This is a genomic window from Viscerimonas tarda (assembly GCF_054601255.1).
In genome coordinates this window covers 56,417-100,753 of sequence record NZ_BAAHWV010000012.1, presented here as the reverse complement: position 1 = coordinate 100,753, position 44,337 = coordinate 56,417, and the positions used below count along the sequence as shown (strand labels likewise).

41 protein-coding genes (1 of these 41 running past the window's edge) are annotated in these 44,337 nt (G+C 43.0%); 19 read left to right on the top strand and 22 right to left on the bottom strand.

Annotation, left to right across the window (positions count from 1 at the left end):
- Positions 1-245: 245 nt before the first annotated feature.
- The 3 genes from ACYPWY_RS07365 to ACYPWY_RS07355 all read right to left on the bottom strand — a co-directional run bounded on the left by ACYPWY_RS07365 (position 246) and on the right by ACYPWY_RS07355 (position 2,513).
- Positions 246-833: a porin family protein gene (locus ACYPWY_RS07365; RefSeq protein WP_459684795.1), complete on the bottom strand. Its 588-nt coding sequence runs from the start codon at positions 831-833 to the stop codon at positions 246-248.
- A gap of 189 nt (positions 834-1,022) precedes the next feature.
- The gene (locus ACYPWY_RS07360; protein WP_459684794.1) at positions 1,023-1,559 is read right to left on the bottom strand and encodes a hypothetical protein; all 537 of its coding nucleotides are present in this window, start codon (positions 1,557-1,559) and stop codon (positions 1,023-1,025) included.
- A gap of 21 nt (positions 1,560-1,580) precedes the next feature.
- Entirely contained in the window at positions 1,581-2,513 is a 933-nt protein-coding gene (locus ACYPWY_RS07355) for a hypothetical protein (protein ID WP_459684793.1), read from the bottom strand.
- A gap of 184 nt (positions 2,514-2,697) precedes the next feature.
- Here ACYPWY_RS07355 and ACYPWY_RS07350 point away from each other — a divergent pair, with 184 nt between their 5' ends.
- Positions 2,698-3,885 carry an XkdF-like putative serine protease domain-containing protein gene (locus ACYPWY_RS07350; RefSeq protein ID WP_459684792.1) on the top strand — a complete coding sequence of 396 codons (1,188 nt, stop codon included), beginning with the start codon at positions 2,698-2,700 and terminating at the stop codon, positions 3,883-3,885.
- Between the two features lie 239 nt (positions 3,886-4,124).
- Here ACYPWY_RS07350 and ACYPWY_RS07345 read toward each other — a convergent pair whose 3' ends face one another.
- Complete coding sequence (locus ACYPWY_RS07345; RefSeq protein WP_459684791.1) at positions 4,125-5,093, bottom strand: leucine-rich repeat domain-containing protein; 969 nt, start codon at positions 5,091-5,093, stop codon at positions 4,125-4,127.
- A 264-nt stretch (positions 5,094-5,357) separates the two neighbouring features.
- Here ACYPWY_RS07345 and ACYPWY_RS07340 point away from each other — a divergent pair, with 264 nt between their 5' ends.
- From ACYPWY_RS07340 to ACYPWY_RS07330, 3 genes are all read left to right on the top strand, one after another.
- On the top strand, positions 5,358-5,888 hold the full coding sequence (locus tag ACYPWY_RS07340; protein WP_459684790.1) for an NUDIX hydrolase: 531 nt from the start codon (positions 5,358-5,360) through the stop codon (positions 5,886-5,888).
- A gap of 63 nt (positions 5,889-5,951) precedes the next feature.
- A complete protein-coding gene (locus ACYPWY_RS07335; RefSeq protein WP_459684789.1) occupies positions 5,952-8,939 on the top strand; it encodes a tetratricopeptide repeat protein in 2,988 nt (995 codons plus the stop codon).
- Positions 8,940-8,995: 56 nt separating this feature from the next.
- On the top strand, positions 8,996-10,726 hold the full coding sequence (locus ACYPWY_RS07330) for a TonB-dependent receptor (RefSeq protein WP_459684788.1): 1,731 nt from the start codon (positions 8,996-8,998) through the stop codon (positions 10,724-10,726).
- A gap of 2 nt (positions 10,727-10,728) precedes the next feature.
- On the opposite strand, the gene ACYPWY_RS07325 is transcribed toward ACYPWY_RS07330, so the two are convergent.
- Positions 10,729-11,676, bottom strand: coding sequence for a hydrogen peroxide-inducible genes activator (locus ACYPWY_RS07325; RefSeq protein WP_459684787.1), 948 nt, complete (start codon positions 11,674-11,676; stop codon positions 10,729-10,731).
- Between the two features lie 279 nt (positions 11,677-11,955).
- Positions 11,956-12,534: a rubrerythrin gene (gene rbr / locus ACYPWY_RS07320; protein WP_459684786.1), complete on the bottom strand. Its 579-nt coding sequence runs from the start codon at positions 12,532-12,534 to the stop codon at positions 11,956-11,958.
- A gap of 244 nt (positions 12,535-12,778) precedes the next feature.
- On the opposite strand from rbr, the gene ACYPWY_RS07315 reads away from it, so the two are divergent.
- The 3 genes from ACYPWY_RS07315 to ACYPWY_RS07305 all read left to right on the top strand — a co-directional run bounded on the left by ACYPWY_RS07315 (position 12,779) and on the right by ACYPWY_RS07305 (position 15,439).
- Complete coding sequence (locus tag ACYPWY_RS07315; protein ID WP_459684785.1) at positions 12,779-14,464, top strand: SulP family inorganic anion transporter; 1,686 nt, start codon at positions 12,779-12,781, stop codon at positions 14,462-14,464.
- A gap of 229 nt (positions 14,465-14,693) precedes the next feature.
- A complete protein-coding gene (gene rpmH, locus ACYPWY_RS07310) occupies positions 14,694-14,846 on the top strand; it encodes a 50S ribosomal protein L34 (RefSeq protein ID WP_459684784.1) in 153 nt (50 codons plus the stop codon).
- 101 nt (positions 14,847-14,947) lie between these two features.
- Positions 14,948-15,439 (top strand): CvpA family protein, encoded by a 492-nt coding sequence (locus ACYPWY_RS07305; protein WP_459684783.1) that lies wholly within the window; start codon positions 14,948-14,950, stop codon positions 15,437-15,439.
- Between the two features lie 9 nt (positions 15,440-15,448).
- Here the strand turns inward: ACYPWY_RS07305 and ACYPWY_RS07300 are convergent, their stop codons facing one another.
- On the bottom strand, positions 15,449-15,736 hold the full coding sequence (locus ACYPWY_RS07300) for a GNAT family N-acetyltransferase (protein ID WP_459684782.1): 288 nt from the start codon (positions 15,734-15,736) through the stop codon (positions 15,449-15,451).
- Between the two features lie 194 nt (positions 15,737-15,930).
- On the opposite strand from ACYPWY_RS07300, the gene trmB reads away from it, so the two are divergent.
- The 8 genes from trmB (at position 15,931) to ACYPWY_RS07260 (ending at position 24,189) form a co-directional block, all read left to right on the top strand.
- Positions 15,931-16,722, top strand: coding sequence for a tRNA (guanosine(46)-N7)-methyltransferase TrmB (gene trmB / locus ACYPWY_RS07295; protein ID WP_459684781.1), 792 nt, complete (start codon positions 15,931-15,933; stop codon positions 16,720-16,722).
- A complete protein-coding gene (locus ACYPWY_RS07290) occupies positions 16,719-17,828 on the top strand; it encodes an Mrp/NBP35 family ATP-binding protein (RefSeq protein ID WP_459684780.1) in 1,110 nt (369 codons plus the stop codon). The genes trmB and ACYPWY_RS07290 overlap by 4 nt, the downstream gene beginning before the upstream one ends.
- Before the next feature lie 31 nt (positions 17,829-17,859).
- Positions 17,860-18,465, top strand: a complete 606-nt coding sequence (locus ACYPWY_RS07285; RefSeq protein WP_459684779.1) for a ribonuclease HII — start codon at positions 17,860-17,862, stop codon at positions 18,463-18,465.
- A gap of 130 nt (positions 18,466-18,595) precedes the next feature.
- On the top strand, positions 18,596-19,939 hold the full coding sequence (gene purB / locus ACYPWY_RS07280; RefSeq protein WP_459684778.1) for an adenylosuccinate lyase: 1,344 nt from the start codon (positions 18,596-18,598) through the stop codon (positions 19,937-19,939).
- Positions 19,940-19,999: 60 nt separating this feature from the next.
- Positions 20,000-21,229, top strand: coding sequence for a pseudouridine synthase (locus tag ACYPWY_RS07275; RefSeq protein ID WP_459684777.1), 1,230 nt, complete (start codon positions 20,000-20,002; stop codon positions 21,227-21,229).
- A 45-nt stretch (positions 21,230-21,274) separates the two neighbouring features.
- Entirely contained in the window at positions 21,275-22,672 is a 1,398-nt protein-coding gene (gene asnS / locus ACYPWY_RS07270) for an asparagine--tRNA ligase (RefSeq protein WP_459684776.1), read from the top strand.
- Positions 22,673-22,693: 21 nt separating this feature from the next.
- The gene (locus ACYPWY_RS07265) at positions 22,694-23,581 is read left to right on the top strand and encodes a UbiA prenyltransferase family protein (RefSeq protein WP_459684775.1); all 888 of its coding nucleotides are present in this window, start codon (positions 22,694-22,696) and stop codon (positions 23,579-23,581) included.
- Between the two features lie 2 nt (positions 23,582-23,583).
- Positions 23,584-24,189, top strand: coding sequence for an HAD-IB family hydrolase (locus tag ACYPWY_RS07260; RefSeq protein WP_459684774.1), 606 nt, complete (start codon positions 23,584-23,586; stop codon positions 24,187-24,189).
- Between the two features lie 110 nt (positions 24,190-24,299).
- Here the strand turns inward: ACYPWY_RS07260 and ACYPWY_RS07255 are convergent, their stop codons facing one another.
- Together ACYPWY_RS07255 and ACYPWY_RS07250 are read right to left on the bottom strand one after the other, a co-directional pair.
- Positions 24,300-24,494, bottom strand: a complete 195-nt coding sequence (locus ACYPWY_RS07255; protein ID WP_459684773.1) for a hypothetical protein — start codon at positions 24,492-24,494, stop codon at positions 24,300-24,302.
- Between the two features lie 24 nt (positions 24,495-24,518).
- Positions 24,519-24,761 carry a hypothetical protein gene (locus ACYPWY_RS07250; protein WP_459684772.1) on the bottom strand — a complete coding sequence of 81 codons (243 nt, stop codon included), beginning with the start codon at positions 24,759-24,761 and terminating at the stop codon, positions 24,519-24,521.
- A gap of 644 nt (positions 24,762-25,405) precedes the next feature.
- On the opposite strand from ACYPWY_RS07250, the gene ACYPWY_RS07245 reads away from it, so the two are divergent.
- Both ACYPWY_RS07245 and ACYPWY_RS07240 read left to right on the top strand, forming a co-directional pair.
- Positions 25,406-26,389 carry a helix-turn-helix domain-containing protein gene (locus tag ACYPWY_RS07245; protein ID WP_459684771.1) on the top strand — a complete coding sequence of 328 codons (984 nt, stop codon included), beginning with the start codon at positions 25,406-25,408 and terminating at the stop codon, positions 26,387-26,389.
- A complete protein-coding gene (locus ACYPWY_RS07240) occupies positions 26,382-27,371 on the top strand; it encodes a helix-turn-helix domain-containing protein (protein WP_459684770.1) in 990 nt (329 codons plus the stop codon). Before ACYPWY_RS07245 ends, ACYPWY_RS07240 begins: the two co-directional genes overlap by 8 nt.
- Before the next feature lie 231 nt (positions 27,372-27,602).
- Here ACYPWY_RS07240 and ACYPWY_RS07235 read toward each other — a convergent pair whose 3' ends face one another.
- Positions 27,603-29,117, bottom strand: coding sequence for a sialate O-acetylesterase (locus ACYPWY_RS07235; RefSeq protein ID WP_459684769.1), 1,515 nt, complete (start codon positions 29,115-29,117; stop codon positions 27,603-27,605).
- 128 nt (positions 29,118-29,245) lie between these two features.
- Between ACYPWY_RS07235 and hisS the strand changes: the two genes are divergently transcribed.
- Positions 29,246-30,625 (top strand): histidine--tRNA ligase, encoded by a 1,380-nt coding sequence (gene hisS, locus ACYPWY_RS07230; protein WP_459684768.1) that lies wholly within the window; start codon positions 29,246-29,248, stop codon positions 30,623-30,625.
- Here hisS and ACYPWY_RS07225 read toward each other — a convergent pair.
- The 6 genes from ACYPWY_RS07225 to ACYPWY_RS07200 all read right to left on the bottom strand — a co-directional run bounded on the left by ACYPWY_RS07225 (position 30,591) and on the right by ACYPWY_RS07200 (position 34,772).
- Entirely contained in the window at positions 30,591-31,058 is a 468-nt protein-coding gene (locus ACYPWY_RS07225; protein ID WP_459684767.1) for a hypothetical protein, read from the bottom strand. The two genes, hisS and ACYPWY_RS07225, sit on opposite strands and share 35 nt — an antisense overlap.
- Before the next feature lie 95 nt (positions 31,059-31,153).
- Complete coding sequence (locus tag ACYPWY_RS07220) at positions 31,154-32,116, bottom strand: hypothetical protein (RefSeq protein WP_459684766.1); 963 nt, start codon at positions 32,114-32,116, stop codon at positions 31,154-31,156.
- Positions 32,113-32,358: an HU family DNA-binding protein gene (locus ACYPWY_RS07215; protein ID WP_459684765.1), complete on the bottom strand. Its 246-nt coding sequence runs from the start codon at positions 32,356-32,358 to the stop codon at positions 32,113-32,115. The genes ACYPWY_RS07220 and ACYPWY_RS07215 overlap by 4 nt, the downstream gene beginning before the upstream one ends.
- A gap of 14 nt (positions 32,359-32,372) precedes the next feature.
- Complete coding sequence (locus ACYPWY_RS07210; protein ID WP_459684764.1) at positions 32,373-32,654, bottom strand: hypothetical protein; 282 nt, start codon at positions 32,652-32,654, stop codon at positions 32,373-32,375.
- A gap of 151 nt (positions 32,655-32,805) precedes the next feature.
- A complete protein-coding gene (locus ACYPWY_RS07205; protein WP_459684763.1) occupies positions 32,806-33,564 on the bottom strand; it encodes a zinc ribbon domain-containing protein in 759 nt (252 codons plus the stop codon).
- A 113-nt stretch (positions 33,565-33,677) separates the two neighbouring features.
- The gene (locus ACYPWY_RS07200) at positions 33,678-34,772 is read right to left on the bottom strand and encodes a Nif3-like dinuclear metal center hexameric protein (protein ID WP_459684762.1); all 1,095 of its coding nucleotides are present in this window, start codon (positions 34,770-34,772) and stop codon (positions 33,678-33,680) included.
- A gap of 781 nt (positions 34,773-35,553) precedes the next feature.
- Between ACYPWY_RS07200 and eno the strand changes: the two genes are divergently transcribed.
- Positions 35,554-36,846: a phosphopyruvate hydratase gene (gene eno, locus ACYPWY_RS07195; protein WP_459684761.1), complete on the top strand. Its 1,293-nt coding sequence runs from the start codon at positions 35,554-35,556 to the stop codon at positions 36,844-36,846.
- A 154-nt stretch (positions 36,847-37,000) separates the two neighbouring features.
- Here the strand turns inward: eno and ACYPWY_RS07190 are convergent, their stop codons facing one another.
- From ACYPWY_RS07190 to ACYPWY_RS07165, 6 genes are all read right to left on the bottom strand, one after another.
- Positions 37,001-38,542, bottom strand: coding sequence for a RagB/SusD family nutrient uptake outer membrane protein (locus ACYPWY_RS07190; RefSeq protein WP_459684760.1), 1,542 nt, complete (start codon positions 38,540-38,542; stop codon positions 37,001-37,003).
- An 11-nt stretch (positions 38,543-38,553) separates the two neighbouring features.
- A complete protein-coding gene (locus tag ACYPWY_RS07185; RefSeq protein WP_459684759.1) occupies positions 38,554-41,745 on the bottom strand; it encodes a SusC/RagA family TonB-linked outer membrane protein in 3,192 nt (1,063 codons plus the stop codon).
- Positions 41,746-42,219: 474 nt separating this feature from the next.
- The gene (locus ACYPWY_RS07180) at positions 42,220-42,447 is read right to left on the bottom strand and encodes a DUF4834 family protein (RefSeq protein WP_459684758.1); all 228 of its coding nucleotides are present in this window, start codon (positions 42,445-42,447) and stop codon (positions 42,220-42,222) included.
- A gap of 32 nt (positions 42,448-42,479) precedes the next feature.
- A complete protein-coding gene (locus ACYPWY_RS07175) occupies positions 42,480-43,199 on the bottom strand; it encodes a CDP-alcohol phosphatidyltransferase family protein (protein WP_459684757.1) in 720 nt (239 codons plus the stop codon).
- Positions 43,199-43,867, bottom strand: coding sequence for a phosphatidylserine decarboxylase family protein (locus tag ACYPWY_RS07170; RefSeq protein WP_459684756.1), 669 nt, complete (start codon positions 43,865-43,867; stop codon positions 43,199-43,201). Before ACYPWY_RS07170 ends, ACYPWY_RS07175 begins: the two co-directional genes overlap by 1 nt.
- Before the next feature lie 165 nt (positions 43,868-44,032).
- On the bottom strand, positions 44,033-44,337 hold the end of the coding sequence (locus ACYPWY_RS07165; protein WP_459684755.1) for a ribose-phosphate pyrophosphokinase. It continues 631 nt past the right edge of the window; the window shows 305 of its 936 coding nt (coding positions 632-936); its start codon lies beyond the right edge, outside the window — the gene reads right to left on this strand; it ends in the stop codon at positions 44,033-44,035.

Sequence of the window (44,337 nt, the reverse complement as noted above, 5' to 3'; positions counted from 1 at the left end):
GTGCATTGCACGACGCAATTGTAGGGGCGTATGGCATACGCCCGATACACGCATTGTCGAAACGCGCAAATGTTTCATCATTGCATGTATTTTGATTGTCGTGTGCTGGGCGTATGCCATACGCCCCTACGGTGGCAACCGATGAATTGCACCCTATTTGTCATTGCAGGCCCCGACCCGCAATGACAGGCACAGAAAAAGGGCGAATCATGATTCGCCCTCAATATTTTTCATCTATTTTTCGTTTAGAAAAGCGCTGCTGCTCCTACTCTCCATGTTCTGTCTTTAAAGCCTACACCGCTGATGCCTTCTTTGTAACTGTCGGTTAATCCGAGTTGATAGCCGCCTCTTACTTGCAATTTGCCAAACAATTCAACGCCCAAGCCAAAGTTGAGCCCTGCGCCGAAAGATTTTGTTTTCCACTGATCTAGCAGCGCTGATGCATCACTCGGCGACTTTCCTGAAACTTTGAAAGTAGCATAAGGGCCCGCATCAATAAACGGGGTAGCCAATTTGCCTATTATTGGCAACCCTAATTTGTATTTCAAACTGACAGGCACCTCAATATAATCTGTTTTTTTCTCGCTACCAGTAGTTCCCTTAAACCCTTTCTGGGAATACAGAACGCTGGCATCCACGCCAAGACCGATTATTGGTATTGTTGCTTCGATGGTTGGGCCAACATAGAAACCGGTTACACTTTTCAGCGCTTCATCTCCGTCTCCCGAAAGGCTGGACAGGTTTGCTCCGGCTCTTATTCCGTACTTCAACTGAGCTTGTGTACCAAGAACTATAAAACTAACAAATGCGAATGTGAACAACAGTTTTTTCATAATGATAATTGTTTATGTTATAAGAAAATTTATTCAATTTTCAAATATAGCTCATATTTCCTAATTTAAAAGGAATATCGGAAGAAAAAATTGAAGTTTCCGAATTGTTTGTTTTTGTTATTCAATTTTTTAATAAAAAAACCGGCAAGAATTTCTCCTTGCCGGTTTATAATTACTCAATCCGTGCTATCAATCTTCAACCGTAACCTCTTCGGCTGCAATGGAAGCGATTACCGATTCGTCTTTCAGCAATTTTCCTATTTCCGTTTCGGTTCCGGCCAGTACGGTTGTCCAGCCGTTTGCATCGGCATCGGCGGCTCCCGAGGCGTAGTTGAACGAGGTGGCCGATAAGCCGTTGTTGCGTCCGAGTACCACTACCCTCCCCGATTTATCGACAACTACTGCCGTAAACTTGCCAAGGCTCAAGGCATCGCCCTGATTCAACAGCTGGTAATTGTATTCGCTCAGCGTGAAGTTGACGGTGTGAGTGCGGTATTTTCCACCGTTGCCGTTCACCGCCAACTCATCCGACCACGAAGCGGAGCCCTCTACGAAGTCGATTTTGTAGGCCTCGTCCTCGTTTGCCAAGGTAATTGTTTCGATGGCGCCGTCCTCAAACTGGTAAGCGTTTGCGCTATTGTAATTGAAGAGGTATAAGGCTTTAACGCCTGCCACCGAGTATTGGCAATTCTCTTTCGTAATATTTGCTTGCAATTTGCATCCCATAGTTATTCTTTCTTTTAATTTTTAGTTATAAAATACCACTTCGTCCTCGAACGGAATGACAAAACCCAGGCGAAGACGTCCGTCTATAAACACTTTGTTGTCGTTAGGAGCCGGGAACTGTCCTATCCTGATTTCTTCGGTATCGCTCAACAAATCGGTTGCCAGCAAAAAGTTTGTCATGTCGGCGGCAATCATCGTTTTGTTACCCAAGCCTTTCACCGGAACAATTTCAACGCCCAGGTAACGAAGCGTATCATCCTGAAATGTTAAAGCGCTCGATACAACCTGATTGCTGACAGAGGCCAAGGCCATGCGCAGACGCTGCAATGTGGCGTAGGCTACATAAATTTTTAAGCTGTCGTTCTCCAATCCCTTGGCCAGAACCTTCTCGGGAATAGCGGCATATACCTTTTCGAGTTCGGCCAGCACATTCGCTTTTGTGAGTGTTACGCCCGTAATTTTCACCGCCGATGTGCTACCGGTCAGCACCTTAACAGCCCCATCAAAATCGGTTTCCTCTTCCGAACTGTCGCCGTTAAAAATCTTTGCCTCAATCTCGCTGCTCAACTCTGTCGCCAGCATCGCCATTGTCGCTTCTTCCAGCGATTCGGGCAAGGCCCTGTTTTTTGCGCCGGGTTTCAGCATAATATTGATGCGCTTGTTTTCCAAATCATCAATACACTGTTCGAGGTTGATTTTGTAGGTTTTAATCTCCACCTCTTTTTCGCTCAACTTAAAAATCTGGTCGGGAGTCCATGCACAATTGCGCCCATCGGCCTGAAGCAGGGAATCCTCAAAATTAATCAGGTTAAGCGCCGTGCTTTCCTTTACACCCGTGATAACGTCTATTTTACCACTTTCGATCAACCGTCCGCCAAACAAGGCTTTCGTAAACCAATCCATATTGCTGCTAGGTTGGTAACTCAACGGAGAAATGTCATACATATTTGCCATACTCTTTTTTGTTTAAAAAATTAATTAACGCTATTGTTTGTTTCCTGATAGATAAAAAAGTTTCAGGTTCAAGGTTTCAGGTTCCAAGTTCAATGTAGAGACGTAGCACGCCACGTCTCTACATTGAACTTGGAACTTTGAACCTGAAACTTTGAACTTTTTATCTATCGGAAAAAACCAGCTTATGAACTTACCTGTATTTGATTGTCTTATAAATGAGAATGTGAACGACGAAAGCGGCATATACGCCATTTCGTTTGTAGATGCACCGGCCAACGAAGTTGAATTTATCACTTTATCGGCGCAACAAGCAAAAGAAGAATTTCTTTGTCGCGACACACAAAAGCAAATCCTGACCGGGGTTGTACTTCGTCCCGGACAGTTGATTTATCGCCGCGACGAACGTTTAGGCGAATATTATATCCGTTTTTCGGAGGTTGAAATCGAAAAAATCGCCCGCAAAATGATGAAGACAGGCATCGCCCTGCACAACACCACACATCAACATCAGGAAGTGTTGACCGGAAATTACCTGTCGGAATTGTGGATTGTTGAAGAACCCGGGAACGACAAATCCCGCGCCCTCGGATTCGACCCGCAACCCAAAGGCACCCTGATGTGCAGCTATAAGATTGACGATAAGGACTATTGGAACACGCAGGTGATGGCAGGACACGTCAAAGGGTTTTCGCTTGAGGGATTCTTTTTTCAGCAGGCGGTTAAAGAAGGAATCATGAATTCATCCATAATAAATCAAACTAAAAACGAACAAATGAACAAAGAACAGAACAAAAAGAACGAGAGCCTCTGGTCGAAACTTACCCGCTTTTTTCTCGACATCGAAACGGTTGGCAAATCGGACGCAACGGGTAGCGGAACGGCTTATGTAATATTTGTGTTGGCCGATGGAAAAGAAGCGCTGATAGATGCCGACGGCTTCGCAACAATCGACGGCGAACAGTTACCGGCCGGAGAACATCTGCTAGCCGATGGAAATATTCTGGTGGTGGACGGCGAAGGCCAATTTACAGAAACGAAGGAAGGCGCACAGCAAGCAACTACAACAGACCAAGCCGTAGCCCCTCAAACATTATCGGAAGAAGCCGAAACAATTCCTGCGGATAGCCCAAGCGAAAGCGACCCCGCCAAATACCTGAAAGCCAAGATAGCCGAACTGGAAAATAAATTGGCCGAACTAGCCGGAATAGCTCAGGAAGCCAACGCCGAAGTGCAAAAACTACGCAAAACCACCCCCAGCGTCCTACCGGCAACAGCCTCGGGAAACCGTGATTTTTCGGAACTGAAACGCCACGAACAAATGGCTTGCGCTTTGCGCTCGGCAGTAAAAAGTTCAAAGGCTCAGGTTTTGTAGATTAGCTGTTTTATAAGAACGCTAATTACGCAGATTATTAATTTATAATCTGCGTTTTTTTTGTATATGTAGGGGGCTGTCTCAAAAGTCTGTCATCCCGTGCTTGACACGGGATCTCCTAACAAACATCAGCTGAATGTCAGGAGATTGCGGGTCGGATCCCGCAATTGGAGCGGAGCGTAAATCGGCCTGAGCCAATGACAACCTCAGAAAAATACTTATGACACAGCCCCTACTAGTTACGGTATTATTTTCTTCACCGTTGTTTTGCCCGATTGGTGCAATTCTTTTACAATATAAACAGCGCCTTGTTGCGGTTGCGATATTGTTTTGCCTTGCAAATCGTAGTATTGCGTAGAGAGGATGAGGTCGTCGGCTGAAATGGGGTCTATGCCGGTAACATCATCTACAATCTTAAATTCTTTCCAAACATCGGCAGATTGATAGGCTTCTTTGGCGCCCGATGGCACATGCAAAACAGTAGGAGAATAAGAAAGGTCAAAAGCGGGACTAACACAAGTTGGAGGAGTAGTATTCTGTACATAAATATCTGTCAGTTTACTGCAATAATAAAATGCTTGGCTTCCAATACTTTCTACGCTATTGGGAATAGTAATAGAAATCAAACCTCCGCAATAGGAGAAAGCCCAATCTTCAATGCTTGTTACACTATTGGGGATAATGACTGACGTTAACTTACGACAATACCCAAACGCGCCACGCGCAATAGTTTTTACACTGTTGGGAATAATATAATCTCCTAATTTACCTTCAGGATAATTTATCAATGTCTCTTTTGCCTTATCAAATAAAACGCCGTCTTCATCTGTATAAACTGAATTTTCTTTCGCTACGGATGTAGAAGTCAACCCACTACAATATGGAAAAGCAGCGGTTGAAATACTGGTTACGCTGCGGCTAACACTAACTGACGTTAAGTTGCTACAATCTACAAACGCCCACACTCCAATACTGGTTACACCATCCTGTATATCCACGTTAGTAATAGATGAGCGAAAGCTAAAAAACCAAGGTGCATGAGAATTATCAGAATAATCCGTCATTGCTCCCGTGCCGCTAATGGTCAGAGTTCCGGTAGTACTGTCAAACGTCCATGTCAGGTTTTCGCCACAAGTACCACTTTGTGCACAAGCGATTGTTGTCGCCAAGAAACACACAACCGCAGAAAGTAGTTTTTTGAATTTCATAATTATAAATATTAATTTACAAATTTAATGATTCTAAAGAACATGTTTGCTAGTAATTTGGTTAATTATGAGGAAAACGCATGAAAATTTTATATACTCTCTGTTACGCCGAAGGCGTTAAAGCTATGATTTGCAACTACACTCCGTGAAATTTTCTCCGTATTCCTCCGTGGCAAAAAGCTTTCTGCTCTAATGCTTTCCTATTCTAATTGGTTTTTCAAATAAAAACCGTATTTTTGCCTTTCTTATAAGTTACGTAAAGGTATGCATCCATTATCACAGTTCAATTACTGTCCGAAATGCGGAGATAACCGTTTTTTAGAGCACAATTTCAAGTCTAAAAAATGCGAAGGCTGTGGCTTCATCTACTATTTTAACTCATGTGGGGCGACAGTCGCGCTTATCCTCAATTCCGACAACGAATTGCTGGTGGCCACACGGGCGCACGAACCGGCAAAAGGAACGCTAGACCTTCCGGGAGGATTTATCGACATGGACGAAACAGCTGAGGAAGCCGTAGCACGCGAGGTAAAAGAAGAAACCGGACTGACCGTTACAGGAATCAACTACCTGTTTTCGCTGCCCAATATATATGTGTATTCGGGCTTTGAGGTACATACCATCGACCTGTTTTTCCGCTGCGAGGTAAGCGATATTTCGTCGTTGAAAGCCGAGGATGATGTTGCCAAGCTGGAATTTATCCGCTTGCAGGACTTGGAGTCCGAACGATTTGGATTACACTCGGTGAGAGATGGGCTGAGAAAGATATTATTGTCAAACCATATCCTGGCATAAAGACGTGGCACGCCACGTCTCTACAATATTGATAAACAAATAAAAAAACAAACCATATCCGACATGAAGAAAATTCTTTTAATAGTGGGAATAACTGTAGGAATACAGTTTGCGTATGCACAGCAACCGGTTAAGGATGAACTTCCCGATAGGTATTTTAATGAAGGAAAAGAGCTGTTTTTCGAGAAAAACTACACAGGAGCCATACACTCCCTGAGCGAGTTCTTAAAACGTTCGACCAATCCTCAGCTAGCCGTCGAAGCTGATTACATGATTGTGAGCTCGTTGTTTTTCAACGGAAACAAAGAAGCCGAAATCGGGATGAAAGACTTCCTTGATGCCCATCCCGAAACCTATCACCGCAATCAGTTGTGCTTTTATATCGGCAGTTGCCACTTCGACAAAAAAGAATGGCAAAAAGCGCTTTATTGGTTCAACCAATCCGATATTGATTATTTAAGCGCCTCCGACCAGGAAGATTACAGTTTCCGCTACGCCTATTCCAGCCTGCAAAAAGGCGACAGGGGCAAGGCCAAGCAACAATTTGGCTTGCTGACTCGCAACAGCCGTAAATATACCGAACCGGCAACCTACTACCTGGCCTACATTGATTTCGGAGAGGGGAATTACGATAAATCTATCGCCGTTTTCGAGAAGTTCAGGAACAAACCCGCATACAAGGAAGAGGCCACGTTCTTCATCACCCAAGGTTATTTCATCCAAAACGAGCTTGATAAAACAGTTTCGGAAGGCGAAAGCTACCTGAGGCTCTATCCTGACAGCAAGAATACCAAAGAAATATACCGCTTATTGGGAAATAGTTACAACCGTTTATACAACACCAACCAATCTATCCAGAATTACGAAAAATACCTCAGCCTCGAGGATAAACCTTTGCGGGAAGACATGTACCTGCTGGGGACATCGTACTACCAAACCGGCAAGTATCAGCAGGCAGTAGATGCCCTGAAAAAAGCCGCATCGGCAGACGACAAACTGGGACAAGTCGCCAACATGCAACTGGGACAAGCCTACCTGAAATTGAAGGACAACAACAGCGCATTGATGGCTTTTGAAGCCGCCTCACGCGCCAAATTCGACCCTGAAACCGGCGAAGCTGCTCTTTACAATTACGCCCTGTTGGTCCACCAAACGGCGCTTTCGGTATTCGACCAGTCGGTAACCGTTTTTCAGCGTTTTCTGAAAGAATATCCGCAATCGAAGTATGCGAATCAGGTGAACGAGATACTGGCCTCCACACTTCTTTCTACCAAAAATAACACCGCAGCGTTGAATGCCATCAACGAAATTAAATCGCCCGGAAGGCAGATTTTGCAGGCCAAGCAAATCATCTATTTCAGGTTGGGAACCGAGAACTTTGTAAATAACAACTACGTCGTAGCCGAACAAAACTTTAACGCCTGTATCGGCATGGGCGATTACGACCCGAAAGTGAGAAACGAATCGTATTTCTGGAAAGGCGAAATTGCTTACCGGAACAACAATTACCAAGTGGCTGCCAATGACTACCAAACCTATCTGAGCAATGCCACTCCCTCGGATGTAAATTATGCCCTGGCCTATTACAACTTGGCCTATTCTTATTTTCAGACAAAACAATATGCCAATTCATTGCCCAATTTCCAGCGCTATGTTTCGTTGGAAAGAGACCGCAGCAAACCCAATTATCCCGATGCATTGAACCGCATTGGCGATTGCTACCTGTATAACCGCAATTTTAGCGAGGCCGAAAAGTACTATGCACAAGCCGTATCGGCCAACCCGTCAGCATCCGATTATGCCGAGTTTCAAAAAGCATTTGTATTGGGATTGCAACGGAATTATACCGGAAAAATCGCCGCCTTGGACAATCTGATGCGGAAATACCCCGATTCATCCTACTACGATGATGCCCTTTTTGAAAAAAGCCGGGCGCTGGTGATGCTGAGCCGCGATAAGGATGCCATCAATGTGCTGGAGAAGCTGGTGCATGAAAATCCGCAATCGCCGCTAAATCCGCAGGCCGGGGTTCAGTTGGGACAATTGTACTTTAATACCAACAATCATCAGAAGTCGATAGAAGCCTACAAGCGTGTTATCGGCGCCTATCCCAACTCGGAAGAGGCGCGTATATCCGTTAAAAGCCTCGAGAGCGTGTATAAGGACATGAACGACATTAATTCGTACGCCTCGTATGTCAACTCGCTGGGGATGGGGACTATCGTTTCATCGGCGAGACAGGATTCACTCTCTTACCTCGCCGCCGAAAACGTGTATATGAAAGGACAGAAAAGCAATGCCAAAGCAGCCATGAGCAATTACCTGAAATCGAATCCGAAAGGAATATTCTGGAGCGATGCACATTACTTTCTCGGCTACATGGCCTTTGAAGACAAAGATATGGACACGGCGTTGAATGAATTTAGCGAAGTAGTTAAATCCAACAACCGCAAATACCTGGACGATGCACTGATTTATATTTCGGGAATACAATTCGACAAAAAGAACTACGAAGAGGCTTATGCCGCCTACGAAAAGCTGGACAATGCTACAACAATTGCCAATAATAAAAATACCGCACAACTGGGTATGCTTCGCACAGCCTCGCAACTGAACAAGGACAAAGAAGTGATAGACGCTGCCTCGGCCTTGTTGAAGAGCGAAAAAACATCGCCCGACATTATTACGGAAGCCACCTATTTCAGAGCAAAATCGCTTATGAATACCAAGCAAACAGACGCTGCCGTGAAAGATTATCAAAGCTTGGCGGCTGACACCCGCAATGTTTTTGGAGCAGAAGCGCAATACCTGCTGGCCGAAACCTATTTCAAGTGGAAATCGTACGATAAAGCCATCAAACAGGTGCAGGACTTTATGAAACAAGGTACGCCTCACCAATATTGGATGGCCAAAGCACTGGTGGTTCTATCCGATTGTTATGCGGCAGAAGGCGACAGCTTCAAGGCAAAACAATACATCGAAAGCCTGAAAGCAAATTATAAAGGCTACGAACAGGATATTCAGGACGCCATTAACGAACGGATTAAATAAAAACAGGTAGGGGCAGACCCAGGTGTCTGCCCAAAGAACAACAAAAAAGCAAAACAATGACAAAAGCATATAAACAAATCATATTCAGCCTATTATTCATCGCTTCCTCCACCGCTGCAAATGCGCAGAACAAGGCGGAAAATGATTCGACATTGAACAGGCAGGTACTGCTCGAACGGGATTTTAATCCCACATTGCAAGACGCATTCAAGATAAACACCTTGCCTGCCATACACGAGCCTGTTGTTAAACAAGTAAACGCCCAGTTTGAAGAACGCCAGCCGACGCTCAACTTCAGCAATTTCCCTATCGGGGATACAGGCTCGGGCGATATAAAAACGGGAATAGACTTCAATAAAAAAAGAGGCTACCTGTCTGTTGGAGCCGGAACCCGTGCGCTCATAGACGGAAAAGCCGGATACCGGATACTGGATTCAACAACCGACAAACTCGACATTCTGGCGCGCTACAATTCCATCAATGGCAAAGTAAACTACACCGAGCAGAATGACGGACTGAAAGATGCCAAGGTAAAATACGACAATCTGCTGATTGCTACCGAATTTCAACATGCATTTTCGGCCTCAACCTGGTCTCTGAATGGCGGATATGAAAATACGGGCTTCAATTATTACGGAAAACCATCATCGGCCTATCTTTCGGGTTCTGTTATCGACATGAATAAAAAACAATTATTAAGTGTCGTTCAACTCGGAACAGGCCTCAAATCAAAAGACAATAATTTATTCAGGTACAATATTTCGCTGAAATACGATTATTTCACAACAAAATATAATCCTTATTCATACACAGATAAAGGAATATCGGGGAATATTATCAATGCAGCCCTTCAATTGGAGGCTCCTTTCAGAGGAGATAAATTGATAGGCGTCCGCTTTGGCCTATTAAACCAAAGTTTCAAAAAACCCGATTTTGTAGCAGACAAGGTTTCGTTCCATAGCCTTACCAAATTTAGTGTAACTCCACATTTGGATATAGACGGCGGAAATTACTTATTATCGTTGGGACTAGCCAGCAATTATGCCGCCGATAGCAAAAATAAATTTCTGGTAGCGCCCGACCTCGGGTTTTCGTGGCAATTTGTAGATAAAACCTCTTTTTATGCCGACATCACAGGCAAAATAAACGAAAACACTTACCTGCAAACAATGCAAGAAAACAGGTATTTTAATCAGGGCAGTAAAGTCCACTACTCGCGTACGCCTTTCGATGGCACAGCGGGATTCAGGTCGGGAGTAATTGAAGGATTCGAGTTCGATCTGTCCGGCGGTTATAAACAGACAATTGATGAACACCTGTATATTAACGATATAGACGGATTGCTGCCCGAATATGTGAATCTGGGTACAGGACATTTCAGCGGATTGATAAAAACCAGCTTGATACCAAATACCGATTTGTCGGCAAAACTGACCGGTTATTTCTACAAGGTGGACGGTGATGACTTCGACGGAGGTCCGCGCACGTTCGGCGCATGGAACTTGCCTAAGATGACATTTGACTTGAGCGCTTACATCAAACCTGCCGATGCCTTAAACTTTTCGATAAGTTACAAACTTGCAACAGGCAGGGAAGCCCTTGACGACAACACTATTCGCAAAATGAAGAGCATAAACGAGCTAAACCTCGGCGGAGCATACAAGATTACAGATTGGCTATCAATCAATGCCAAAGTAAATAATATATTGAATCAACGATACGACATCTGGTATGGTTATACACATCTCGGATTCAATGCCATGGCCGGAATAAGTTTGGTATTTTAAAATTATAAATCAACAACGTGCTCTTTAAGTCCGGTATCCAAGAATGATTTGGGCACCGCTTTTTGGGTTTCGCTGATAATGATTTTCAGCACACGTTCCCGCAGAAAATCTTTTCGTGTTACAAGGCTTATTTCTCTGACCGGTGTGATGCCCTTGAATGGTCTTACATTTTTTTGTTGAGCTTCGGTCAAGCCCTCGATGGCCATTTCGGGAATAATAGTCAGACCGCTATTTTTATCGACGATATTAATGAGTGTATTAATGCTTCCCGCCTCGTAGGTGAACAGGTTATGGGTGGTTTTTTCTCTGCGTTTTCTCAAATTACAGATTCTCAATATCTGGCTGCGGAAGCAGTGTACTTCTTCGAGCAACCACAAACTACTGATGTCTATATCGTCTTCTTCAATTTCCTTTTTCGCATACAGCGATGTTTCCTTAGGCGATATGTAGGCATAGAATTTTTCGTAATAAACAGGATGTTCCTGAATTTTCTCATTCTTTAGCGGGGTAGCCAAAATAGCGCCATCCAGCGTTCCGTTAAACAGTTTCCCGATAATCTGTTCTGTTGTTGTTTCTTCGATGGCCAGTTCAATATCGTATCCGTTTATGTCGTGCTGCAACATGAGTTTGGGCAATAGATAAGGCGCAATTGTCGGGATAATTCCCAAGCGGAACACCCCTTGTACAATGCCTTTCTCTTCCTGTATAATTTCTTTGACTTGTTTTACCTGCGAAACGATGAGCCTCGCCTGATTGATTATCAAGACACCTATGGGCGTAGGTTGCACCGGCAACTGGCTTCTGTCGAAGATTTTTATATTCAGTTCATCCTCAAGTTTCTGTATCATCATGCTCAGGGTTGGTTGCGTAACAAAAGATGCTTCGGCTGCCTTTGCAAAATGACGATAATTATCCACCGCTATAATGTATTCTAATTGCTGTATATTCATGTTTTTTGTTACGAGTTACGAGTTACAAGTACGGGGCATGAGTTATGGGTTACGAGTTACAGAATGGCTCACCAGCAAAACTCTGTATTTAGTCCCGCAGGGGACTGCACTTTATTAACCGTATGCTTTAGCTTACGGACAGGCTGCGATATGCGACCCTAGTCCCGCAGGGACGACACTTGTATTGTTGCGTACCTGTGGCGCTTGCCTGTTTGCATTTAGAACACAAGGGCGAAAGATGTTTCGCCCCTATATTCGTAATTCGTAATTTCTACTTGATTAAAAATTCCATTTTTTGGGTTCAAAATAGGCTTGCGGGTGCAAACATGCCGGACATGTTTTGGGCGCGCTTTTGCCATTGAATACAAATCCGCAATTACGGCATTGCCAGTCGATAGCCTCGTCCCTCGAGAATACTGTTTCTTTCTGAACCCTGTCGAGTAAAGCTTTGTAGCGTTCTTCGTGCATTGCTTCCACTTTGGCAATCATGCGATACATAACGGCTATTTCTTTAAAGCCTTCGTCTTCGGCAATATCTGCAAATGCAGGATAATCAAGCGACCATTCTTCATGCTCACCGGCAGCGGCGGCAGCCAGATTTTCGGCGGTAGTACCTATTACTCCGGCAGGATAACTTGCTGTGATTTCCACCATTCCGCCTTCGAGGAACTTAAACATACGTTTCGCATGTTCTTTTTCCTGATCTGCCGTTTCGAGGAAGATAGCGGAGATTTGTTCGTAACCTTCTTTTTTTGCCGTACTGGCAAAATAAGTATAACGCATCCGGGCTTGCGATTCACCGGCAAACGATGTTAATAGACTTTTTTCTGTTTTTGTACCTTTTACACTTTTATCCATAACAGTATAAGTTTTTAGTTAGATTAATTTGAAACAAAAATAATAAATTCCAGTTCTTTTTCGCTATAAAATCAAATCATTTCATACCTTTGTCGCCTTAAAAAAGCATAAGATATAGCTCAACTTAGTGAATTTAAGTAGAATCTATCCAAACAATACGAATTCTATATTGAGCAGAGCAATATAATTAAACGCATTGCATACGGATTTTGTTTTAGTTTAAGTATATTATTTTCAAAAAAAGATGAAAGTTAATATTTTCGACGGGTTTACCCCTCAGCTTTTCGTTTCACTAAAGACCTACAATAAAGAAAAATTCTTTTCCGACCTGATGGCCGGTGTAATTGTTGGTATAGTTGCTTTACCTCTCGCCATTGCCTTCGGCATAGCATCGGGAGTCAGCCCCGAACAAGGCTTATACACAGCTATTATGGCCGGATTTCTCATTTCTTTCTTTGGTGGAAATACCGTGCAGATTGGCGGGCCTACGGGCGCATTCATCGTTATTGTTTACGGCATCATTCAGCAGTATGGCATTCAGGGGCTTGCCATAGCCACCTTTATGGCGGGATTAATGCTGGTACTGATGGGTGTTTTGAGGCTTGGTTCGGTCATCAAGTTCATACCCTACCCCATCATTGTAGGCTTTACCAGTGGCATCGCCCTGACCATATTCTCGACACAAATGAAAGACCTGTTCGGCCTCAGCATCGACAAAGTACCCTCCGACTTCATCGCCAAATGGGGCGTGTATGCCGAGCATATTCATACCATCGACTGGTGGACGCTGGGCGTTGGGCTTGTCAGCATTCTGATTATCGCAGGCTCGTCCCGCATCATAAAAAAAATACCCGGATCGCTTATTGCCATCGTAGTAGTAACCATCGGCGCTTTTCTGCTGAAACACTTTTTGCATGTGGACAGCATTGAAACAATCGGCGACCGGTTCAGCATAAACAGCCAGCTGCCCGATATGGAAGCGCTGCCGATTAACATTGAGACAATAAACGTACTTTTCCCGGCGGCCTTCACCATCGCCATTCTGGGAGCCATCGAATCGCTGCTATCGGCTAAAGTGGCCGACGGTGTAACGGGAGCGCGTACCAACTCAAATATGGAACTCATTGCCCAAGGTATTGCCAACATTATAGCGCCATTTTTTAAAGGTATTCCGGCAACAGGCGCCATTGCCCGCACTATGACCAACATCAACAACGGCGGTCGTACACCCGTAGCAGGAATCATTCATGCCATCGTTTTGCTGTTGATTTTACTGTTTTTGGGAGACCTGACCAAGCATATCCCCATGGCTTGCCTGGCCGGAGTGCTGATTATTGTATCATACAATATGAGCGAATGGCGCACATTCAAAGGCTTGCTGAAAGGGCCAAAATCGGATATTGCCGTGCTGATTACCACATTTGGACTGACTGTTATCTTCGACCTGACTATTGCCATAGAAATAGGCTTGTTGCTGGCCGTATTCCTGTTTATGAAACGCATTATGGACAATACGCAGGTATCCGTTATCAAGGACGAGCTGAACCTTTCGGACGATATGGAAGCGCCTGTGCAGGAAGAAAAACTAAGCCTGAAAAAAGGCATCGAAGTATATGAAATAGATGGGCCATTCTTCTTTGGGATAGCCAACAAATTTGATGAAAGTATGCGCCAGATAGGCGAAAAGTCGGAAGTCAGAATCATACGGATGCGAAAAGTTCCCTTTATGGATTCGACCGGGTTGCAGAACCTGAAAAACCTGTGTATGAAATCGAAAAAAGAGAATATTCACGTTATTCTGTCGGGCGTAAGACCCAACGTGAGGGAAATGCTACGGAAAACAGGCTTCCCCCAACTGATAGGCGAGGAAAACATCTGCGACAATATTAATATAGCTGTGGAACGGGCTAACCGGTTTGTGGATAAATAAAATCCAAAAACATATTTGCTTTTAATACCAGGGCAAAGGCATGAAAAGAAAGTCCGTAAGGCTAAGGCTTATACTCTACAAGCATTTTCATGCGTTTGCCCTAACATCAACATAGTTAATGGGAATATCTCAAAATTATCTTCACAATATATTTGCTTTTTTGAAATAAACTACATACTTTTGCAACCCGATTACGACAAAAAATAATAATGAAATAATATAAGTAGCGATGAAAAGGACATTTCAACCATCAAACAGAAAGAGAAAAAACAAGCACGGTTTTCGCTCAAGAATGGCTACAGCCAATGGCCGTAGAGTACTTGCTTCACGCAGAGCGAAAGGAAGAAAAAAACTTTCTGTTTCTGACGAATACCCAAAATAAGCTTAGCTTAAAAGATATTTTGCTTGTGCAAGCTATAAAGTAAGGATTTGAAAATAATTCTTACTTTTGTTGTTTATAAAAATACCGTATATCTCAGTCCAATGCAATCAGAATGGTTCGACATAGTAATATTGACCATTGTAGTACTCTCTGCTATAAGGGGTTACATATCGGGACTTATTATGCAGCTTGCCTCATTAATAGGTTTGGTGTGTTGCGCATTCTTTGCCGGACAAGTAGCGGGTATTATTAATCCGTACATCAACAGCTCGGTTTATGCGCTAAGACCGCTCTCCTACTTTCTCGCTTTCGTTATTATAATGATTGCTTTTTTCATCATCGGAAAAGCGCTGGAGAGTTTCCTGAAAGCCCTCAAGATAAACACCTTGAACAGGTTATCCGGCGCCATCTTCGCCACAGTAAAATGGCTCTTCCTGGCCAGCATTCTACTGAATCTACTGGTCGAATTCGACCAGCGCCAGCAACTGATTAAGAGCAATGTGAGAGAAAATTCACACTCCTATCCTTATGTAAAAGCCATTGCACCGGCTGTTATTCCTTTCTTACAAAACAGCCCCCTAAATCCCCCGTAGGGGGACTTTTTAATTAAGCCTCCCCTGCGGGGAGGTTGGAGGGGCTTGCCGCAACATATAGGCCCTTGTATAAGAACAAACAGGGATTATTTTCAGCGAATTTTCGCGGGCATATTCCAGCATGTAGTTGGTCATGGCGGCGGCTATTCCTCTTCCTTCCAGTGTGGGCGGGACTTCGGTGTGGGTGATAGTCAACACGTTTTCGGCAACCTGGATGTAGCTTATTTCACAAAGCAGGCCGTCTATCACCAGTTCAAACCGACTTTTTTCACTATTGTGCGTTACATTATATTCCATAATTTGTAATTTTATTGTTCAATGCCTCTTGACACGGATTACACGGAAATAACGGATAAACACGAATTTTATTTTTCGATATGCATATAATTCTCAGATATATATAGATTTTTTGATACAAGCTCGCTCTTCAAAATAATACCGGATAAATCTTTTCATTATCTTTGCTGTTGCAAAAAAACAAAATTTGTGCGATGGGAAAAAACAAATTGAAGAAATTCGCTTCCATGAACGAATATCCGCATGTTTTTCAGTATCCTTTTTCTGTTTTACAGGAAAAAGGCTTCGATATGAAAGGCAAATGGGGGCAGGCGTTTTTCGGGAATGACAATCCGATTGTTCTGGAACTCGGTTGCGGAAAAGGCGAATATGCAGTGGGGCTTGCACAGCTTTATCCCGATAAAAATTTTATCGGAGTCGATATAAAGGGAGCGCGAATGTGGACAGGCGCCAAAGAATCTTTCGACAAAGGCCTGAAAAATGTGGCTTTTCTAAGGACGCACATCGAGCTTATTGAGCAGTTCTTTGGCAAAGGCGAAGTTTCGGAAATCTGGATAACTTTTCCCGACCCGCAGATGAATAAGCTGAACCGGCGGATGACCTCCACACATTTCATGCAGCTTTACGGAAAAATTCTGAAATCCGGCGGCATTATTCACCTGAAAACCGATAGCAATTTCATGTTTGTATATACGCAGGAAATGCTGAAAGAAAACCGCTTGCCGGTCCTGTTCCAATCCGATGACCTGTACCATTCGGGCTATGTGGACGAGATGCTTAAAATCCGCACTTTTTACGAACAACAATGGCTTGCCCGCGGGCTGAACATCAAATACATCAAATTCGAGTATCAGCATCTGGAACAATGGGTGGAACCGGACATCGAAATAGAACAGGATTCGTACCGCAGTTTCGGGCGGGATAATTTTCAGACGGTGTTAAAGCAAATGCAAGAACAACAAAAACAAACGCAAGAAAAGCAATGAATTTATATCCAAAATTAATAACCGACGCGTTGCGTAATGTCCGCTACCCGGGAACAGGAAAAGACATTGTTGAAATGGGAATAGTAAATGACGATATACGCATCGAGGGCCTGAAAGTTTCTTTTTCGATGACTTTTGAAAAGCCCAACGACCCATTCATCAAATCGGTGGTAAAAGCAGCCGAAACAGCCATCCTGACCTACGTGGACAAAGATGTGCTGATAAAAAATAACATTGAGGTGAAGACAAAACAAGTCGTCAAACCCGCTGCTGCTCAGGAACTATTGCCCGGCGTAAAGAATATCATTGCCGTTACCTCGGGAAAAGGCGGCGTTGGAAAAAGTACCGTTGCCGCTAACCTGGCTGTTGCTTTGGCAAAGAAAGGCTACAAAGTAGGGCTGTTGGACGCCGATGTATTCGGCCCATCGCTACCCAAAATGTTCGACGAAGAAGATGCCCGCCCGCTGCTGGAAGCTGTTGATGGCCGGGAGTTGATTCTTCCTGTGGAAAAGTACGGCGTAAAAATGTTGTCCATCGGCTTTTTTGTCAACAAAGACAATGCGATAGTCTGGCGCGGAGCAATGGCCGGCAACGCCCTGAAGCAACTGATTAGCGATGCCAGCTGGGGAGAACTGGATTATTTCCTGATTGATTTTCCGCCGGGCACAAGCGATATTCACCTCACCCTTGTTCAAACGCTGGCCATAACGGGCGCCGTCGTTATCAGCACGCCTCAGCAGGTGGCTTTGGCCGATGCCCGCAAAGGGATTGACATGTTTACCAACGAAAAAGTAAATGTCCCGATTCTTGGCCTGATAGAAAATATGGCTTGGTTCACACCCGCCGAATTGCCCGAAAATAAATACTATATCTTTGGAAAAGACGGCGCGAAAAATCTGGCCACAGCAATAGGGGTTGCCCTCCTCGGACAAATACCGATAGTACAAAGCATTTGCGAGGGAGGAGATAGCGGTCGGCCCGTTGCCCTGAACGACAACACCATCACCGGCGCAGCATTTGAATTACTGGCCGACAATGTGATTGAAGCCATAGATAAACGCAACAAAGAACTTGACCCGACCAAACGAGTGGAAACTAAAAAATAAACAATTAGCATAATCAACTAATTGAAGCGCCATGTTAGAATTATCCCTTTATCCCGATTTAATTGAGGCCGGTTGCGATGAAGCCGGACGGGGTTGTTTGTCGGGTCCTGTTTTTGCGGCGGCGGTTATTCTTCCGCACGATTTCCGAAGCGAAGAGCTGAACGACTCGAAACAGTTGTCGGAAAAGATGCGCTATAAATTACGCCCTTACATCGAAGAAAACGCGCTGGCCTGGGCTGTCGGAATTGTAACGCATGAGGAGATTGATAAAATAAATATACTGAACGCCTCTATTCTGGCTATGCAACGTGCCGTAGCCTCATTGAAAATCAGACCGCAACATTTGCTTATAGATGGCAACCGCTTCAAAAAATACGAGGATATTCCGCATACCTGCGTGGTGAAAGGCGATGGCAAACTGATGCCCATAGCAGCCGCCTCGGTGCTGGCAAAGACCTATCGGGACGACTACATGGACGCTCTTCACCTCGAATATCCACAGTACGACTGGAACAAAAACAAAGGGTATCCAACCTTGAAGCACCGTAAAGCCATCGAGCAATTCGGCATTACCCCCTATCACCGGAGAAGTTTTAATTTAACAAACCGCCAATTGGAATTAAATTTGCAGTTTTAATTTGCTTATTTTATTGATTTTATCACTACCTTTGCGCTCAGGTTATCCATTTCAATGAGATATTGACAAAGTAAGTATAAACTAAGTAGAGAAATACAAATATAGCACACAGCTTCTTTTCGTAAAGTATATGGAATTAAACACTTTAACAGCTATTTCGCCCATTGATGGGCGTTACCGTAATAAAACAGTTCAACTTGCAGGTTATTTCTCCGAATTCGCGCTTATTAAATACAGGCTAAAGGTTGAAATTGAATATTTCATTGCCTTGTGCGAATTGCCACTTCCCCAGTTGAGCGCTGTCGATAAAAGCCTGTTTCCTGAATTGAGGAGCATTGTCGCCGATTTTTCCGAAGAGGATGCCTTGCGTATAAAAAACATCGAAAACGTTACAAACCACGATGTTAAAGCAGTAGAGTATTTCATAAAAGAAAAATTCGATGCCTTGCATTTGGAACAATATAAAGAATTTATCCATTTCGGATTAACTTCACAGGATATAAATAACACCTCCATTCCGCTTTCGTTAAAGGAGGCCTTGGATGAGGTTTTTTACCCCGAACTGGAAGCGTTGATCTCGAATTTACGGGCGAAAGCCGATGAGTGGAAAGACATATCCATGCTGGCGCGCACCCACGGGCAACCGGCCTCCCCTACCCGCCTGGGTAAAGAAATAATGGTCTTTGTCAGCCGCCTGGAAAAGCAATTTGAAGTGTTGCAATCTATTCCGAAAACGGCCAAGTTTGGCGGTGCGACCGGAAATTTTAACGCCCACCAAGTAGCCTATCCGCAAATAGACTGGAAAGCATTCGGAAACAAGTTCATCGCCGAAAAACTGGGACTGGTCAGGGAACAATGGACGACTCAAATCTCCAATTACGATACGCTGGCAGCTTTGTTTGATGCCATGAAGCGCATCAACACCATACAGATAGACCTGTGTCGCGACATCTGGCAATACATCTCGATGGAATACTTCAAACAGAAAATCAAAGAAGGGGAAATAGGCTCGTCGGCCATGCCGCATAAAGTCAATCCCATTGATTTTGAAAATGCCGAAGGAAACCTGGGCATTGCCAACGCCATATTGGAGCATCTTTCGGGAAAACTCCCCATATCGCGCCTGCAACGCGACCTGACCGACTCCACCGTTTTAAGAAACATTGGCGTGCCGGTAGGTCATATTCTTATCGCCCTGCAAAGCGCCTTGAAAGGACTGAACAAACTCATCCTGAACGAAAAAGCCCTGCAAGAAGACCTGGATAATTCGTGGGCGGTAGTGGCAGAGGGAATACAAACCATTTTGAGGCGTGAAGGCTATCCGAAACCATACGAAGCCTTGAAAGGCTTAACAAGAACAAACGAGGCTATTACCGAAAAATCAATAGCGAATTTCATTGAAACTTTGGACGTAAGCGCCTCGGTAAAAGAAGAATTAAAGAAAATCACCCCTCAAACATATACGGGGATTTAAAGCAAACAGATATAGCCGGGAAGGCTAAATTTATTTATTAATTATATAATAAAATACACAATGATTACAGACAGAGATGATTCTCGTTACCAAAGAGATAACGGGAGCCGGGATGGCAACTCATCGTTAGGTAGAGATTCTGGCAGAAAAACACAACCATCAGGCGTAGAGAAAAAAAGACGTCCCCGAGTAGGCGAATCGAAAGTGATTAGCCGTCCGACACCGGATTATAAGCCAAGAGAATCCGACAGTTACCGAGATAGAGGTAGCGAGTATTCACGCGGAAGCAACGACTATTCACGCGGAGGTAGCGACTATTCTTCACGCGGGAACAGCGACTATTCGCGCGGAGGAAACGAGTATGGAAGACGGAATTCGTCCTCCTCTTATTCCAACAACAGAGGCGGCGAACGCAGACCCTACAATTCAACCTCACGTTCCGGCAATATCGGTGGCGGAGGAAACAGGCGTTTTTCGTCCGATAACAATGGAAATAACGACAACAGGAAAACCTTCTCGAAGAAGAAAACACTGGTTCGCACTGTAAAATACAAGGAAAATATCGACCCCAACACACCGCTACGTTTGAATAAATACTTGGCCAATGCCGGCGTTTGTTCGCGGCGCGAAGCCGATAATTATATTACGGCAGGAGTTGTAAAAGTGAACGGAGTAGTTGTTTCCGAACTGGGAGCAAAGGTTACTCGCGGCGATTCGGTTACATTTCACGATCAACCCGTCAGGTTGGAGAGCAAAATATATGTGCTTTTGAATAAGCCTAAAAATTATGTAACAACTTCGGATGACCCGCAAAACCGGAATACCGTTATGGATTTGGTAAAAAATGCCTGTGCCGAACGAATTTATCCGGTAGGAAGACTCGACCGGAACACCACCGGCGTTCTGTTGTTTACCAACGATGGCGATTTGGCTTCAAAACTGATGCATCCCAAATTCAAGAAGAAAAAAATATACCAGGTAAAACTGGATAAAGATGTAAGCATAGAAGACATGCAAACCATTGCCGACGGCGTGGAACTGGATGACGGCGAAATTCACGCCGATTCTATCGCTTACGTTGCCGAAGATGTGTTGAATGAAGTGGGAATTGAAATACATTCGGGACGAAACCGTGTTGTCCGCCGCATTTTTGAAAAACTCGGCTACCAGATAGTGAAACTGGACAGGGTATATTTTGCAGGGTTGACCAAAAAGAACCTGCCCAAAGGAAAATGGAGATACCTGACCGAAACCGAAGTGAATATGCTTCGGATGGGAGCCTATGAATAAAAAGTAATAATCAATAGAACAAAAGTTAAATACCGAAAGCGTAAAATGGAAACAATTCGTAGAACTAAAATTTCAGACCTGCTCCGGCAAAGTAGTTATGGGGCAACCGTTAGCATCAAAGGATGGGTGCGTACCCGTCGCGGAAATAAACAAGTAAGTTTCATTGCCCTTAATGACGGTTCTACTATCAATAATATTCAGGTTGTTGCTGATATTGAAAAGTTTGGAGAGGATTTTCTAAAACCCATAACAACAGGAGCCTGTATCCATGTTACAGGCCAGTATGTAGAATCTCTGGGACAAGGACAAAAAGGGGAGATACAGGCCGGTAAAATAGAAATATACGGAACTGCCGACCCCGCCGAGTACCCTCTGCAAAAGAAAGGACATTCCCTCGAATTTTTGCGGGAAATAGCCCATTTACGCCCTCGTACCAATACATTTGGCGCGGTGTTGCGTATGCGCCACCATTTGGCTTTCGCAATACATAAATACTTCAACGACAGAGGATTCTATTATTTGCACACCCCCATCATCACCGCATCCGATGCCGAAGGCGCCGGTTCGATGTTTCAGGCTACCACGCTCGACCTCAACCATGTTCCGCGTACCGAAACCGGAGAAGTGAATTATGCCGAAGATTTCTTCGGACGCCACACCAATCTGACTGTTTCGGGACAATTGGAAGGCGAACTGGGCGCGATGGCTTTGGGTGGAATTTACACCTTCGGCCCTACTTTCCGTGCCGAAAATTCAAACACTCCCCGCCACTTGGCCGAGTTTTGGATGATTGAACCCGAAATAGCTTTCTACGACATCAACGATAACATGGACCTGGCCGAGGATTTCTTGAAATACCTGATTCGCTATGCCCTTGATAACTGTTTGGAAGATATTCAGTTCCTGACCGAGATGTATGACAAGGAATTGGAAGAAAGACTTAACTTTGTGCTGACTCACGATTTTGTTCGCCTGACCTACACCGAAGGAGTGAAAATACTGGAAGAAAGCGGCGTTAAATTCGAGTACCCTGTTTATTGGGGAGCCGACCTGCAATCGGAACACGAGCGTTATTTGGTAGAGAAACACTTCCAGCGTCCTGTTATCCTGACCGATTACCCGAAAGAAATAAAATCGTTCTACATGAAGCAAAATGAGGACGGTAAAACGGTACGCGGAATGGATGTCCTTTTCCCAAAAATCGGGGAGATTATCGGCGGATCGGAACGCGAATCGGACTATGGCAAGCTGACAAAACACATGGAAGAAACAGGCATGAGCCCCGACCCCATCTGGTGGTATATCGAAACGCGGAAATTTGGAACAGCTCCACACGCCGGATTCGGACTTGGTTTTGAACGCCTGATGCTGTTTGTAACCGGAATGGCCAATATCCGCGATGTGATTCCTTTCCCACGGACACCGAAGAACGCCGAATTTTAAAAAATAACATTCGCTAAACGGATGAATTGGATAATAAATATAGCAAAATTGTTGCGTGTAAATCAATGGATTAAAAACTTCATGGTTTTTGCGCCGGTCTTTTTCACCTTCCAATTTTCGGATATTGATACAATCATCCGTTTAGTTTATGCTTTTCTGGGGTTTTGTTTTCTGGCTAGCGCTGTTTATATTATGAATGACTGGTGCGATATTGAATCGGACAAACTTCATCCACGAAAAAAGAGCAGACCCCTGGCATCGGGCGCGATAAACAAAAAAACGGCGGCCATTATTTTGGTTGGCTTGTTCGTGTTGGGCATATCCGTCTATGTCTTTATTCTGAAACAGTCGTCTGCAACAGTTTTGCTGCTGACTTATTTTGTACTTAATGTAAGTTATTCGCTTAAGCTTAAACAGTATGCCATTCTTGACGTAACAATTGTTGCCGCAGGTTTTGTTATTCGCTTGTTTATCGGTGGCATTGTTGCTTCGGCATTTCTGTCGTACTGGATTATTATACTCACTTTTCTGTTCGCCCTGTTGCTCGTACTGGGAAAACGCCGGCACGACATCACCATCTTTGAAGAAACGGGCAAAGAAATGCGCAAAAGCATATCGGGCTATAACGCCGAATTTCTGAATGCCATCATTGTGGTGGTGGTCGCCGCTTTGTGTATGTGCTACATTATGTACGCCATTTCGCCGGAAGTTGTTTCACGGAACGGCGAATATTTATACCTCACCTCGTTGTTTGTCATACTCGGATTGTTCCGCTATTTGCAGGTGCTGTATGTCGAAAAGAAAGGCGATAGTCCCACGATTTTGATAATGAAAGACCGGTTTCTGCAAGTTAGCCTGTTCTTTTGGCTGGCCTCTTTTGTTGTCATATCGGTTCTGCATAAAATTTAGGAATGGAGAACGATAAAAGAACCATTGCCGCTTTCGATTTTGACGGAACAATTACCACAAAAGATACGCTGTTCGATTTCATCGCTTTTTATCGTGGAAAGTTCAGGCTGTTTGTTGGCCTGTTCATTCTTTCGCCGATACTGTCTCTGTTTATATTAAAGCTTATCAAGAACTCGACAGCCAAGCAAATCCTGTTTTCCTACTTCTTCAAAGGAGAAAAGATAGCCGACTTTGAACAGGTTTGCAGAGACTACTCAAGCCGGATAGCAGAAATAGGCAACGAAAGTACGTTGGAGCGATTGCGATGGCATCAACAACAAAACCATCAGGTTGTTGTAGTGAGCGCGTCGATAGACCGGTGGATTATCCCCTGGGCCGGCAAAATGAATATAAGCACGGTAATAGGAACCACCATTGAAGTGAAAGACGATACAATAACAGGTCGCTTTCTTTCGGATAATTGCTATGGCAAAGAGAAAGTAACCCGGCTTTCGGCGCTATTCCCCGACAGAGAAAACTACACCCTGTATGCTTATGGCAACAGCAGCGGTGATAAAGAACTACTGGAATTCTCCGATTTTCCGACTTTGACAGGTTCAAAGTTATAAAACAGTCGCGGCACGCCACGCCCCTACTAAAAAAGGACGGGTTCCAACTAACTTCACAGTCCATGGGAACCCTTCAAACTTATAAACTTGGCATATTGGATAAGTTTGTCTTATAAGCCTTTGGCAAGGCTATTCATTAATTTAACCGTAGGATTATAATTAGGCTTATAGTACACTGATACTTTTGCTTTTACTTTTGCTTTTGACGATGATGCTTTGAGATACCTCTTGATAGCGCTATCGCCATCATCTCTTATTAATCCGATCAATTTCAGGAATCGTAAAAATATTCTTCTAATCTTCATAATAATTGTTTTGTTTTTAGCCTCCTAAATCCACCGTATGATGACTTCATTAGTCTCTTCCACGGGGAGGCTGGAGGGTCTGTTTTCCAATTTGTTCCATCTATCTCCATCCCAGACATAAGTACCGGGAGATAATTCATCGGCTTGGCTGTCTATTAAATTATGCACCACTAATCCGGTATATTTTAGTTTTACATCGGCATCGGTAATTTCATTTGCCTTGCCAATTTTCAATATATTTCTATTCTGAAGTTTCACTCGCATCATATTCATCCCCCCTTTCGTTTCATTAATGTTGGTTAGAGCTGAATTGCAGCAAAACTAATTTATTGAGTCCTTTCAGAGCTGCATTCCCGTTATAATAAGAATCCATGCTCTATTCCTCATTCAAATATTCAACGATTGATTGCCCTATTTACGGATACAAAGTAAATGCATTGACACGAGCAAGCCGTTAACGATTTTGACAAATTGATATTTATTTATACACAACATGGACTAGATCTCAGACTTTAATTGTTAAAAATAGATATATCGACATATATTTAACATCATAATGAACAAAGCGATCGAATTTCATCTTTTCAAGTTTCAATAAATAGCATTTTTAACGCTATTTAACTGTTATAAGAGTGATTATGTTACTAAATTCCACTTTTTTTGCTACGTTTGTCATTATTTTCACAAAAACGTCTTTAAACTTGGCTAATTAATCATTTTGAGCATAAAATTGATTTTAAATTATCAGAATATGACATTTGTGAATGCTTTCACAGAAAGCATGTTGAAATGGTTTATTTTTTTTTCGGGATTGTCATTCGTTCAGTTGAAGATATATCCCGAAAGAGTAGAGTAATCCTAAAACTTTTATCAATTTTGTAATGTTAATAATATAAGGAAGCATATTGAATATGAATAATAAACTGAACAGCGGCTTGGTTGCGGAAATTTTAAGCAAAATCCCCCCGGATATAAAACCGATTGACTATTTAATGGACATTCTGGATTTGAGCAAAGAATCGGCATATCGCAGGATGAGAAGTGAAATACCTTTTACTTTCGGCGAGATTGCAAACTTAGCGCAAAGATTAAACTTCTCGGTAGATGAAATAATAGGAAAAGAAAAAAACAATCGCGTCTTCCTCGATTTACATACAGATTCATTTTCCAAGCCGGAAGAAACCTTTCTGGCCATGCTTAAAGAATATAGCAAACACATTGAGGCTGTAAGCAAATCGAAGAATATGGAGATTAAAGTCTCGATAAACAGGATTAGTTTAATGATGCTCATAAAATCCGATATTCTTTTCAAGTTTTTCTATTACAAATGGATGCATCAAATACACAGCACATCATTTGGCTCTCACTTTTCCGAAATTGTCATTCCAGCCGAACTTATTTCTATTCAGCAAGCTATTAAAGAGAACGTATCGAATCTCCGGAATTTCATTTCTATATTAGACAGAGATATATTTTTATCCATAGTCAGGGAAATTCAATACTATTATAACAGGGGTCTTATTTCGGAAAAGGACGTTTTGGAATTGAAAGCAAATTTGCTTGAACTACTCGACCACATGGGAATAACCATGCAGAGAGGCTACAACGAATCGGGCGCCAGGCAAATCTATTTTCTTTCGTTGCTGGGTATCGATTCAAACAGTGGTTATGCATCTTATGACGAAAATGAATATTCCTTGTATTGGATTTATTCGGTCAATTTCGTAACCATTACCAACCACGATATATGCGTACTACACAAGGATTGGTTCGAATCGCTGAGAAAAACATCCGTGCTGATAACCCAGTCGAACGAAATACTTCAGGCCGAGTTTTTTGAAAAACAGCGCAGGTATATAGAACACATAACTAACGCCTTTTTTTATTATGGATAACAACAATCTGAATGAAAAAATCGTGTCGAAAATACTGAATAGTATTCCTTCCAACATAAAACCCATCAATTATTTGATGGATATGTTGGATATGGGACGCGAATCGGCCTATCGCAGAATGAGAGGCGAAATATCTTTTAACATCGAAGAAATCGCCAAGTTGTCGGTTGAATTGGGTTTTTCGATAGATGAATTATTAAAAGAGTCTAAAGGGAATCATGTATTATTCGATTTGCCGATTGACCGGCACGACGATACATCGAAAGCTTTTATGGTGATGCTTCAACAATACCGCGACCAGCTCATTCACCGGATTGAAGCCAAGGATGCCGAGGCATTGATGACGCTAAACCTTATTCCGGCCACATTCACCTCATTTTTCGACAACCTGTTCAAATATTCGTATTACAGGTGGGTACACCAAACCAACGAGAGTTCGTTGAGCTACAGGCTCTCGGATGTTGTTCTGCCAACCGAAATAACTGATTTGCAGAAAGAAATCAGAGAGAATATCCGAAAGACGAATAAAAGCGTATATATTTTAGACCCGAATATGTTTGTGAATACCATTCGGGGAATTCAGTATTATTACCGGCGGAAATTGATTAATGAGGAAGAGTTGCGATTGCTGAAAAAAGATTTGCTTGCGCTGGTCGATTTATTGGAAAAACTGATGCAAACCGGAGTGCTTGAGCCCAAAGCTAAATTCTTTTTTTATCTTTCGTCGGTCAGTATCGAGGCCAACAGTACTTATTCCCGGTACGATAATCACTGCTTATCTCATTTTCAGATCTATCTTACCAACCCGATAGTTGTTCATAATTCGGAGCTATGCGTTATACACAGGAACTGGCTCGAATCGTTGAAAAAATACTCTACCCTCATTACCCGGTCGCAGGAAATACTTCAGATCAGGTTTCTCAACCAGCAACGGATATATATCGAGAACCTCGAGAACGAGATTTCAAACACGTTGTTTTAATAATTAATGTGAATAATGTAGGGTCGTGGCGTGCCGCGACCATTTTTATTTCTGTCATTGCGGGCTCCGACCCGCAATCTCCTGAAAATCATTGCACATTTACTGGGGGGGATTGCGGGTCGGAGCCCGCAATGACAAGATTGAAGAGAGGTGGCGCAGCATGTCTGTATCATACAAGTTTCATTATTCTCATTATTCACATTGGCATATTATTCTCATTAGAACTTTTTCCTACCACTTATCCGTTCTGAAAGGAGATGCCGGAAGTCCGGCTCCATTGTACAGATTCACCCTGAAAAAATTGTCCCAGCCGTAACGAACAGCCACGGGGTTAGGAGCCTTGGGCGATGACACTTCTACTACATTTCCTTTTATAACAGCCTCTGCCGGATAAAATTGGCGATCTTCTCCGGCAATCACAAAGCCTCTCAGCGTCTCCCCATTCGAGTTCAGACCTTGTTCGGTATAGTCGAAGCTCAGTGTTGCGGTGTTGCCTTTTACTTTCATCGAATTGAATACCGGCCCCGAGCAGGCAACCGCTTTCTTGTAATCCTTTGCCAATGCCCAGTTTGCAAGGCGGATGCCCGGAATTTTCTTATTTCGGGGATGAATGTCCGTACTGTCTCCGGCATCGGTGATTACCGCCATCCCGGTATTTTTTACCGACTGCCAAGTGAGCAATTGCGCTTCCCGTATGTGAGGCGGTTGTTTATAATAGGGCGCTATCTGCACAAAATAAAACGGAAAACCGCCTTGCCCCCACTCTTTTCGCCAACTGTTTATCAAGTTGGTAAACACCTGTTTATAATCACTCGCCCTATCGGCATTCGATTCGCCCTGATACCATATAACGCCCTTTATGGTGTAGGGAACCAGGGGCTTAATCATGCCATTCCAAAGGGTTGACAAGGCATTGTTGTGGTTTATTCCCTGTGGCTTTTCAGGCGCTTTAATGCTGTTTTTTGCATCCTCGCTCTCCTTATCGTATGTTGCTTTTTCGGCCTCGTATTTTTCCAGCTGGGCCGGATAGCTATCCCGCACTTCTTTGTACTGCTTCACCAGCGGAGAATAGACCGAGTCGCTCAAAATCGCCTCCATTTTTGTCCAGGCTTCGGCTTGCGTACCGCCCCATGTCGATTGAATCAAGCCCACGGGCGACTTCAGATTCTTATACAATTCGCGCCCGAAAAAGAAAGCGACAGCTGAAAAAGTTTGTAGATTTTCGGCATTGCAAAGCTCCCATTGCCCTTCGCAGTCGTCCAATTCATAGACCGGAGACAGCCGTTGCTTAACGTGAAACAGCCGTATATCGGGATAATCGGCGTCCTTCATTTCTTCCTCCCTGTCGATAATCCCTGTACGCCAGCCCGCTCCTTTGGCTACGGGAAAATCCATATTCGACTGCCCCGAGCACAACCAAACTTCACCAATCAACACATTGTTTATCTGGAGTTTGCTCAGTATGCTACTCAATCTTATACTTTGGTTGGGACTTGCTTTGGGCGTTTTAATCTTTATGCTCCATTTCCCTTTCGAGTCGGCAACCGTCGAATAGGTTTTCTTATCCCACGAAGGTTCCACCATTACTTCCTCCCAGGGGCTGGCTGTTCCCCACAGGTTTACAACGGCATTTTGCTGAAGAACCATATTATCGGAAAAGATAGCCGGTAATTTTATCGCTGCTTTTGTTTGTAAAGCGAACAGACAGACGACAATAAACAACAAGTACAGATTTTTTTGTTTCATGATAATTCTCATAGGTGTATAGATATTCTGCGAAAGTATAAAAATATAGACAAAAAATCGCAACTACAAACCTATAACTTGTAATTTGCCACTAAAAAAATTAACTTTGCAAAAAAAATCAGCGCAATATGCAAAAGCCATCAATACCCAAAGGAACAAGGGATTTTTCGCCCGAAGAAATGAGTAAGCGGAACTATATTTTCGAGACCATCAAATCGGTTTACCGCTCTTATGGTTTCTCGCAAATCGAAACGCCGGCAATGGAGAACCTGTCAACTCTGATGGGGAAATATGGAGAGGAAGGCGATAAACTGTTGTTCAAAATCCTTAACTCGGGCGATTTCTTTTCGGGCATAACCGACGAAGAGCTTTTGCCAAAAAATCCGCTCAAATTTACGGCCAAAGCCTGCGAAAAAGGCTTGCGCTACGACCTGACTGTTCCGTTTGCACGGTATGTGGTGATGCACCGCAACGAAATAACTTTCCCGTTCAAACGCTTCCAGATACAACCGGTATGGCGCGCCGATCGCCCACAAAAAGGCCGGTATCGCGAATTTTTTCAGTGCGATGCCGACATCGTTGGTTCCGATTCGTTGCTCAACGAAGTAGAGCTTGTTCAAATTATCGACGATGTTTTCAGCCGTCTGGGCGTAAGGGTCTGCCTGAAAATCAACAACCGGAAAATTCTGGGTGGAATTGCCGAAATTATTGGCGAACCCGATAAAATAATCGACATTACGGTTGCCATAGATAAACTCGACAAAATAGGACTGGAAAAAGTCAACGAAGAACTTCAGGATAAAGGAATAAGCCGCGAAGCCATCGACAAGCTGCAACCGATATTGCTGTTGAAAGGCTCCAATACGGAGAAGCTGTCGGCGCTCGGAACTGTTCTTGCCAATTCGGAGATGGGCTTGCAAGGTATTTCGGAGTTGGAATATATCCTGAACAAACTGAAACATGTAGCCGTTAAATCGGATGTAGAACTGGACTTGACACTGGCACGCGGGTTAAATTACTACACCGGCGCCATCATAGAAGTGAAAGCCTTGGACGTGGAAATCGGCAGCATCACCGGAGGCGGACGCTATGATAACCTGACCGGCGTATTTGGCTTGCCCGGCGTTTCGGGAGTTGGCATTTCGTTCGGCGCCGACCGGATATTCGATGTGCTCAATCAGTTGGATTTATACCCAAAAAATTCACTGCAAAGCACACAAGCGCTGTTTGTAAACTTTGGCGAGAACGAAGAAAACTACATGTTGCCCATCGTGGCCGACATGCGCAAAAAAGGCGTATCAGTTGAAATATATCCCGAATCGGGCGCAAAGATGAAGAAACAAATGTCGTATGCCGATGCCAAAAACATTCCGTTTGTGGCCATTATCGGCGAAAACGAAATCAGGGAAAATAAAATTTCCCTGAAAAATATGACGACCGGCGAACAAAGTTTGCTGAATACCGAAGAATGTATTAATCAAATTCTCTCGGCTTCCGTCTCTCGTTAACAGCAGTCAGAATACTGTCGCCAATAAACCGGACTCTTTCCACATTTCCGGTTGCGGTTAAATCCAAGTGCAGAGAATCAACCCGGGGTATGAGCAATACTGTACCTTTGGGCATATCCAAAGGGTTTTCGATATGCTGATTTACCTGAAATATATAAGGCCAGAAAACTTTATTGCCATAAAAGTCTTGCGATAAGTCCAAAATATTTATACGATTCTGCCCTAATTCAATACTCTCTATATAACGAACTGTATCTCTGTTTTCCAAGACATGATAAACTTCATCATTCTGAGGGTTTAGAGATATTTCGTAAGCCTCCTTTTTTTCTAAATCCCTGATATAATAAATTCCCCCTACAAGAACTACAATAATAACCAGAAGCGCTATGAAATTTTTATTTGAACTCTTCCTCTTTCTGCTTTTCTTAGACATATTATTTCAAATACAAGTGGTTGTTAAATCAATTAAAAAGGCAATCAAATCCTACTGTTGGGACAAGCTCAAATCTTTTGGAATGCCGTTTCTGCCTATTCAATATCTCCATTGATTGTTGAAACCGTATCGGTCGAAACTGTTTGATTTTCTATTCTTAGTTTCAATATTTCAGCGTTTAGAAGTTTTGCACTTTCTACGCTTTCCTCATTATGAATATCAATCAGGGTTTCATCCAGCTTTGGTATTCGTATCACGGAGCCGGGCGGTATTTCTAACGCACTCGATATATTGTCTTCATTGGCCTTATAGATGTAAGACCAGAATATTTCGTACCCGTAGTAAATTCTGGATAAATGAGCGAAATCTATGTCTGATTCGGTGATGATAACATGAGAAAAATTCAGGGTGTCTTCGTTCTCCAGTTCTGTGTATGATGGAGCATATGATGGAACATACCGGAACTCGTTGGTGTCTCTTTCCGAGTATGAATACAGGCCATACAAAACTCCTACTACAATAATTATTGTAATAAGAAACAAGACAATATTCTTTGTATTTCCCGGAATTTTCTTGTACCAGCTTTTTTCCTCGTAATCGGAATAAGATTCTTCTATCCTGTCAATAAATTCTTTATCTTCATCCAAGAGGATACCCGTATATTCGGTTGTTGCATCTTCATGCATCTCTACATGATCGTTTATCCCTTCGGAATAATCGCCGACAGATACCGGATTCGTACGGTTTTCGTAAAATGCATCCGGCAATTCATGGAACGGAGTATCTATTTCGGGCGACGCCTCAGCGGTTTCTTCCTGAGGTTCGGAATGAGCGCCCTCATTTCCAAATTTCCCCAAAAACAATAACTTGTCCGCCGATAAACTCTTTATTATACGGAAAAGGCCAAAATTATCTATTTTTACAACAGAAGATACAGCCACACCTTTTTCGATTTCTCTAAAAAGTTGGGTTATAAAAATTTTGACAACTTTTGGATCCAATTGAGTTTGCTTAGATATTACATCCACTAAATAATATAGATTCAGTTTTTCATTCATCTCTTTCTGTTTATACGTTCACTAAGCCTTTCGGACGGTCTGAAAAATGAGACAGATACAGGCCCTTGTTTTCTTCTCGAAAATACGCCAAAATCCTCTATCTCGACAATATCCCCGGCTTCAAGCCCTTTGTCTATAGCATATATGGTAGCATTAAGCAACTCCCGAAGTTTTTCGTCGCTTAAGCCATATAAATCTACGGATCTCTCTTTTACATTTTTAAGCAAATCTCGTTCATCCATAATTCAAACAGTAGTTACCTGCTTATCAGGAAGTTAAGTTCTTTTTCAACAAATGCCAGATCTTCAGTATCCATTCTTTCGATAATACTGTTGATTATTTCTATTGTAGGTTTCAGGTAGTTGGAGTAGTACTCGTCGTAGGTTTCATCCATTAATCCGTCTGCTTCGTGCAAGCTTTGGATAGTAGATTTATAATTTCTCGAAACACTGGATAAATCTTCTCTGAAAATTTCTACCTGTTCTTTCATCTTGGTTAACAACTCAGCTTGATAGTTGTAAGAAGTCTTGTTTGCCATTTTAGTTTTATTTTTTTTATTTTGAATTAAGTTAGATCCTGTTTTAATCAGCCGAACAAATATAAGAAGTTTTTTCTTTTTTCGATACTTTTTCCGAAAGAAACTTCTTTTTTAACTTGAGTATTGTAAATATGAATACGGTTTCTTAAAATTATTCTGCCGCAACCATATCCGAATCAATCATAATACGTCCGCAATATTCACAAACAATCACTTTTTTGCCCATTTTTATATCCATCTGCTTTTGGGGTGGAATTTTATTGAAGCAACCGCCACAGGCGCCACGTTCAATTGCCACAAGAGCCAAACCATTCCGGGCGCTCTTTCTGATTCGCTTGAAAGCTTGAAGAAGTCGCTGGTCAACATTTCCTTCTATCACTTTCACTTCTTCCCTGATTTGTTCTTCCTGCTGCTTTGTTTCGGAAACAATTTCATCCAGTTCGCTTTTTTTCTGGGCCAAATCGGCAGAGCGTTCTTCAAACAGGGTATTGCTTTTTTCTATTTGTTCCGATATACTTTTTTCATCAAAGGTAAATTCGCGGATACGTTTTTCAGCAAGCTCAATTTCAAGCGATTCAAATTCGATTTCTTTGCTCAGGTGATCGAATTCGCGGTTGTTGCGAACATTGTCCAACTGTTCTTTATACTTGCTGATTTTCAATGTGCTATCCTGAATTTTTTGCTTTTGCTGACTAATCGTAGCATTCGTCTCTTTCAGGTCGGTATCGTATTTGTTTATGCGTGTTTTCAGACCTGCAATTTCGTCATCCAAATCTGCAACTTCCAACGGAAGTTCGCCGCGTAATGTTTTAATTCTGTCTATTTCAGACAATTTCAACTGCAAATTGTAGAGGGTTCTCAATTTATCCTCTACGGTTACTTCTTTTTCTACTTGTTGTTTCTTTGCCATATCTATTATAAAACTTTAATTTACTAACAAAAAATGCAGCAAACAACTCACTTCGAAGGTAAGACTGCCAACTACATCATTTATAAATGAGAAGGAGTACATCGCTTCTCTGTTTACAAATACTTAACGGGATTTTCATCGTACCCCGATTTATTCAGCGCAAAGTTAGGAATTTTTTTTGATAACAAATCATAGAATATATCTTTTGTGAAAATTTCCGATTCGTAATGTCCCACGGTTGCCAATATTATTTTGTCCTCCACATCGTAATAGTCGTTGTATTTTGCCTCTCCGGTAATAAAAATATCGGCGCCATACTTTATGGCCTGTGGTATCAGAAACGAACCGCTGCCGCTGCAAATGGCCACATCCTGAACCATTTTACCAATATTCCGCGAGTGCTGAAGCACATTTAAGCGCAAGGTATCTTTCAGTATATACAAAAAATCTTCTTCTTCCATTGGTTCCGGCAACGACCCAACAACACCGCTTCCTGCCTGTATCCAGTCATTTTCTAAAGCATAAAAATCATAAGCCGGTTCTTCGTAAGGGTGAACGGCAATCAAAGCCTGCATCACTTCTGTTTTTCGGAAGGCGGGGAGAATTACTTCCAAGCGGTATTCGGGTTCGGTATGTATTTCGCCTGTTTCGCCACAAAATGGATTAGCTCCCTCTCCTGCCCTGAATGTTCCTTCGCCCGAAGCGCTGTAACTGCAGCAATCATAATTCCCAATATTTCCGGCGCCTGCGTTAAACAAGGCCGCCCTAAGGGCCGACACATGTCCGTACGGAACAAACGTTACCAGCTTCAGCAGCGACTTGGACTGGGGGGCAAGAATTCTGATTTGCTGAAGATTCAGCAGCTGAGCCAAATACCGGTTTATGCCATCGCAGGCATTGTCTAAACTTGTATGTGCCGCATAAATCACTATATCGTGTTTGCAGGCCTTTATCAAACAACGCTCCACGTAGTTTTTCCCTGTCAACGACTTAAAGGGCCTGAATGCAAGCGGGTGATGCGAGATAATCAGGTTACAGCCCAGAGCAATTGCTTCATCTACAACATCTTCTGTAACATCAATGCATAATAGCGCCGCCCTCGCCTCCTGATTGGAATCGCCAACCTGAATGCCACTGTTATCATAACTTTCCTGCAATGCCAAAGGAGCCAGTTGTTCAATTACATGCAATATATCTTTTACTTTCATCGTGCTAAAAATAAGCTGTTTAAGTCAACATATAAACAGTTCAAAGATAATAATCTTTAACTGTAAAAACAAATATAAGGAAAGTGAAAGTAGCGCCCATTCAACTATTTGATATTCAACAATATACAAAACTAAACTTATAATTATAGAAACAGGAATATATATAATAATAAAATAATCAACAATCTTATCAACAGATAAAATAAGCCAGATAAAATACCTATATAATATAGTTATACCTGTTTCTATAATTATTTATAATAAATTGACAATAACAATATTACAATAAACTAAAATGCTGATTGTATAAAATAAACAGAATAGCTTATATTAAATTAATCTACTAATATAAATAAGCATAATAATAGAATGGGAGAGATTTGAGGAAAGTGAGCGAAAAAAGAGACTCTCAATACATCTAAAGTTGCTTCCGGTTGAAATAAATCCCGACAAATTCATTGACTGTTTTAAATAATAAAACCTCAAACGCTTAAAACAGCCGGAAACAGCTTGTCTTATTAGCATAAGATGGTCATTATCTGGAATTTACATTTCTATCATGCTTCAAAACGTCTTGTTCGATATTTTCGGGCAGCCACAAGAATTGATCCTATATTCAGGGTTCTTTAGTCCCCCTCGGGAGATTAGGGAGCTTTTTCTATTTTTTTACACTCTTTGAAGTGAAAGAATTTCATAAAAAGAAAAAAAAAGGGTACTTTTGTGCGGCGAAAAAGAAGATAAAATAACTCATTATAAACAAACCCAACAAAAACCATTTGACATGAGAATCGAACGTATTTTTGCACGTGAAATCCTGGATTCAAGAGGAAATCCAACCATTGAGGTTGATGTAACATTAGAATCCGGTGCATTTGGCCGTGCGGCAGTTCCTTCGGGAGCATCCACAGGAGAACATGAAGCGCTTGAACTTCGAGACGGAGACAAAAGAAGGTATGGCGGCAAAGGTGTTTTGAAAGCTGTTGAAAACGTAAACAAAACAATTGCCCCCACATTAATTGGCGAGTCGGCGTTGAATCAGGTTGACATCGACAACAAAATGATTGAATTGGATGGTACATCAACAAAATCAAAGCTTGGTGCAAATGCTATCCTCGGAGTTTCGCTTGCCGTAGCCAAAGCCGCAGCAAATTACCTTGACGTTCCATTATACCGTTATATCGGCGGAACTAACACCTATGTTCTTCCCGTACCCATGATGAACATCATCAACGGTGGTTCTCACTCCGATGCACCTATCGCATTTCAGGAATTTATGATTCGCCCTGTTGGCGCCGAATCGTTCAAAGAAGGCTTGAGAATGGGTGCCGAAGTGTTCCATTCGTTGAAAAAAGTACTTCACGACCGAAATCTCAGCACTGCCGTAGGCGACGAAGGTGGTTTTGCTCCTGCCCTTGATGGCACCGAAGATGCATTGGAATCTATCATCAAAGCTATTAAAGCTGCCGGATACGAGCCTGCTAAAGACGTTACAATTGCCCTTGACTGTGCTTCATCGGAATTCTACGACAAAGAAAACAAGGTTTACGATTACAGTAAATTTGAAGGTGCTAACGGCGCTAAACGCACTTCGGCAGAACAAGTTGCATTCCTTAAAGGCCTTACCGAAAAATATCCTATCGACTCTATCGAAGACGGTATGGACGAAAACGACTGGGAGGGCTGGAAACAACTTACCGATGCTGTCGGCAACAAAGTGCAACTGGTTGGCGACGACTTGTTTGTTACCAATGTCGATTTCCTGAAGAAAGGTATCGAACTGGGTTGCGCCAATTCAATCCTGATTAAAGTGAACCAAATCGGTTCGTTAACCGAAACGTTGAACGCCATAGAAATGGCTCACCGTGCAGGTTACACCAGTGTAACTTCTCACCGCTCGGGCGAAACCGAAGACGCTACAATTGCCGACATAGCTGTTGCAACCAATTCGGGACAAATCAAGACAGGTTCGCTTAGCCGTTCGGACCGTATGGCTAAATACAACCAATTGCTTCGCATCGAAGAAGAACTTGGTAACAGAGCCGTTTATGGTTACAAAAAAGTAAAAAAGGGATAATAAAACTATCCGAATAAGAATAAAACGAGGGTGATTAAAAAAAATCACCCTCGTTTTTTTAGCCCCTTAATCCCCCGCAGGGGGACTTTAAAAGACAGAAGACTGCCTCTTACGAAGCAGTCTTCTGTTTTTGTTTAACAATTTTGAATAAAAATTAATTGTATCCGAAGTTGTTTTCCCAGTTAGTTCTGGTTTTCATCTCATTTTGAGGAATCGGCAACAACAAGTCCCGTTTAGTCGGCAGTTGTCCATTGGTAGCTGAATGATAATGTCTGGCAAAATCAGTCAATGTCTGCACAGCTTCGGCTTCTCCCCAGCGAACCAGGTCGAAGTAGCGTTTCCCTTCACCAATAAATTCATGTTTCCGTTCTATCTTAATATCGGCCAAAGTTGGCGTATGACTCAATGGAAGTAAACCGGCACGGTCTCTGACTTTGTTAATCAATCTGGCAGTTTCGGGATCGGTAGCGCGATTGGTAGCAATCAAAGCCTCGGCATAGTACAGCAATACCTCAGCAGGACGAATGATAGGGAAATTGCGCGGAAAGTCGTTCCATGCTTTTATTGACGTACTTGTATTGTCTTTCTCCAGAAACTTCGTCAAAATAGACCTTGTTACCCAAGTTCCGTCTGCATGACTTCTATTTCCCCAATAGCCGGTATCAACACTGGCAAACAAGCGTTTGTCGTTGCTGGCTATCATTTCATTTACCAATATGCTGTCGATACGCAAATCCTGTCCTTGTTGGCCATACGAAGCGTAAGTCCAGTCGGGGAACGGAGATGCTCCTGCTCCCGAGTTGGTAATATATCCGGGCAAGCTGGAACCTACATTCAGACCGCCTGATGCAAACTGCACCGAGAACAAATCGTATTTGTTTTCGTTTGGCAAAGTGAATATATCCGCATAGTTGGCAGCAAAACGCGTTTCCACCTGAGCTATTATCGGAGCATACACTCCCACAGCATTTGCCGCAGCATTCGGGTCATTCACCGGATAGCCCGACATGGTCATATACACTTGTCCCAACAAAGCTTTTGCAGCTAAACGTCCTACACGTCCGGCTTGAGTGTCTGTATATACATCTTCCATTTCGGGATTGGCAGAAACAGCCAGCAAATCGGCTATAACCTGCGCATAAATATCGTCCAACGACGCCCTTGGTAATTTTACGGCTACACTATTTTCGGTAGGTTTTGTAACCAATGCCACCGGTCCAAAAGATCTGGCCAATTCGGCATAGGCGTATGCTCTCAGGAACTGAGCTTCACCTCTGTAACGCAGGTAAGCATTTTCGGGTGTTCTGGCCAAGAGCGTATTTGCATCCGAAATCATAGCATACAAACGCGAAAATATATTCGATACGGTACCACTATTGGGTGTGATTAAATATTTCCGCAGCTCTAACTGGTCGTTCTGAGCCGAAGTTTGTCCCACCAAGTAACGGATGTCGGAGCGGTCTTCGGAAGCCAACAGATAATAGATTGTAGGAAAGTCTTCATTTTGCACGGTTGCCCCTGTTGCGTATTTACCCAATCTCGAATAAATACCGATAGCGGCCTGATTTACTTCCAGTTCGCTTGTATAAAACGAACCAGCCACATTATTTTCAACCGGAGTTATATCCAAATCGTCAACACACGACGAGCATATAAGGGTTGATAAAAGCACTATTATTAATTTCAGATTTTTCATAATTCAATGGATTAAAAAGTTAAGTTTACACCTACCGAGAAAGTTCTGGCTTGAGGATATGCACCCCAGTCGGAAGAAGCATTATCTTGTGTTGCGCCTTCAGGAGAGAATCCCGGGTCGTAATGGTCCCAAATATATACGTTATCGCACGAAACATAGGCGCGAGCTTTGCTAAAGACTTTCTTCACAGGAATATTGTATCCCAATGTGATGTTCTTTATGCGAACATAACTGGCGTCATACATCCAGTTGGTATCGTACTCGCTGGTAACAGCCGAGAAGAATGCCGGTGTTTTGCCGTCTCCCGGTTCGTCTTCCGACCAGTAAGCTTTGTGTAACCAGCGCGACATGTAGTTCCATTTTGTGTCGCCGGTTGCCCTGTTCCATCCTCTTGAGCCGATTGCCAATAAGTCTCCGCCCACTTTTCCCTGTAACAGAACCGACAAATCGAAATCTCTATACTTAAATGAGTTGGTGAAACCCCATTCAAAATCGGGCTGATAATTACCTGCTACTACATAGTCGGCAGCTGTAATTCTGCCATCTTTTACGCCATTTTCTGCCATATCCTCGTATCTGGTATCTCCGGGTCTTTGTCCCGAGAAGATGGCAACACCCTCTTTCGGTGTTACGCCGTCGGCTTCAAAGTCGGCTGCGCGAAGCACACCGATGGCCTTGAGCAAGAAGAATGAGTTGATGGCTTCGCCTTTTCGTTGAATAATTGTACTGCCTTGTCCCGTTCTTATATCACTATCATTCATTCCCAATTTTGTTATTTCGTTCCGGTTGATTGAAATATTGAGCGAAGAATTCCAACTAAATTTACCGGTAAGATTGACGGTATTCAATTCAAATTCAAATCCCCGGTTCTCTACATTTCCAACATTGTCCATCATCGAAGAGAATCCGGTGGTGAGTGATGTAGGCGCACTTAAAAGCAAATCGGTGGTTTTTTTGTAATACACATCCGCTTGCATGTATATTCTGTTTTTCAAGAAGCCCAAATCAAGTCCCAAGTTGTAACTGCCTGTTTTTTCCCAAGTCAGATTCGAGTTTGCGATATTGGCCAACACATAGCCATTGCCCACAGCTTGCGCTACTCCAAACGGATAATTAGCCACTCTCATGTTCGACAGGAATGTAGCGCTACCAATACGGTCGTTACCGGCAAGCCCCCAGCTAGCTCTTAGTTTGGCGGTGCCCAACCATTCTATATTGCTCAGGAAAGCTTCTTCGTTGGCTTTCCATGCTCCCGATACGGAGGGGAACCATCCCCAACGCCCGTCTTTTCCAAATTTAGAAGAACCGTCCCTACGAAGAGAAACAGTAAGCAAATACTTATCCATCAGTCCATATTGTACACGACCGAAATAAGATACCATTGCATCCGACGCGTATCCAATACTCAATTGATTGATGTCTTTTCCCGAAGTTTTGTCAAACACCCAGGTTTTGTCGTTTGCGAAGTTACCTTCACCCGAATCCGAAGTTTCCCGTGTGCTCTTTTCTTCCGAAATAGCCAACATGGCATCAATACTGTGATCGCCAAATGTTTTCGAGTAATTAATCATTCCTTGTCCCATCAACTCGTGCCGCACGGTACTTTGTTTCCGTGAAGTAGATCGCTGACCCGGAGTTGAAGTATCCCATGAGCCATTCGACCATGTGGGGCTGTATGAACGGTCTATGTTCGACCGGTAGTTCCACGATACCAAACCATTCACCGATAAACCATCCAAAATAGCAATGGTCATATTCATCGACGACCTTAATCTGACGTCTTCTACTCTCCGGTCGGGCGCGGTAGCCTGCACATAAGGGCTTACTCCATTAGCGCCGGTTCCCCACATGTCATAAAATTTGTAAGGATCGGCTCCGGCCATTTTACCGGCTCCCTTTGGTACAATGCCGGGATACGACAAAGCACGAGCTACGGCAAGATCTTTACCACCCACTTCAATACCTTTCCTCAAAGCGTAGGATGGAGACAAGTTGAATCCCACTTTAATGCGGTCGGTCATTTTTGCTTCCAAATTGGCGCGTACCGAATAGCGGTCGAAAGACGTACCTTCTACCACACCTTCCTGCGACAATACACCTGCCGATACCGAGTAGCCAACTTTGTCCGTAGCTCCCGATGCGTTTATATTAACATTGTTTGTTGGCGCCGACCTGAATATCGCATCCTGCCAATCAATGTAGTCAATATTATCCGAACCCCAATATGGATCGTATATCCCGTAGGAGTTTCTGAGGGTATATAAATCGGCCCTGGATGTGTAAGTTCTACCATTGTTAGCCTCGGCTAAAGCCAATCGTTCGGCCTGAGTGGCGGAAGCCGATTGTTCGGGGTGGTTTCTTAGCCACTCCCTATCCAGATACTTCTTGTTAAATGCAATCCATTCATCGGAATTCAGCACGTCAACTTTTCTCTCTACTGTCGAGATAGCGGTATAAGCTGATAAAGAAATAGTAGGAATTCCTACTTTTCCTCTTTTGGTAGAAACAAGAACAACCCCATTAGAGCCCCTCGCACCATAAATAGCGGCAGAAGCGGCATCCTTCAATATTTCGATTGACTGAATGTCATTGGGATTGATACCCGACAAATTGTCGATAGGCACACCGTCCACAACATACAATGGCGTACTTTCGCCGCTAATAGAAGCAGCTCCACGAACGCTGATGGTAATGTCGCCACCCGGAGTTCCTTGTGTTGTCCGGACGCTTACCCCTGCCATTTGTCCTTGCAAGGCCTGTTCAATCCGGCCAATCGGGCGTTCTTCGATGGCTTTTTCGTCGATTTTGGCAATGGAACCCACCACATTGGCTTTCTTCACTGTACCATAACCCATTACAACCATTTCGTCCAGCATGTGAGCATCTTCTTTCAACGTTACATCGACACGGCTTTTACCCGATACCGAGACTTGTTGCCCCACATATCCGATATAACTTATCAATAAAACATCATTGTTTCTGGCATTAATGGAAAACTTTCCATCAATGTCGGTAACGGTTCCGGTATTGGAACCTTTAACTATAACACTGGCGCCAATAATGGACTCTTTTTTGTCGTCCAAAACGGTACCGGTAACAACTTTAGTCTGCGCAACCACAATTGCCGACATACAACAGAACAAAACCATCAATAAACTTCTGGCTTTACACATTGGAAAAACACTTCTTCTTAAATTTTTCATTTGGTATTAAATTAAATAAAATAAAATGAATTGTTTGGTATAATTAATGTATATGGAGGATGTGTGTGTTTAACAGAATACTCCCCGCCACCAAACATTTCGAGGCGCTTAACGTTCATATAACATACATCCTTTCATTTTCATTTGTATAAATTCACAGCCTCTCTTTCACGAAACTGCAAGCAAAAGAAGCCCGGTAACCGGATTCCCCAGACTCATTCAGAAATACCGGATTGGAGTTGTTTTTCCTTTATGGGGTATTCGTGTTTTCAAGGTTCTTTACATAAATTTTGTAACAAATGTACAGCGACATAGAGGGGAATACAATGGAAAATCGTATCAATAGATAGAATTTTGTACACTTTTGTACCTGAAAAACGAAATTAATGCCAAAAGGTTAACAATTAAGATTAAATACCCAACCTGTACAGATTGCTATCTATGAATTACAAAAAGGAGGGGAAAATAAAACCTTTACTTTACTTCTTCGTAATCGACGTATTCGCCTTCGTTTTTATCGAAAACTTTTTTGTGTTGAGCCGGATTTTGTTGAGATTGATTCGACCGGCTGTATTGTTGGTATCCCCTGTCTTGCCGGGTACCGGGCTTACCAAACAGCATTCGGAGAAATGAAGCCCCAATAGACAGGACTGCGGAAACAATTATCAGAATAATAAACAGAAAAAAGAATATGAATGACATACCAACTATTTTTTTGTTTGCAATAAACCTGACTAAGCCTTATTCGCTCTTAGTGAGGCTATAATCGAAAGAGCAATATAGAGCAATATGCCTACGCCCATACCCAGTACGCCCACCAAAGCGAGAGCCAGTATTATAGAAACAATTAATATGTATCTTAGTTCATTTCCCTTCAATCCGAGACTCTTAATTTTTAACGAAAACATCGGAATTTCCGATACTAAAAGGAAAGAGAAAACGATAACAAGAAACAATATTATAAACACGAATACCGGAGCTGTTTCTTTCGACGACAGGTCGTGTATTCCATATAAGAGACTTATCCAAAAAAGCGCATTGGCCGGAGTTGGAAGCCCAATAAAAGTAGTGGCCTGCCTCTCGTCGATATTAAACTTAGCCAAACGCAAGGCTGAAAAAACAGCCAGCAGAAACGCTACATAAGGTATATAGGGATTCAACACCGATAAAAAGCCCAAGTCGGATACGGCTACATTGTCCGATAAAAAGCGGTAGGCAATAAGGCTTGGCGCCATACCAAAACTCACCAAATCGGCCAAGGAATCCAATTCCTTCCCTATCAGCGAGGGAACCTTGAGCAAGCGCGCCATAAAGCCATCGAAAAAATCGAATGTGGCGGCAATAATAACCCAAACTACCACCCACAGGTAGTTTCCCTCGAAAGCCATTACAGAGGCAATACAGCCCGAAAACAGGTTCAGGGAGGTAAACAGGTTTGGAATATGTTTTTTCATTATTTTTCGAGTGGAAGTTTTGCTATTACCGTTTGATTTCCGCGAACCGACTGATCCATATCAACCAGCACCTTTGTGCCCAGCGGCAAATATACATCTACCCGCGAACCAAACTTGATGAACCCGAAGTGGTCGTTGATGTACGCCTGATCACCTACTTCGGGATAAGTAACTATCCGGCGGGCAACCGCTCCGGCTATCTGGCGGACAAGCACCTCTTTGCCGTCTGTTCGTTCAATAACTACTGTCGAGCGTTCGTTTTCGGCGCTCGATTTGGGCAGATAGGCGGCCATAAAACGACCGTTATGATGTTTTTTCAGTTTCACCCTCCCATTCACCGGATACCAATTGGCATGGACATTGAATATGGACATGAATATGGAAACTACCAAACGTTTATCTTGAAAATATTCCGGTTCAAAAACCTCCTCAATGGCAACAATCCTGCCATCTGCCGGAGCAACAACCGAATCGGAAGAATCTCCGGTAAAGCGTCTGAGCGGACTTCTGAAAAAATTTAAAACAGATAGAAACGCTACCGCAGATACCGCCAACAGTAAATATGTCAGAACGCATTCTTTATAAAAATACACCACCAGCACATTAATAATTGCAAGTACAATGAACAGCGTAATTAAGATTCCACGACCTTCGTGATGAACTTTCATATTTTATTTGTATCAGAATTAAATAAGCATCTTCCCTTCGGAACTACAAAAATATTCTTAATTAGCGAATATCCAAAATATTGACCGCTTTTTGTGCAAAAAACTGCATAAAAAAGAGGAAGCCGGGCGATTCCTCTTTCTCTTATAACTTAATCTTGTCAGATATTACAGCACATACAACGAACTGATTGATTCGTTGGAGCAAACCCTTCGTATGGCGTTGGCAAAAACATCGGCCATCGACAAAATGGTTACTTTGGTCGATTCTTTATAATAAGGTATGCTGTCGGTAAATATTATTTCCGACAAACTCGAGGCCTCTACTCTGGCAGTTGCAGGGTCCGACATCACGGCGTGGCTTGCAATGGCCTTCACCGAACGAGCGCCGTTTTGCATCATCAAATCGGCGGCTTTGGTTATGGTTCCGGCAGTGTCCACTATGTCGTCCACCAGGAGGACGTCCATTCCTT

What these genes read in the sequence shown, in the direction of transcription:
- rpmH (WP_459684784.1), top strand. Translation starts at nt 14,694, where the DNA reads ATGAAAAGGACATTTCAACCATCAAACAGAAAGAGAAAAAACAAGCAC.
- ACYPWY_RS07250 (WP_459684772.1), bottom strand. Translation starts at nt 24,761, where the DNA reads ATGATGCGAGTGAAACTTCAGAATAGAAATATATTGAAAATTGGCAAG.
- ACYPWY_RS07360 (WP_459684794.1), bottom strand. Translation starts at nt 1,559, where the DNA reads ATGGGATGCAAATTGCAAGCAAATATTACGAAAGAGAATTGCCAATAC.
- ACYPWY_RS07355 (WP_459684793.1), bottom strand. Translation starts at nt 2,513, where the DNA reads ATGGCAAATATGTATGACATTTCTCCGTTGAGTTACCAACCTAGCAGC.
- ACYPWY_RS07365 (WP_459684795.1), bottom strand. Translation starts at nt 833, where the DNA reads ATGAAAAAACTGTTGTTCACATTCGCATTTGTTAGTTTTATAGTTCTT.
- purB (WP_459684778.1), top strand. Translation starts at nt 18,596, where the DNA reads ATGGAATTAAACACTTTAACAGCTATTTCGCCCATTGATGGGCGTTAC.
- ACYPWY_RS07220 (WP_459684766.1), bottom strand. Translation starts at nt 32,116, where the DNA reads ATGAATGAAAAACTGAATCTATATTATTTAGTGGATGTAATATCTAAG.
- eno (WP_459684761.1), top strand. Translation starts at nt 35,554, where the DNA reads ATGAGAATCGAACGTATTTTTGCACGTGAAATCCTGGATTCAAGAGGA.
- ACYPWY_RS07265 (WP_459684775.1), top strand. Translation starts at nt 22,694, where the DNA reads ATGAATTGGATAATAAATATAGCAAAATTGTTGCGTGTAAATCAATGG.
- ACYPWY_RS07275 (WP_459684777.1), top strand. Translation starts at nt 20,000, where the DNA reads ATGATTACAGACAGAGATGATTCTCGTTACCAAAGAGATAACGGGAGC.
- ACYPWY_RS07285 (WP_459684779.1), top strand. Translation starts at nt 17,860, where the DNA reads ATGTTAGAATTATCCCTTTATCCCGATTTAATTGAGGCCGGTTGCGAT.
- ACYPWY_RS07340 (WP_459684790.1), top strand. Translation starts at nt 5,358, where the DNA reads ATGCATCCATTATCACAGTTCAATTACTGTCCGAAATGCGGAGATAAC.
- ACYPWY_RS07335 (WP_459684789.1), top strand. Translation starts at nt 5,952, where the DNA reads ATGAAGAAAATTCTTTTAATAGTGGGAATAACTGTAGGAATACAGTTT.
- ACYPWY_RS07330 (WP_459684788.1), top strand. Translation starts at nt 8,996, where the DNA reads ATGACAAAAGCATATAAACAAATCATATTCAGCCTATTATTCATCGCT.
- ACYPWY_RS07185 (WP_459684759.1), bottom strand. Translation starts at nt 41,745, where the DNA reads ATGAAAAATTTAAGAAGAAGTGTTTTTCCAATGTGTAAAGCCAGAAGT.
- ACYPWY_RS07325 (WP_459684787.1), bottom strand. Translation starts at nt 11,676, where the DNA reads ATGAATATACAGCAATTAGAATACATTATAGCGGTGGATAATTATCGT.
- ACYPWY_RS07175 (WP_459684757.1), bottom strand. Translation starts at nt 43,199, where the DNA reads ATGAAAAAACATATTCCAAACCTGTTTACCTCCCTGAACCTGTTTTCG.
- asnS (WP_459684776.1), top strand. Translation starts at nt 21,275, where the DNA reads ATGGAAACAATTCGTAGAACTAAAATTTCAGACCTGCTCCGGCAAAGT.
- ACYPWY_RS07235 (WP_459684769.1), bottom strand. Translation starts at nt 29,117, where the DNA reads ATGAAACAAAAAAATCTGTACTTGTTGTTTATTGTCGTCTGTCTGTTC.
- ACYPWY_RS07345 (WP_459684791.1), bottom strand. Translation starts at nt 5,093, where the DNA reads ATGAAATTCAAAAAACTACTTTCTGCGGTTGTGTGTTTCTTGGCGACA.
- ACYPWY_RS07190 (WP_459684760.1), bottom strand. Translation starts at nt 38,542, where the DNA reads ATGAAAAATCTGAAATTAATAATAGTGCTTTTATCAACCCTTATATGC.
- ACYPWY_RS07305 (WP_459684783.1), top strand. Translation starts at nt 14,948, where the DNA reads ATGCAATCAGAATGGTTCGACATAGTAATATTGACCATTGTAGTACTC.
- ACYPWY_RS07205 (WP_459684763.1), bottom strand. Translation starts at nt 33,564, where the DNA reads ATGGCAAAGAAACAACAAGTAGAAAAAGAAGTAACCGTAGAGGATAAA.
- ACYPWY_RS07210 (WP_459684764.1), bottom strand. Translation starts at nt 32,654, where the DNA reads ATGGCAAACAAGACTTCTTACAACTATCAAGCTGAGTTGTTAACCAAG.
- ACYPWY_RS07170 (WP_459684756.1), bottom strand. Translation starts at nt 43,867, where the DNA reads ATGAAAGTTCATCACGAAGGTCGTGGAATCTTAATTACGCTGTTCATT.
- ACYPWY_RS07225 (WP_459684767.1), bottom strand. Translation starts at nt 31,058, where the DNA reads ATGTCTAAGAAAAGCAGAAAGAGGAAGAGTTCAAATAAAAATTTCATA.
- ACYPWY_RS07215 (WP_459684765.1), bottom strand. Translation starts at nt 32,358, where the DNA reads ATGGATGAACGAGATTTGCTTAAAAATGTAAAAGAGAGATCCGTAGAT.
- ACYPWY_RS07180 (WP_459684758.1), bottom strand. Translation starts at nt 42,447, where the DNA reads ATGTCATTCATATTCTTTTTTCTGTTTATTATTCTGATAATTGTTTCC.
- ACYPWY_RS07255 (WP_459684773.1), bottom strand. Translation starts at nt 24,494, where the DNA reads ATGAAGATTAGAAGAATATTTTTACGATTCCTGAAATTGATCGGATTA.
- ACYPWY_RS07200 (WP_459684762.1), bottom strand. Translation starts at nt 34,772, where the DNA reads ATGAAAGTAAAAGATATATTGCATGTAATTGAACAACTGGCTCCTTTG.
- ACYPWY_RS07300 (WP_459684782.1), bottom strand. Translation starts at nt 15,736, where the DNA reads ATGGAATATAATGTAACGCACAATAGTGAAAAAAGTCGGTTTGAACTG.
- ACYPWY_RS07350 (WP_459684792.1), top strand. Translation starts at nt 2,698, where the DNA reads ATGAACTTACCTGTATTTGATTGTCTTATAAATGAGAATGTGAACGAC.
- ACYPWY_RS07260 (WP_459684774.1), top strand. Translation starts at nt 23,584, where the DNA reads ATGGAGAACGATAAAAGAACCATTGCCGCTTTCGATTTTGACGGAACA.
- ACYPWY_RS07245 (WP_459684771.1), top strand. Translation starts at nt 25,406, where the DNA reads ATGAATAATAAACTGAACAGCGGCTTGGTTGCGGAAATTTTAAGCAAA.
- rbr (WP_459684786.1), bottom strand. Translation starts at nt 12,534, where the DNA reads ATGGATAAAAGTGTAAAAGGTACAAAAACAGAAAAAAGTCTATTAACA.
- hisS (WP_459684768.1), top strand. Translation starts at nt 29,246, where the DNA reads ATGCAAAAGCCATCAATACCCAAAGGAACAAGGGATTTTTCGCCCGAA.
- ACYPWY_RS07290 (WP_459684780.1), top strand. Translation starts at nt 16,719, where the DNA reads ATGAATTTATATCCAAAATTAATAACCGACGCGTTGCGTAATGTCCGC.
- trmB (WP_459684781.1), top strand. Translation starts at nt 15,931, where the DNA reads ATGGGAAAAAACAAATTGAAGAAATTCGCTTCCATGAACGAATATCCG.
- ACYPWY_RS07315 (WP_459684785.1), top strand. Translation starts at nt 12,779, where the DNA reads ATGAAAGTTAATATTTTCGACGGGTTTACCCCTCAGCTTTTCGTTTCA.
- ACYPWY_RS07240 (WP_459684770.1), top strand. Translation starts at nt 26,382, where the DNA reads ATGGATAACAACAATCTGAATGAAAAAATCGTGTCGAAAATACTGAAT.